The sequence below is a fragment of the Geodermatophilus sp. SYSU D01105 genome (assembly GCF_054050095.1).
The window spans coordinates 1-56,088 of the sequence record NZ_JBJGYR010000009.1 but is presented as its reverse complement, the minus strand read 5'-3'; the positions used below and the strand labels follow the sequence as shown (position 1 = coordinate 56,088).

Here is a 56,088-nt window from a genome sequence, read left to right as displayed (position 1 = left end):
CCGGGGATCACGCGGCGGGCACCCGGCGGGGCCCGCCCGGGTCCGCACCACCAGACAACGGCCCGCCGATCGCCGCCAGCGACCGGCCGGCCGGCCCGGAGGTGCGCCTCCCCGAGCGCGGCGGCCGCCGGCGCGGACCGGAGCGCCGGCGCGGACGACGCACCCCGGTCGGCGGGATCGCCGGCCGGCCGCGCCGGGATGGGATGCTGGGGCGCGCACCGCGGCACCGGAGCCGGCGGTCGCGGCCCCGGTGCGACCGGCCCGGGGGACAGGAACGGGCAGAGCACGGGAGGCGACGGTGGGAGCAGTCGCCCCCGGCACGGTGGAGCGCCCCGCCGAGGCGCCGCAGCCGGCGTCCCCGGCCCGCCGACCCCGGTGGCCGCGGCGCACCCTGCTGGCCGCCGCCGGCGGGGGACTGCTCCTGCTCGCCTTCCCCGGCTGGGGCCTGTGGCCGCTGGCCCCGCTCGGACCGGCCACCCTCGCGCTCGCCGCGCACGGGCAGCGCGCCCGTTCCGGGGCGTGGCTGGGCCTGGTGTGCGGTCTGGCGTTCTTCGTGCCGCTGCTGTCGTGGAGCGGCATCTACGTCGGTGCCTTCCCGTGGCTGGCCCTGGCGGTGTCGCAGGCGCTGTTCCTGGCGCTGCTCGGTGCAGCCACCGCAGCGACCTCCCGCCTGCCCCTGTGGCCGCTGTGGGCCGCGGCGCTGTGGGTGGCCGACGAGGCGGTGCGCGGCCGGCTGCCGCTGGGCGGCTTCCCCTGGGGCCGGCTGGGCCTGAGCCAGACCGAGGGCCCGTTCCTCTCCCTGGCCGCCTACGGCGGCGTGCCGCTGGTCGGCTTCGCCGTCGCGCTCAGCGGCACGCTGCTGGCCGCGGCCGTGCTCCGGCTCACCCGGCGGCGCCGGTCGGGCCGGCGCGCCGCGGCCGCGCTCCTCGCCGGCGCGGCCGCCGTGCCGCTGCTGGGCTGGCTGGCCTGGCTGCCGCTGCCCGGGCCCTCGCTGACCGAGGGCGGGCCGACCCGCACCGTCGCGGTCATCCAGGGCGACGTCCCCCAGCCGGGCCTGGAGTTCAACGAGCGCCGGCGCGCCGTCCTCGACAACCACGTCACCGGCACCGTCGAGCTGGCCGGGGCGGTCGCGGCGGGGGAGCGGGCGCAGCCGGACCTGGTCGTCTGGCCGGAGAACAGCTCCGACATCGACCCCTACACCAACGAGGACGCCGCCCGCGCGATCGACCGCGCCGCCGAGGCGATCGGCGCGCCGATCCTGGTCGGCGCGGTCGTGGACGGGCCGGGCCGGTTCATCAGCAACACCGGCATCGTCTGGGACCCCGAGACCGGGCCGGGCGACACCTACGTCAAGCGCCACCCGGTGCCGCTGGCCGAGTACGTGCCGGCCCGCGGCTTCTTCCGCTTCTTCAGCGACAAGGTCGACCTGGTGCGGCGCGACTTCGTGCACGGCACCGACGTCGGGGTGTTGCCGATGGGCGGTGCGCAGGTCGGCGACGTCATCTGCTTCGAGGTCGTCTACGACGAGCTGGTGGCCGACACGGTGCGCGCCGGGGCCGGGATGCTCGTCGTCCAGACCAACAACGCCACCTTCGGCTACACCGACGAGAGCGAGCAGCAGCTGGCGGCCAGCCGGCTGCGCGCCGTCGAGTTCGGCCGCACCGTCGTCGTCGCCGCCACCAGCGGCATCTCGGCGATCGTCGCGCCCGACGGTTCGCTGGCGGCCCGCTCGGAGCTGTTCGAGCCGGCGGTGTTCGTCGAGGACGTCGCCCACCGCGACTCCACCACCCTCGCCGAGCGGCTCGGCGCCGTGCCGGAGTGGACCCTCACCGCGCTCGGGGTCGGCGCGCTGCTCGCGGTCGCCGTCCCCGGCGGCGTGCGCCGCCGCCGGGCGCGGAGGAGCGCGGCGTGACCGGGTGGCGGGTGCTCGTCGTCGTCCCCACCTACGACGAGGTGGAGAACCTCGAGCCGATCCTCCACCGGCTGCACACCGCGGTCCCCGACGCGCACGCCCTGGTGGTGGACGACGGGTCGCCCGACGGCACCGGGGACCTCGCCGAGGAGCTCGCCGCCCGCGACCCCCGGGTGCACGTGCTGCGCCGCACCGCGAAGGCCGGGCTGGGCCCGGCCTACGTGGCCGGCTTCCGCTGGGGCCGGTCCCGCGGCTACGACGTCCTGGTCGAGATGGACGCCGACGGCTCGCACCACCCCGAGCAGCTGCCCGCCCTGCTGGCCGGCCTGGACGACGCCGACCTGGTGCTCGGTTCGCGGTACGTGCCCGGCGGCCGGGTGGAGGACTGGCCGGTGCACCGGCTGCTGCTGTCCCGGGCGGGCAACGTGTGGACCCGCTGGGCCCTGCGGCTGCCGCTCGCCGACGCCACGGGCGGCTTCCGCGCCGTGCGGGCCGACCTGGTCGACCGGCTGCCCTTCGACGACGTGGCCAGCCAGGGCTACTGCTTCCAGGTCGACTGGGCCTGGCGGGCCGTCCGCGCCGGCGCTCGCGTGGCGGAGGTGCCGATCACCTTCACCGAACGGACGTACGGCAGGAGCAAGATGAGCGGTTCGATCGTTGGAGAGGCATTGGTACGGGTCACCTGGTGGGGCCTGCAGGACCGGCTGGCCGACTGGCTGCCGGGCCGGGTCCGCCGCCCCGTGCCGGGACGGGTCCGCGACGGCGGGCGGTCGAGCGCGGTCCGGTAGGCGGGCCGGGGCCGCCGGGCCGGGAGCGGGCGCAGGAGAGCCGTGGGTCGCCGCGTGCGCATCGCAGCCGGGTTGCTCGCCCTGGCCGAGGTCGTCGTCTTCGTCCTGGTCGCGGGCTGGATCGGGGTCGGTTGGACCCTCCTGGCGGTGCTGGCCACCAGCGCGCTGGGCTGGGCGCTGCTGGCGCGGCAGGGCACCCGGGCGCTGACCGAACTGCGGGACCAGGCGCGGGGACGCCGCCCGTCGGGTCGCGCCCTGGGCGACGCGGGCCTGATCGCCGTCGGGGGGCTGCTCATGGTGCTGCCGGGCTTCCTCGGCGACCTGGTCGGCCTGCTGTGCCTGCTCCCGCCCACCCGGTTCCTGGTGCGCGGGCTGCTGGCGCGGGTGCTGGCGAACCGGCTGCCGGTCCAGCTGCGCGGCCCGGTGCACGTCCGCAGCCGCCGCGTCTCCGGCGTGCACCCCGCACCGGCCCCGGGCCGGCCGCTGGTCATCGAGGGTGAGGTCGTCGACGGCGGGCCCCACCGCGAGCCGGCGAGTGGTGGGGGACAGGGGCGTCCCTGATCCGCCGGCGACCGGCGCCGGGAGCCGGCGACCGGCCGGACCCACCGGCACCCGGACGCGACACGGCCCCGGTGGGGATCCCACCGGGGCCGTGTACGGCGATCTGCGCGGACGTCAGCTGGCGCGGGTCCGCCGACCGCGGAGCACCTCGAGGCGCTCGGCCAGGACCTCCTCGAGGTCCTCGACCGAGCGGCGCTCCAGGAGCATGTCCCAGTGCGTCCGCGGGGGCTTGACCTTCTTGGGAGCCGGCTCGGCACCGCCGACGAGCTTGGCGGCGGAGCCGTCGAACTTGCACTCCCAGGTGTCCGGGACCTCGGCGTCGTCCGCGAAGGGCACGGTGAACAGGTGACCCGAGGGGCACCGGTACTCCACGTACTGCCGCTCGATCGGCGCGGTGTTCCGCTCGGTCTCGTAGCTCACGCTGCCCAGTCGGCTGCCCCGCAGGGAACGCTCGCCCATGGCACACCGTCCTCTCGTGCTGGTGGTGTCGGTCGGTTCTCGACGTCGCTGGACGGGGGGTTACCCACCCGGCGAGGGAGTCGAAAGGACCAACGACAGATTTCGCGGAGAGATTCCGCAGAGTCGGTTCGAAATCATCGCATGGGGTGGTATAGGAGCCCGAGTCGCCCCCCCGACGGGGTGAGGTCAGCGCAGGGCGAGCTGCCCGGGGCCGGCCGCCGTCGGCCCCAGCTGACCCAGGACGTGGTGCCGCCGGCACAGCACCTGGTAGTGCACCTCGGGGTCCGGGCCGGTCTCGTCGGGCCCGGTCTCGTCCGGTGCGGGGGTGGGCGCGGTGTCGGCGACGACCACCGTCGCGCCCTCCCGCACCATGGCGCCGTCCACCACGCGGGCGTTGAGCAGGCCGGGGAGCCCGCACCAGCACAGCACCTCGACCTGCACCCGCTGGACGTCGTCAGCGACCTCCAGCAGCCGCTGGGTGCCCGGGAACAGCCGGGTGCGGAAGTCGGTGGTCAGGCCGAAGGCGTAGACGTCCACGTGGGACTCGTCGACGAGCTCGGCGAGCTGGTCGACCTGCGGGCCGGTGAGGAACTGGGCCTCGTCGACGATCAGGTAGTCCACCCGGTCGCCGGCCGCCCACGAGTCGCGGACCAGCAGCCGCAGGTCGGTGCCGGCGTCGACCTCGATCGCCTCCCGGCACAGCCCGACGCGGGAGCTGATCTGCGGCCGGTCGGACCGGTCGCCCTGGGTGAGCAGCAGGCCCCGCCGTCCCTGGCGGCTCTGGTTGTGGTCCACCTGCAGCGCGAGGGTCGACTTGCCGCAGTCCATCGGCCCGTGGAAGAACCGCAGGTGCGCCGGCGCCGGGTGCCGGCGGCGGTCACCGGCGGCCGGCACGGCGGACAGCGGCGCGGCGGCGCCGGGACCGGCGGGGGACGGGGACGTCACAGGCGCTCCGGAGGGGTGTTGCCCGCCGCGACGACGGCGCGGCGGATCGGCAGCGCGGCCAGCGCCACGAAGCCGGCCACGAAGAAGACGACCAGGCTCACGATCGCCAGCCGGTAGGAGCCGGTCAGCTGGTAGGTGAGCCCGAACGCCAGCGGCCCGAGCCAGCTGGTGCCGCGGTCGCTGATCTCGTAGAAGCCGTAGTACTCCGCCTCCTTGCCGGCCGGGATGAGCTGGCTGAACAGCGACCGGGACAGCGCCTGGGTGCCGCCCTGCACCAGCCCGATGACGGCGGCCAGCGCGTAGAACTGGCCGACCGCGCCGGCCTGCAGGAAGTAGGCGGCCACCAGGACGGCGATCCAGGCCACCAGGCTGCCCAGCACGACCCGCTTGGCGCCGTACCGGGCGGCCAGCCGGCCCAGGCCCAGCGCCCCGGCGATCGCCACCACCTGGACCATGAGGATGGCGCCGGTGAGCACCGACTGCGACAGGCCCAGCTCCTCGGTGGCGTAGGTGGCCGACAGCGAGATGACGGTCTGGACGCCGTCGTTGAACAGCAGGTAGGCGCCGAGGAACCACAGCGTCAGCGGGAACGCCCGCATCTCCCGCAGGGTCGCCGCCAGCTGCCGGAAGCCGCTGGCCGGGCGGCCCTCCGCCACGCGCACCGGCCGGTCCCGCAGCCGGGAGAGGGTGAACACGGTGAACGCGCCCCACCACAGGCCCGCGGTGGCCAGGCAGATCCGCACCGCCTCGCCCGTGGTCAGCCCCAGCCCCTCGGCGCCCAGGACCAGGCCCAGGTGCACCGCGAGCAGCAGCGCCCCGCCGACGTACCCGAACGCCCAGCCGCGGCTGGAGACCGCGTCCCGCTCGTCGGGGCCGGCCAGGTCCGGCAGCCAGGAGTAGTAGACGACCGTGGCCGCGCCGAAGCTGATGTTGGCCACGACGAACAGCAGCGCGCCGAGCAGGTAGCGACCGTCGGCGACGAAGAACAGCCCGGTCGTCGCCAGCGCCCCCAGCACGGCGAACCCGCCCAGCAGGTGCCGCTTGCGGCCGGTGCGGTCGGCCACCGCGCCGGTGAGCGGCAGGACCAGCACCTGCAGCACCACCGAGAGCGAGAGCACGTAGGAGAACCAGCTGCCGGGCGGGATGGACAGGCCCAGGACCCCCAGCCGCCCGTCGGGCCCGGCGGCCTCCTCGGCGACCGAGGTCAGGTAGGGCCCCAGGAAGACCGTGGTGACGCTGGTGTTGAACACCGACATCGCCCAGTCGTAGGAGTACCAGCCGAACCGCTCGCGGCGCAGGGCCCGGTCGGCGGAGGGGGCGGTCGGGGTCGCGGCCGTCGTCACGGGCGCAGGGTGTCAGCCGGGGCGGGGCCGGTCCAGCACCGCAGGGCCAGATGCGTCACGATCCGCTCACGGGATGTCGTCGGGGACGACGCCGCCGGGGAACGCCGCGGTCGCCGTCGTCGGCCGGGTCGGGTCCACGTGGGCGGGGCGGTCGGCCGGCTCCCCGGCACGCAACGGCGCCAGGCCCCGGGTGATCGCCGCGGCGATGCGGACGCGGGCCCGGTTGGCGTCGCCCACCCGGCCCGGCTGCAGGTCCTCGAAGAAGACGGCCGGCCCGATGTGCACCCTCAGCGCCGGCTGCCGCCAGAACGCCCGCAGCAGCGTCCGGAGCTTGCCCCAGTCGTTGGCGTACTGCAGCACCTCGTGGGCACCCCACTGGCTGACCGGGATGACCGGGACGCCGGCGGCCAGCGCCATCCGGGCCAGCCCCGTCCGGCCGCGCTCGGGCCACCCGTCCGGCGTCAGGCCGACGCGGCCCTCGGGGTAGGCGACGACGTGGCCGCCGTGGGACAGCGCCACCCGGGTCACCGTCAGCGCGTGGGCGGCGACGTCGGTGCCGCGCTCCACCCGGATGCCGCCGGACCGCTCCAGCAGCGGGCCCGCGACCGGCGCGCGCATGATGCCGCCGGTGGCCATGAACCGCGGGGTGACGCCGGCCCCGTGCAGCGCGACGGCCACCACGAAGGCGTCGAAGTCCCCGATGTGGTTGACCGCCACCAGCAGGGGCCCCCGCCGCCACTCCTCGGGGATCGAGCCGGTCACCTGCAGCCGGCCGAACACGCTCGGCAGCCACGACAGCCACCGCAGCGCGAACCGCCAGAACCACCAGGGCGGGGTCGCGGCGATGGCCAGCTCGCGGGCGAACCACTCCGGGTCGTCGGGGCCGACCAGGTCCGCGACGTCGGCGGGCAGCGGCGGCGTCCGGGGTCGCCACTCCCGGATGCGCTCCCCGAGACTCACCGCGGCACCCACTGGCCGCGCTTCTCCAGCAGCTCGCGCAGCATCGCCGGCCGGTCGGTCATGACGCCGTCCACGCCGAGGTCGAGCATCGCGGTGGTCTCCTCCTCGGTGTTCACGGTCCACACGTGGACCTGCAGCCCGCGGGCGTGCGCCGCGGCGAGGAACCGCTCGTCGACCAGCGCCCGGCCGCCCAGCTGCAGCGGCACCTGCGCGCAGCCGGCCTGGATGCGGACCAGGCCGGCTGCGCGGGGCGAGTAGGAGGACAGGCGCAGCGCCGCGACGCCGCGCGGGCCCAGCGAGGTGCAGACCGAGGGCCCGAACAGCCGCCGCGCGGCGGCGATGCGCGCGTCGGAGAACGAGCCCAGGCAGATGCGGTCGGCGACCCCCAGCCGGCGCACCGTCCGCACCAGCGGGGCGAGGACGCCGGCGGCCTTGATGTCGAGGTTGAACCGCACGTCGGGCCAGGCACCCAGCAGGTCCTCCAGCCGCAGGATCGGCTCCCGCCCGCCGATCCGCGCCGTGGCGATCTCCGACCACGGCAGCTGGTCGACCCGGCCGGTGCGGTCGGTCACCCGGTCCAGCGTGGGGTCGTGGAAGACGATCGGCACCCCGTCGGCGCTCACCTGGACGTCGGTCTCCAGGTACCGGTACCCCAGCGCCACGCAGGCCTCGAACGCCGGCATGGTGTTCTCGAGGTGCTCGATGGCACCCCCGCGGTGGGCCATGGCGATCGGGGTCGGCCCGTCGAGGAAGGCGTACCGGACCGGGACCACGCCGACACGCTAACGCCGGTCCCCGCGACGCCGGTCAGGGCCTCGTCCTGCCCGCCCCTGGCGTCCCTCCGGCACCGTCCGTGCCGCCCGCGGCGGCGCCGGCCAGCCGCGCGACGATCCGCTCCAGCACCGGCCGCGGCGTGGCCAGGTTGAGCCGGACGTGCCCGGCGCCCGGAGCGCCGCACTCCGGGCCGTCGACCAGGGCCACGCCCGCCCGGTCGAGGAAGAACGCCCCGGCCGAGGCGGGCAGGTCCAGCCCCCGGCAGTCCAGCCAGGCCAGGTAGGTGCCCTCCGGCGGCGTCCAGCGGACACCCGGCAGGTGCTCGGCCAGCAGCTCCCCGAGCAGCCGGCGGTTGCCGTCGAGGTAGTCCAGGACCCGGGCCAGCCACGGTCCGCCCTCGGTGTAGGCGGTGGTGTTGGCCAGCACGCCGAGGGTGGAGGCGGCGTGCGTGTACCGGTACCCGGTGCCGGCCCACGTGGCGGCGTCGGCCTCGTTGGACAGCAGCAGCTGGGCGGCCTTGAGTCCGGGCAGGTTCCACGCCTTGGACGCCGACGTCGCGGTGACGGTGTGCCGCGCGGTCGCGGGGGAGAGGGCCGCGTAGGGACGGTGCCGGCCTCCCGGGTACACCAGGGGCGCGTGGATCTCGTCGGCGAACACCCGCACCCCGGCCCGGTCCACGACGTCGGCCAGGGCCAGCTGCTCCTCCTCGGTGAACACCCGGCCCAGCGGGTTGTGCGGGTTGGTGTGCACCAGCAGCGCGCCGCCGGCGGCGAACGCCCGGGCGATGCCGTCGAGGTCGTAGGTCATCCGGCCGTCCCGCTCGACCATCGGGACCTCGATCAGCTGCCGGCCCAGCATGCCCGGCAGGGTGAGGAAGGGCATGTACGCCGGCGTCGGCAGGACGACGGGGCTGCCCGGCGGGGTGAACTGCTCGATGGCCACCTGCAGCCCGGCGAGGACGTCGGCCAGCGGCGAGACCCACTCCGCGGGCACCGCCCAGCCGTACCGGGACGCGTACCAGTCGGCGCACGCGCGGGCCATCGCCGCGGCGGCCTCGGCGGTCAGGTACCCGAACGCGGCCCGGTCGACCGCCTCGTGCAGCACCCGCTGGACCTCCGGTGCGGTGCCGAAGTCCATCTCGGCCACGAACGCGCCGATCGCCGGTCCGTACCGGGTCCACTTGAGGCTGCCGGCCGCCCGCAGCGCCTCCTCGGTGAGCGCGTCGAACTCCGCTGTCCGGTCCTCCACGTCGTCCTCCCGTCCCGCCGGCGCGCTCCGCGTGTCGGGCGTGTCCCTCGGTCCTGTCGGTGGTCACGTCTACCGTGCCCAGCGTGGCCAAGCAGGACAGGACGCAGCTGACCGACGAGGAGGCATCGACCGATCCCGCGCTGCCCGGCCCCCGCCGGGAGAGCGGCACCGAGCGGCGCTGCGGGTGGTGCCGCCGGGTGCTGCCACAGCAGGGGTCGGTGGGCCGGCCCCGTCAGTACTGCGGGCAGGCGTGCCGGCAGCGGGCCTACGAGCAGCGGTCGGCGACGGCGAAGGCCGGCCTGTCCGGCGACGTCGTCCTGGTGACCCGGTCCGAGCTCGACGGGCTGCAGGACCGGCTGTACCAGCTGCGCTGCGCACTCGAGGACGTGCAGACCCTGCTCAGCGAGCGGCACACCAAGGCCGAGCTGGAGCGGACGCTCGCCGACCTGGTGCGCTCCACCGGGCGGCTCGACAAGCTCTGGATCTCCGAACGCGCGAGCTGACCGGTCCACGGTCGCCGGCACCCGCCCGCAGTCGCCCCGATTCCGTCACCGTGACGAAATCAGGGCGACCCAGCGCCACCGCCCGGGGGAGGCCGGCTCGGGTCCCTCCGGGACGAGCGGCGGCCGGGACGGCTCAGCCGTCTTCCTCTTCCTCACCCTCGCCCTGCTCGACGCCGTCGTCCTGGTCGGAGTTGTTCGGCACGTTGTCCTGCGAGGGGTCGTTCTCCTCGTTGGTGTCGGTGTTGACGCTCTCGTCGTCGGTGGTGCCGTCCCGCTGGTCCTGCCCGGACGCCGAGCAGGCGGTCATCGTCGCGCCGCCTCCGAACAGCGCCAGGGCGGTCATCAGTGCGGCGATCGGGCGTCGGAGTTGCATGCCTCCGACCCTAGGCAGCCCGCGGGATGTCCGCCCGTCGAAGGTCCGGAGCAGCCGTGTTTTCGTCACAGTGACGGAATGCGGGGTGTGCCACGGGACCGGGGAAGGGGTGCCGGCACAGCCCGGTCGGACCGTCGAGACGACGAGCGCGGCGGGCCGGGTGGTCGATCCGGGACCGTGGCGGGCCGGGTCGGCGACGGGAGCGAGAAGTCACGACCCAGCCGGACGACGGGCGACGACCGGCCGGAGGCGCCGGGCCGGCCGAGTCGGACGACGGGCCGCACCGGCCGCACCGGCCGCCGCGGGATCCTCGGCGAGCGGCGCGAGACGACGGCAGGTCCTCGGTACGGAGCTCGGTACGGACCTCGACGGTGGATCGACCGCGCGGACGCCATCGCGGGAACGCGCCGCGTCCGACGGCGTCACGTCACGCCGGTCGGCCAGGACCGGATCGATCCAGGCGGTGCCGCCACGTCCGGCCGCCCGGATCCGCCGCGCCGATAATGCACATTATGTCAACTCGCGGAGCGGCCACCCGCTCCCCGGGCCGTCAGCTCAGGACCAGGACGTCGTAGTCGCTGAACCTCCGGTCGGCGGTGACGAGCACGAACCTGCGCCGCACCGCCTGCGCGATGAGCATGCGGTCGAACGGGTCGTCGTGGTGTCTCGGCAGCGCGCCGGCGGCCAGGCCGTCCTCCACGGTGATCGGCAGCACGTCGAACCCGTGACGCTCGATCTCGTCAGCCAGGTCGTCCGGGACGGAGAGCTTGCCGAGTGCCGCCTTGATCGACATCTCCCACGCCGACGCTGCCGACACCGCCACCGACGTCGCCGGGTCGGAGATCGCCTCCCCCATGGCCGGGGTCAGCCGGTGGTCGTCAGCCAGCCACCACAGCAGCACGTGGGTGTCGAGCAGCAGCGTCACGGGGCCACGTCGCCGTGGAAGGCGGCGATCACGCTCTGCGGCGTCTCGTCGAAGTCGTCGGCCATCACCACCCGTCCCCGCCACGCGCCGGGCTCCCGCCGCCGCCGGGCCGGCACAACGGCCACCAGTCGCGCGACGGGCTTCCCGGCCCGGGCGATGACGACGTCCTCCCCCCGCTCGACCGCCTCCAGAAGGCGGGAGAGGTGGGTCTTCGCCTCGTGGACGTTGACCGTGTGCTCCATGACGACCATGGTCGTTGGCTAAGTCGGACTAAGTCAACCGGGCCACCGATGAGTCGACCGGTGTGCGACGGTCTCTCCTCCGACAGCACCCCGCGCGCAGGAGGTCCCGTGCCGAGCACCATCCGACCGATCATCGTCACCCCGGACGTCGACCGGCTGCACGCGTTCTACACCGGCGTCCTGGGCGCCACGGAGACGATGCGGTACCCCGACGACGGCCCCGTGTCCTACGTCGGCCTCCAGGTCGGCACCTCGGAGCTGGGCCTGTCCTCCGACGGCTCCGTCGTCCCCGGCGACCCCGGCCGGATGCTGCTGAGCATCGAGGTGGACGACGTCGACGCGCTGTTGCCGCGCGTGACGGAACTGGGCGGACAGGCACCCGGCCCGGCCAACGACATGCCGTGGGGTCAGCGGGTCGCGCACGTCACGGACCCCGACGGCAACGTCGTCAACCTGACCCAGACACGCTGAGCCGCCCGTAGGGTCCCCGGGTGAGCAGCACCCGGGGCATCGTGCGCCCGTCGGCGATCCCCGACGTCTTCCGGCTGGAGCGGCTGGCGCCGTCGGAGGCCCTCGCCGACCTGGTCGCGCTGTACTGGCGGGTGTCGTGGGAGCTGCCGCCCGGGACCAGCCACGAGTCCCTCGTGCTGTCCTACCCCGCGGTCAACCTGTCCTTCGAGCCCGACGGCGCCTGGGTCACCGGACCGGTCTCGGGCACCTACCGGCGACCGCTCACCGGCGCCGCCACCGTCTCCGCGGTGCGGTTCCGGCCGGCGTCCTTCCGGTGCCTGGTCGACCGGCCGGTCAGCGAGCTGCGCGACCGCGTCGTGGCCGCCGAGGAGCTGCTCCCCCTGCCGGCGGGCCTGGAGGAGCGGGTCCGTGCCGGCGCCGACCTCGCGGCGGTCCGCGCGGTCCTCGAGCCGTGCCTGGCGACCCTGGCGCGCTCCCCCGTCGCCGACCGCGCCGCGCTGGACGCCGCCGTCGCGCTCATCGAGGCCGACCGGTCCATCACCCGCGTCGACCACCTCGCCCAGCGCACCGGCTACGGCGTCCGCCGGCTGCAGCGGGCCTTCGCCGACGCCGTCGGGCTGCCGGTCAAGCAACTCATCCGGGCCGCCCGGCTGCGCGAGGTCGCCGAGCGGGCCCTCGTCGGGGACGTGGACTGGGCCGCCGTCGCGGCCGAGCTGGGCTACAGCGACCAGGCCCACCTGGTCCGTGACTTCACCGCCGCCGTCGGCACACCCCCGGCCCGGTACGCGCGCGAGGCCGCCGGCGCGGAGGTGTCGCGTTCCTCCAAGACCGACGGCGGCCGGCCTGCCTAGCGTCCCGGACATGACCTCGACGCCCACCACGCTGCCCGCCCTGTACGACCGGCTCGAGGAGGCGGCCGGCGAGGCCCGCCAGATCGCCGCCGGTGCCACCGGTGCCCCCCTGGACTCCCCCACCCCGGACGCCGAGTGGGACCTGCGCGCCCTGCTGGACCACTGGATCCTCTACAGCGCCCACGGGCTGGAGTGCCGCGCCCGGCGGGAGCCGATCCCCGAGGAGCTGACCACCCGCGACTTCACCGCGGACGCCGACTGGTCGCAGCGCTACGCCGCCCAGCTGGACCGGGCGCTGGCCGCCTGGCGGGAACCGGCCGCCTGGCAGGGCACCGTCGACATCGGTGGCACGGCCGTCCCGGCGGAGACGGTCGCCGGGATGCTGGTCAAGGAGCTCGTCGTCCACGGCTGGGACGTCGCCCGGGCGACCGGCCAGCAGGTCCAGGTGGGCGAGGAGACCGCCCGCCTCGTCCTCGACCTGGTGGTGGAGCACGGGGAGCTGTTCCGCCAGTACGGCGGGTTCGCCGCCGAGCTGGCGGTCGACGACGCCACGCCGACGTTCGAGCGGGCGCTGCGGCTGTCCGGCCGCGACCCCGGCTGGCGCCCCTGACCCGCGCCCCGTCAGCGGCTGGAGACCGCCACCCGGACGCCGAGGGCGACCAGGACCGTGCCGCTCACCGCCTCGAGCCGCCGGCGGACCCGCGGGCGGCGGAACCACGTCCCGGCCCGCGCGACGCCGGCGGCCAGCGCCAGGTAGAGGCCCGTCTCCAGGGTGATCTGCAGCAGGCCGAGCAGCGCCGTCGTCGCGAACACCGGGCCGTCGGCGGGGACGAACTGCGGATAGAAGGCGATCATGAACACGGCCGCCTTGGGGTTGGCCAGTTGCACGAGGAGGCCCTCGCCGAACGCCGTCCACCAGCGCCGGCGGCCGACCGGGGGGACCGCGGGGCCGGGCACGTCCGGCCGGCCGCGCTCCCGCCACGCCGCCCGCCAGGCGCGGACACCGAGCACCAGCAGCACGGCGGCGCCGACCACCCGCAGCACCAGGTAGGCGATCTCGGACGCGGCGACCAGCGCGGCGAACCCGGCGCCGGCGAACAGGGCCCACAGGTACAGGCCCGCCTCGAGGCCGAGGACGGTGGGCACCGCGCCGGCGAGCCCGCGCAGGGCCGCCCGCCGGAAGATGAGTGCCATCGCCGGCCCGGGTGAGGCCGAGATGAGCAGGACCGCCAGCACGAAGGCCGGCAGCGAGGAGACCACGTCCACGGCCGGATGGTGACAGTCCCGGCCTCAGCCGGTCGACGGCTTTCCCGGCGCCGAGCGGGCCATGTGCTGCGCCACCCCGTCGAGGTGGCAGCCGAGGGCGAAGGCGAACTCGGGACCGACGTCGTGGTATCCCTCCGGGGCGGCCCCTCCCCGTCCGGCGCCGCACCCGGAGATGGCCGCCTCACTGCTGTGGTTCTGCTCGTTGCCTGTCAGTCGAGGCTGTGTTGGGGATAACGGCTCAGTGACCTGCGGGGTCGGCTCACAGGCGGCTGCGGTTGACTCGCCGCCGTGGACGTCGTCGAGCGCTTCTGGACCCGCGTCACCACCCCGGTCCCCGACCTGCCCACCGCGGTGCTGCTGGCCACCCTGGCCGCGGCCGCCGTCGTCGTCCTCTCCCCCGCCCTGTGGCGGCCGGCCCGGACCGTCGTGACGATCGCCCACGAGGGCGCGCACGGCCTGGTCGCCCTCGCGGCCGGCCGCCGCCTGTCGGGGATCCGGCTGCACTCGGACACCTCGGGCCTGACCGTCTCGGCCGGCCGGCCCACCGGGATCGGGATGGTGCTGACCTGCGCGGCGGGCTACACGGGGCCGGCGCTGTTCGGCCTGGGCGCGGCCGCGCTGCTGGCCTCCGGCCACGCGGTCGGGCTGCTGTGGGCGCTGCTGGCCCTGCTGGCGCTGCTGCTGGTGCAGATCCGCAACTGGTTCGGGCTGTGGGCGGTGCTGGTCACCGGCGCGGTGCTGGTCGCCGTGACCGCGTGGCTCCCGCCGGGCGGCCAGGCCGCGTTCGCCGCCGCCGGGACGTGGTTCCTGCTGCTCGCCGCCCCGCGGACGGTGCTCGAGCTGCAGCGCTCGCGGCGCCGCCGCGGTGCGCCCGACTCCGACGCCGACCAGCTGGCCCGGCTCACCCGCCTGCCGGCCCTGCTGTGGGTGGGGGTGTTCCTGCTGGTCGACGTCGGCGCCCTGCTCCTGGGCGGCTGGTGGCTGCTCGGCGAGCGCTGGGCCGGCTGAGCCGGCTCACTCCCGCCCGCGCCGCCGGGGCGCCGCACCCGCCGGCTGGCGCACCGGCTCGACGGGCGGTGCGGGCGGGATCGCGGCGACCACCTCGTCCTCGGCCACGGTCAGCCGCCGGCCGTGGTGGTGGACGTCGAGCGGCTCGCCCTCCGACACCCGGTAGCCCGCCTCGGTCGGGGTGACCGTCACCGTCAGGCAGCGGCCCTGGTAGTTGAGCCGGAAGCGCAGCCGGGAGATCCCCTCGGGCAGCCGCGGCGCGAAGGTCAGGTGCCCGTCGTGGTCGCGCATGCCGCCGAGGCCGGCCACCGCGACGGTCCAGCCGCCGGCCAGCGCGGCGATGTGCAGGCCGTGCCCGGAGTTGCCGTGCAGGTTCTGCAGGTCGGTGAGGGCGGCCTCGCCCCAGTAGTCGTGGGCCAGCTCGAGGTGCCCGGTCTCGGCCGCGACGACGGCCTGCGGCGCGGCCGACAGGGAGGAGTCCCGCACCGTGCGCGCCTCGTAGTACGCGAAGTCGGCGACCTTCTCCTCGTGCGTGAAGGCGTCGCCGCGCAGGTGCAGGGCCATCACCAGGTCGGCCTGCTTGACGACCTGCTTGCGGTAGATGTCGAAGTAGGGGTAGTGCAGCAGCAGCGGGTAGCAGTCCGGGGGCGTGCTCTCGAAGTCCCACTCCTCGTGGTGGGTGAAGGCGTCGGACTGCATGTGCACGCCGTGCCGGGTGTCGTAGGGCACGGCCATCAGGGAGGCCGCCCGCAGCCAGGTGTCGAGCTCGGCGTCGGTCACGTCCAGCCGCCCGGCGACGTCGGGCTGCCGCTTGACCGCCGCCGCCGCCTCCCGCAGGTTCCGCTGGGCCATCAGGTTGGTGAAGACGTTGTTGTCGACCACGGCGGTGTACTCGTCGGGCCCGGTGACGCCGTCGATGCGGAACCCGTGCTCGTCGTCGAAGTGCCCCAGGGACGCCCACAGCCGCGCGGTCTCGATGAGCAGCTCGGCGCCGTGGTCGCGGTCGAACTCCTCGTCCTCGGTGGCGTTGTGGTAGCGGACGACGGCGTCGGCGATGTCGGCGTTGATGTGGAAGGCCGCCGTCCCGGCCGGCCAGTAGCCGGAGGTCTCCTCGCCGCGGATGGTCCGCCAGGGGAACGCCGCCCCGTGCAGGCCGAGCACCCGGGCCCGCTCGCGGGCGAGGTCCAGGGTCGAGTGCCGCCAGCGCAGCGCGTCGCGGGCCGCCTCGGGCGCGATGTAGGTGAGCACCGGCAGCACGTAGGTCTCGGTGTCCCAGAAGGTGTGCCCGTCGTAGCCGGGGCCGGTCAGCCCCTTGGCCGGGATCGGCTGCCGCTCGGCGCGCAGCCCGGCCTGCAGCACGTGGAACACGCCGACCCGCACCGCCTGCTGCAGCTCGTCGTCCCCCTCGACCTCCACGTCGGCGTGCGCCCAGTGCGCGTCGAGCACCTCCCGCTGCTCGCGCACCAGCCGCTCGAACCCGGCGAGCTTCGCCGTCGCCAGCGCGCCCTCGACCTGGTCGCGCAGGGCCGCCGCCGACCGGCGGGAGGACCACCCGTAGGCCAGGTACTTGACCATCGTCACCGCCGACCCCTGCGGCAGCCGCGCGGCCAGGGTGAACCGGGCGAGGTCCTCCCCCGCCTCGATGTCCTCGGTGGAGCTGTCGGGCACCTCGACGACGTGGTCCATGCCGGCGGCCAGGCGCAGCTTGCTGCGGCGGGTGCGGTGCACCAGTACGGCGCGCTGGCCGCGGGCCACGGCCATCTCGCTGACCAGCGGGTGGGCCAGGGCCGCGGCCGCCCGCGGGTCGTCGGCCTCGCTGCCGCTGTCGATCGGCTCGTTGGCCAGCAGGTCCGACTGCAGGGCGACGTAGAGGTCGCCGCGGCCGTCGGTGCACTCGACGCGGTACTCGATGGCGGCGATGGACCGGCGGCGCAGGGAGACCAGCCGGGTGCTGGTGACACGGACCGTGCGCCCGTTCGGGGAGCGCCACTCGGTGGTGCGGCGCAGCAGCCCGCGGCGCAGGTCGAGGGTGCGGCGGTGGTCGATGATCTCGCCGTAGTCCAGGTCGAGCGGGGTGTCGCCGACCAGCAGCCGGATCAGCTTTCCGTCGGTCACGTTGACCACGGTCTGCCCCTGCTCGGGGAAGCCGTAGCCGGCCTCGGCGTAGGGCAGCGGCCGCTCCTCGAAGAAGCCGTTGAGGTAGGTGCCCGGCACCACGACCGGCTCCCCCTCCTCGAACGAGCCGCGCATGCCGATGTGCCCGTTGGCCAGGGCGAACACCGACTCGTGCACGGCCAGCGACGCGTGGTCGAGGCCGATCTCGGTGAGCGCCCACGGCTCGACGGGGAAGCTCGGCCGTCCCTCGGTCATGACCCGCCCTCCAGCAGCTGCGCCAGGTCGGTGACGACGACGTCCGCGCCGTTCGCCCGGAGCGCCTCGGCCTGGCCCACCCGGTCGACACCGACGACGTGGCCGAACTGCCCCGCACGGCCGGCCGCCACACCCGCCAGGGCGTCCTCGAACACCGCGGCGCCGGCCGGGTCGACCCCGAGCTCCCGGGCGGCGGCGAGGAAGGTGTCCGGCGCGGGCTTGCCGCGCAGCTGCTGCTCGGCGGCGACGACGCCGTCGACCCGGGTGTCGACCAGGTCGGCGAACCCGCCGGCCGACACCACGTCGCCGCCGTTGCGGGAGGCGGTCACCACGGCGGTGAGCAGCCCCGCGTCCTTGACCGCCCGCAGGTAGCGCACCGACCCGGGGTAGACGTCGACGCCGTGCTCGGCCAGCTCGGCCAGGACCAGGTCGTTCTTGCGCAGGCCGACACCGTGCACCGTCTCGGCGTCGGGCGGGTCGTCGGGCGTGCCCTCCGGCAGCGTGATGCCGCGGCTGGCCAGGAAGTCGCGGACCCCGTCGAGGCGGGGCTTGCCGTCGACGTAGCGGTTGTAGTCGTCCTGGGTGAACTCCGGCGCCGCCGGGTCCCGCCGGTGCAGGAACTCGTCGAACGTGCGCTTCCAGGCCGCCATGTGGACCGTCGCGGTCCGGGTCAGGACGCCGTCGAGGTCGAACAGGCAGGCGCGGATGGAGTCCGGGAGTCCGAGCACGGCCCGACGCTACCGGCGCCCGGCGTCGCGCGTCGGACGGGAACCCGCTGTTCACCGACGAGCGGCCCCCTCCCCGCCCCCGCCGGGTCCCCCCGGGCGCCTGCGCGTGCCGGGAGGCAGGGGCCTCCCAGCGCGAGGGGCGGGGAGGGCGGGGTCCTCCTAAGGTCGGCGGCGGACGCGGGGCACCCGTCCCGCGGAGGACCGAGGAGAGGACCCCCATGGCCGACCGCCCGACGCCGCCCGACCCCTTCGACTTCCTCCCGCAGGTGCCCGGCTTCGAGCTGACCAGCACCGACTGCAGCGACGGCCAGCCGCTGCCCATGCCGCACGTCAGCGGGGTCATGGGCGCCGGAGGTGAGGACCGCTCGCCGCAGCTGTCCTGGTCGGGCTTCCCGGAGGGCACGCGCAGCTTCGCAGTCACCGTCTACGACCCCGACGCGCCCACGCAGAGCGGCTTCTGGCACTGGGCGGTGGCCAACATCCCGGCCACGGTCACCGAGCTGCCCAGCGGCGCCGGCGACCGGGACGGCTCGGGCCTGCCCGAGGGAGCGGTGCAGCTGCGCAACGACGCCGGGTTCCCCGGCTACGTGGGCGCCGCACCCCCGGCCGGGCACGGCCCGCACCGGTACTTCATCACCGTGCACGCCGTGGACACCGAGACGCTGGACGTCACGCCCGACACCACGCCCGCCGTCCTCGGCTTCAACCTGTTCGGCCACACACTCGGACGGGCGACCCTAGTGGCCACCTACGTACAAGACTGACTCCAGCGGGTGAGGAACACGCGGCAGTTCTTTGAGAACTGAAGCTTCTCCCAGATAGCGGGCGCACGATGACGGCATGCCGGCGGTCGCGTCGCCCCGATCCGGCCCCGGGCGTGCCCGCGGCACGTCCGCGCTGCTCATCGCGTTGGTGGGCGTCCTCCTCGTGGCCGCCTGGCCCGCTCCGCCCGCGGCGGCGACCGCGGTCTCGTCGGCGGACGCGGTCGCGGCCGCCGCGGCCGCCTTCGGCGACACCGGCACGCTGGCGGTCGTCGTCGCCCCGCAGCAGACCCCGCTGACCGGCCTGACCGCGCGGGCGATCGAGGCACGCACCACCCGGCTGGCCGCCGCCAGCGCCGACAACGGGCAGGGCGACCGGGTCTTCCCCACCGCGTCGCTGGTCAAGCTGTTCCTCGCCGAGGGCGTCCTGGCACGGGCCCGCGCGGGACAGGTGACGCTCACCCCCGACGACCTGGGCACGCTGCAGCGGATGATCGCCCGGTCCTCGGACCCCGCCGCGTCCGCGGTGTGGGGGCGCTTCGACGGCCCCGGCCTCGTGCGGGACGTCGCCGCCCGCTACGGCCTGACCCGCACCGCGCCACCCCGCGTCCTCGGCGAGTGGGGCGAGGCGACCACGACCGCGCGCGACCTCGCCCGCTTCCTCGCCCTGCTGCCCGTCGTCCCCCACCCGGACGACGCCGCGACCCTCACCGGCTGGATGCAGGGGGCGACCCCGGTCGCGGCGGACGGTTTCGACCAGCGGTTCGGGACCTTCGGGGCCCTGCCCGGGACGCCGGCGGTCAAGCAGGGCTGGATGTGCTGCGTCGGCGGGCAGCGGCACCTGCACTCGGTCGCCGTCCGCGACGGGAAGGTCGTCGTGCTGCTCAGCGAGGTACCGCGCTCGGTCGGCTGGGCCGCCGGCCGGGCGGCGCTGACGGCGGCCGCCGCGGCCCTCGCCGCACTCCCGCCCGGGTCCTGAGCCGGTTCAGTCCCCGGCCGCGGCCGGCCCGGCCACCCCGACGGTGGCCAGCCGGGCGAACCCCACCCGCTCGTACACGCGGGCCACGTCGTCGTCCCCGGCGACGAGGAAGACCAGGTCGGCGGTCTCCCGGGCGTGCGCGGCCAGGGTGGAGGCTACCGCCGCCCCCAGGCCGCGGCCGCGGAAGCGGGGCAGCGTCGCCACCCCGGTGATCTCGCTGACCTCGGAGCCGCCGATGTCGACCGGGTGGTGGGCGCCGACCGCGACCGGGTCGCCGTCCTCGACGGCCACCATCATGACCGTCCGGCCGCTGGCGATCCGTTCCCGCAGCACCGCCGTCCGGGGCGACTGCGGCGCCGCCACCGCCGGCTCCTCCCCCACGTCGGCGCGCGGGCCGGGGTGGGCGAAGGCGATCGACGCGAGCCGCTGGTAGCGCGGCAGCTCGGGGTCGTCGGCACCCACGAGGTAGAGCCGGACCCCGTGCGGGAGCAGCAGCTCGACCGGGTCGGCGGCGACCAGCAGCGGGGACTCCTCCACGACGAGGCCGGCCGCCCGCACCGCCGTCGCGGCCGACGGCGTGCACTCGCAGACCCACTCGAGCGCCACCGGCAGCCCGGACCGCCGCTGCAGCGCGACCGCGGCACCGACGTCCTCGGCCGTCACCGCCTCCCCCGCCCGCGGACGGGCCGGGTGGGGCCACTCCGGGTCGCCCACCGGCACGTCGAAGGCCCCGGCGGCCTCGATCCGGGCATCCGGGAGCGGCGCGGCGGCGAAGTACCGCTCGATGCACTCGAGCAGCCCCGGTGACGTGGGCACACGCGCACCCTAGACGGGGCGGTCGGGCGGCGCCGCGACGGCGGCGCCCCGCCCCCCGCGGGCCACCCGGGCGGGTGAGCGCACGGGGCCGGACGGCACGATGGGCACCGTGACGGCAGGGACACGACACCAGGTCTCGCCCTACGCGGTGTTCGACCGCGACTCCTGGCGGGCCCTCGCGGCGGGCACCCGGCTGCCGCTGGACGAGGAGCAGCTGCGCGCGCTGGCCTCGCTGGGCGACCGCATCGACCTCGACGAGGTGGCCACGGTCTACCTGCCGCTGGCCGGGTTGCTGCGGCTGCACGTGGAGGCCAGCCGGCGGCTGTGGGCGGCGCGCAGCGAGTTCCTGGGCGACGCCACGGCCAAGGTCCCCTACGTCATCGCGGTCGCCGGGAGCGTCGCCGTCGGCAAGAGCACCACCTCCCGCCTGCTCCAGACGCTGCTGGCCGCGGGCCCCGGGGCGCCGCGGGTGGACCTGGTCACCACCGACGGGTTCCTGCTGCCCAACGCCGCGCTCGAGGCGCGCGGGCTGCTGGGCCGCAAGGGCTTCCCGGAGAGCTACGACCGGCGGGCGCTGCTGCGCTTCCTGGCCGACGTGAAGTCCGGGCGCGGCGAGGTCAGCGCCCCGCTCTACGACCACCAGTCCTACGACGTCGTCCTCGGAGCGCGGCAGGTCGTCGACCGGCCCGACATCCTCGTCCTGGAGGGGCTCAACGTCCTGCAGGCCGGACGGCGGGCCGACGGCAGCGCGCCCGAGGTCTTCCTCTCCGACTTCTTCGACTTCTCGGTCTACGTCGACGCCGCCGAGGCCGACATCCAGCGCTGGTACGTGGACCGGTTCCTGGCCCTGCGCCGGACGGCGTTCCAGGACAGCTCGGCCTACTTCCACCGGTTCGCCGACCTCACCGACGAGCAGGCCCGGGAGACCGCGCTGGGCATCTGGGCGGCGGTGAACGGACCCAACCTGCGCAGCAACATCGCCCCGACGCGCTCGCGGGCCCGGCTGGTGCTGCAGAAGTCGGCCGACCACGCGGTGCGCCGGGTCCTGCTGCGCAAGATCTGAGCCGGGTCCTGCGCCGGACCCGAGCCGGGTCTCCCCCACCGCGGGGCCCGCTCCCCGCCGGGCGAGAGTTGCCCATCCGGACGGGTGACGTCGTGAGGTGTGTCACCTGACAGGGGTCCGTGGCGCGCGCACACTCGGCGTCGTCCAGTGACCGGACACACACCCTGAGTGACCCCGGCGACGCTCGCCGGGCCGACCGGAGAGATCCCATGTGCTCCCACGTACCGACCTGCCCGGACCCCACCAGCGACCAGCGTGACCTCGCCACCGTCGTCTGCAGCCACCCCGAGCAGGGCTGGAGCCTGCTGTGCAACGGCGTGGTCCTCTTCGACGACGACGGCGAGCTGCTGCCCGACGGCCGCACGGTCGTCGCACACCGCGCCTGGCGGGCACCCGAGCTCGCCGCCTCCTGACCCGCCGGCTCCTCCCCCGTCGTCGCCGGCCCGTGCCGCGCCGCTCCCGCGGCGGACTCTGTTGGGGATAACGGACGAATCGGGGACAGCGGACCACGCCGCGGCGCCCGGTCTCAGGGACCGGGCGCCGCGTGCGGTCGATCGGCGCTCAGGCCTGGGCGCCCGCCGGCACGGCGTCGGCCGCCGTCCCCAGGTCGTCGGGGGCTCCCTCGCTGCGGTCGGGCACCCGCACGGCCGGACCCGGCGCCGGCTCGGGGTCGGCGAACGCCTCCGGCGGCGGGCAGGAGCACACGAGGTTGCGGTCGCCGTAGGCCTGGTCGATCCGGCGGACCGGGCTCAGGTACCCGCGGTCACGCAGCTGCGGGACCGGGAAGACGGCGACCTCGCGGGGGTAGGGCCGGGTCCACTCCCCCGCCACCATGCGCAGCGTGTGCGGTGCGTTGCGCAGCGGGTTGTCGGTCCGGTCGTACTCGCCCGAGGCGACCTTGTCGATCTCCCGGCGGATGGTGACCATCGCCTCGACGAACCGGTCCAGCTCGTCCTGGTCCTCGCTCTCGGTGGGCTCCACCATCAACGTCCCGGCCACGGGGAAGCTCATCGTCGGGGCGTGGAAGCCGAAGTCCACCAGCCGCTTGGCGATGTCGTCGTTGGTGATCCCGGTGGCCTTGGTGAGCGGCCGGATGTCGAGGATGCACTCGTGGGCCACCAGCCCGCCGGCCCCGGTGTAGAGCACCGGGTAGTGCTCGCGCAGCCGGGCGGCCAGGTAGTTGGCCCCCAGGATGGCGTGCTCGGTGGCCCGGGTCAGCCCGTCGGGGCCCATGAGCCGCAGGTAGGCCCAGGAGATGGGCAGGATGCCGGCCGACCCCCACGGCGCGGCCGACACCGTCGGTCCGTCCGAGCCGGTGTCCACGAGCGGGTGCCCGGGCAGGAACGGCACCAGGTGCTCGCGGACGCCGATCGGCCCCACGCCCGGCCCGCCGCCGCCGTGCGGGATGCAGAAGGTCTTGTGCAGGTTGAGGTGGCTGACGTCGGAACCGAACCGGCCCGGCCGGGCGAGGCCGACCATCGCGTTGAGGTTGGCGCCGTCGACGTAGACCTGGCCGCCGGCGTCGTGCACCGCGGCGCAGATCGACTGGATCTCGGTCTCGAACACCCCGTGCGTCGACGGGTAGGTGATCATGATCGCGGCCAGCCGGTCGGCGTGCTGGCCGATCTTGCCCCTCAGGTCGGCGACGTCGACGTTGCCCGCCTCGTCGCAGGCCACCACGACCACCCGCATGCCGGCCATGACCGCGCTCGCGGCGTTCGTGCCGTGCGCCGAGGACGGGATGAGGCACACGTCGCGGTGCTCCTCGCCGCGGGAGCGGTGGTACCCGCGGATGGCCATCAGCCCGGCGAACTCCCCCTGCGAGCCGGCGTTGGGCTGCACGCTGACCGCGGCGTAGCCGGTGATCTCGGCCAGCGCGGTGCACAGCTCGTCGATCAGCTGCCGGAAGCCGCGCGCCTGCCCGGCGGGGGCGAAGGGGTGCAGCTGGGCGAACTCCGGCCAGCTGATCGCCGCCATCTCGACCGCGGAGTTCAGCTTCATCGTGCACGAGCCCAGCGGGATCATCGTGCGGTCCAGGGCGAGGTCCTTGTCCGACAGCGACCGCAGGTACCGCATGAGCGCGGTCTCCGAGCGGTGCGCGGAGAACACCGGGTGGGTGAGGAACGGCGTGCGACGGCGCAGCTCGGCGGGCAGCGCGTCGGCGCCGGCGTCCTCCAGCGCCGCGTCATCCGCACGGACGCCGAAGGCCTCGGCCACCGCGCGCAGGACCTCCGGCGTCGTCGTCTCGTCGCAGGCCACCCCGACGGTGTCGGCGTCGACCAGCCGCAGGTTGATCCGCCGGTCGGCCGCGGCAGCGACCACCTCGGCGGCGCGGCCGGGCACGCGGGCCTGCACGGTGTCGAAGAAGCGGTCGTGGACGACGTCCACCCCGCCGGCCCGCAACCAGGTCGCCAGCGCCTGCGCGCTGCGGTGCACGCGGGCGGCGATGGCGGTGAGCCCCTCGGCCCCGTGGTAGACGGCGTAGGCACCGGCCATGACGGCCAGCAGCACCTGGGCGGTGCAGATGTTGCTCGTGGCCTTCTCCCGCCGGATGTGCTGCTCGCGGGTCTGCAGCGCCAGCCGGTAGGCGACGTCGCCGTCGGCGTCCACCGACACCCCGACCAGCCGGCCGGGCAGCTGGCGGGCCAGCCCCTCGCGCACCGACAGGTACCCGGCGTGCGGGCCGCCGTAGCCCATGGGGACGCCGAACCGCTGGCTGGTGCCGCAGGCGACGTCGGCGCCCCACTCCCCCGGCGCCTCCAGCAGGGTGAGGGCGAGCAGGTCGGCGGCCACGACCACGGCCGCGCCGGCCTCGTGCGCGGCGGCGGCCAGCGCCCGGTGGTCCCGGACGGCGCCGCTGGCCCCGGGGTAGGACAGCAGCACGCCGAACGCTCCGGCCTCGGGCAGGTCGGCCGGCCACCCGGCGGACAGGTCGGTGACGTGCAGCCGGATGCCCAGCGGCTCCGCGCGGGTCTGCAGGACGGCCAGCGTCTGCGGCAGCGTGTCGGCGTCGACGACGAAGACCGCGTCCGGCTTCGCCCGTCCCGCCCGCCGGACGAGGGTCATCGCCTCGGCGGCCGCGGTGGCCTCGTCGAGCATGGACGCCCCGGCCACCGGCAGCCCGGTGAGGTCGGCGACCATCGTCTGGAAGTTGATCAGCGCCTCGAGCCGGCCCTGGCTGATCTCGGGCTGGTAGGGCGTGTAGGCGGTGTACCAGGCGGGGTTCTCCAGGATGGTCCGCGAGATGACCGCCGGCGTGACCGTCCCGGAGTACCCCAGGCCGATCATCGAGGTGTAGACGTCGTTGGCCGCGGCGCGTTCGCGCAGCAGCCGCAGCACGGTGGCCTCGTCGGCGGCCGGCGGGAGGTCCATCGGCGTCCGGTCACGCACCCCCTCGGGCACGGCGGCGTCGACCAGCGACCGGAGCGAGGGGTGGCCGACGGCGGCGAGCATCGCCTCGGTCTGGTCGGCCCGCGGGCCGATGTGCCGGCCGGCGAAGGACCCGGCGGGGTCCAGGGAGCTCAGTGCGGGAAGGGGCTCACGGGCACGGTCCGCCATTACCACGACGCTACCAGCGCGCCGTCCGCGTCAGCCGGACCGCCCGGGGCGACGACGCTGGGACGGGAGCCGCCCCGCGAGGCCGGTCAGCCGAGCGGGGCCGGAGGCCCCCCGAGGCAGGCCGGGGAACGGCTCCACACGGCCGGGGGACGGCACCTGGCTGCGGTCGTCGTCCGGAGGACGACGGTGCGATCGCCTCAGCCGGCGGCGCGGCGACGACGGCGCAGTGAGAGCTCGTCGTCGGCGGGGTGCACCGGGCCGCCGTCGAGGCGCTCGGCGGGGAGCTCGGCGATGTCACCGGAGAGCTCGCGCAGCGCACCGGAGACGGCGATGCCGAAGACACCCTGGCCGCCGGCGAGCAGGTCGACGACCTCTTCGGCGGAGGTGCACTCGTACACCGTCGCGCCGTCGGAGAAGAGGGTGACGTTGGCGAGGTCCTTGATGCCGCGGTTGCGCAGGTGGTCGACGGCCTTGCGGATGTTCTGCAGGGACACCCCGGTGTCCAGCAGCCGCTTGACGACCTTCAGCACGAGGATGTCGCGGAAGGAGTACAGCCGCTGTGTCCCGGACCCGGTGGCACTGCGCACCGACGGCGCGACCAGTCCGGTACGGGCCCAGTAGTCCAACTGGCGGTAGGTGATGCCGGCAGCGGCACACGCCGTCGGGCCGCGGTACCCGACGAGGTCGGTGTCGACCTCGTCGTAGGACGGTGCCCCGACGGCGGCGTCGCTGAAGAGCTGACCCTGGGAGCCCTTGCTCTGGTCGCTCACGTCAGCGTCCTCCTCTGCGTCCCGCAGCACCTCACCGCGGGGACCCCGGTGGTCCACACTGTCACGTCACTGCACGTCCGAGCCGTGTCGAGTCCCATGTGTCACACCGGTGTTGTTCGCCGACCGTAAGCCGGGGCCAGGGGTCGGTCAACTGAGGCGAGCGGCGTGTCGCTGCACTCACCCATCAGAGGGGTATCGGCAGGTCTGGACCTCTCCTTGAGTCCAGACGCAGGGTGAGCAGGCAGCCTCAGGGAGTGCCGCCGGAGCCGGATCCGGCTCCGAAGTCCTCCGGGGAGATCTGGTCCAGGAACTCCCGGAACTTCTCCACCTCGTCCTCCTGCTCGTCGGGGATCTCGATCCCGACCTCGTCGAGCAGGTCCTCGGCGCCGAAGATGGGCGCGCCGGTGCGGACGGCGAGGGCGACGGCGTCCGAGGGGCGGGCGCTGACCACCCGCTCGTCGCCGAACACCAGCTCGGCGATGTAGATGCCGTCGCGCATCTCGGTGATGTTGACCGCCTCGAGCGTGGCGCCCAGCGCGCGCACGACGTCCTTGAGCAGGTCGTGGGTCATCGGCCGGGCCGGCCGCACCCCCTGCTGCTCGAACGCGATCGCGGCGGCCTCCACCGCGCCGATCCAGATGGGCAGGTACCGCTCCCCCTGCGTCTCCTTGAGCAGCAGGATCGGCTGGTTCCCGGGCAGCTCGACCCGGACCCCGACGACTCTCAGTTCCTGCACGGGAGGGCTCCCTCAGCTGCGGCCCGGACGGGCGGTGGATCGGTTCTGGCGGCTGGTGGACGGATCGGCGCACCGGCCCGGGGGCTCGGGGACCGACCCGGACCACGGTACGCCCGAGTCAGGGACGCAGGAGGTCCCGCAGGCGCGCCTCCAGCAGGGCTCCGTGCAGCTGCGCCGAGAGGGTGGCCAGCTCGCGGAGCTTCTCGGTGGCCCGGGTCCGGGCCTCCTCCGACCGGGCGCGCAGCACCGGCGCGACCAGCTGCTCGACCAGCCCGGCCTCGCGCTCGGCGCCGTTCTGGTAGACGCGCAGGTGGCGCGGCTCGATGCCGTGCCGGGCCAGGCCCGCCGCCGCACGGGCGATCGGCAGGTCCGCCGCGGCGTGGCGCCCCTCGGCGTCCGGGGCGAGCAGGCCGAACTGCACGCAGGCGGCGAGCTGTCCCGGCTCCAGGCCGGCCGCCTGCGCGAACTGCTCCGGCGGCAGGCTGCCGGCCTCGGCCCCCTCGGTCGGCGCCTCGGCCGCCGGGGCCCCGGCCCCGGGCAGCGGCTCGCCGCGGTCGAGCGCGTCGAGGTGCTCCTTGATGACCCGCAGCGGCAGGTAGTGGTCGCGCTGCGCGGCCAGGACGTACCGCAGCCGGGCCACGTCGGCCGAGGAGAACTTCCGGTAACCCGACGGCGTGCGCTGCGGGTGGACGAGGTCCTCGGACTCCAGGTACCGGATCTTGCTGATCGTCACGTCGGGGAAGTCGTCGCGGAGGACGGTCAGCACCTCCCCGATGGTGAGGCGAGGGGCGTGCTGGTCGTCGGCGTCCCCGAACGCACTCGCGCGCGAGGTCACCGCGGTCACCCTGCCGTCGCTGCCGCGGGGACCGGGTCCCCGTCCGGGAGCGAGCCCGCCGGCGCCGTCACGAGCGAGGTGCGGGCTCGCCCGTGCGCGGACCGGTGAGGTACACCAGCCGGAACTTGCCGATCTGCACCTCGTCGCCCCCGGCGAGGGTCGCGACGTCGACCGGCTCGCGGTTGACGTAGGTGCCGTTCAGGCTGCCGACGTCGTGCACGGAGAACCCACCGCCCTCGCGGTGGAACTCCACGTGCCGGCGGCTGACGGTGACGTCGTCGAGGAAGATGTCGCTGTCGGGGTGCCGGCCGGCGGTGGTCACGTCCTGGTCGAGCAGGAAGCGGCTGCCCGCGTTCGGTCCGCGCTTGACGACCAGCAGCGCCGACCCGGCCGGGAGCGACTCGATGGCGCCAGCGTGGGCGTCGGCCTCGGTGACCTCCGGCGTCTCCGCGGAGTCCTCGCCACCGACCTTGGGGATGACGCTGGTGGACTCGCCGATCCGCTCCTGGGACAGCGCCGCGCCGCACTGCGCGCAGAAGCGACTGCCCTCGGGGTTGTTGTGGCCACAACGAGTGCAGTGCACGTCTGTCTCCTCCGGTGCAGGGGGTGGCACCGCCGCGGACCTGGGGTCGTCGGGCGGCCGGCAGACGACGGGCCGGACGGCCCGTCGCGGGTCGGCCGCCGTGTGGGTCACGGCGGGCCGTGGGTCATGGAACCAGCGGCCGACCCGAGGGTCAACCGAGGGTCCAGGGTGAGGCTGGCGTCGCCCTCAGCGGGCGGCGCGGCCCCTCGCCCCCGGGAAGCATAGTGATCGCCGTCGGGGCGCAGGCGGGTCAGGGGACCGGCTCGCCGACGGGTCCTCGCCGCGGCGCCGGAGGACGGGCCGGACCCGCCGGCGGGCTCAGGAGGCGTCGACGAGCGCCTGGTAGGCGGCGGCGTCCAGCAGGGCCTCGGTGGGGTCGCCGGCTCCCTCCGGGAGGGCGATCTCCACCAGCCAGCCGGCGCCGTAGGGGTCGGCGTTGATGGTCTCCGGCGCGTCGGCCAGCGCCTCGTTGACCGCCGCGACCACCCCCGCGACCGGCGAGTAGACGTCCGACACCGACTTGGTGGACTCCACCTCGCCGATGGGGTTGCCCGGCGCCACCTCGTCACCCACCTGCGGCAGCTGCACGAACACGATGTCGCCCAGCGCGTCCTGGGCGTGGTCGGTGATCCCCACCCGGACGACGGACGCCGCGCCCTCCCCGTCCTGGAGCAGGGCCCACTCGTGCTGCTCGGTGTAGCGGCGGTCGTCGGGGGTGGTCATGCGGCGTCGTCTCCAGACGTGGGTGGGGTGGTGGCCGGCCGGGGTCAGTCGTCGTCGGCGTCCGGCGAAGCGTATTGAGGCGTGTCGAGGGGCCGCAACGCGTCCACGACGACCCGGTCGGACTGGGTGATCTCCACCGAGCCGCCCTGGCGGCCGACCCGGTCCACCACGCCGCCGGGGATGCTCATCGCGGTCTCCATGTCCTGCGGGGAGCCGATGACGACGAACTCGTACGGGCTGGTCACCGGCTGCCCGTCCACGCGCAGCGCCCCCGGCTCGCCGGTGACCGCCGTGGACACCCCGACCCGGACGCCGTCGATCTCCATGGTCTCCGCACCGGCCCCGCGCAGCTCCTGGACCGCGTCGAGCAGGTCGGCGACCCGCACCTGGCCCTCGGGGTCGCGGATGTCCATGACCAGGCCGGGCCCCTGCGCGGCGACCGTGCCGTTGAGGATGCCGAGGGCCTCGGCCCGCTGCCGGGCCTCCTCCAGGGCGGCCTCGGACTGGCTGTCGGAGTTGTTCAGGTCCCGCAGCGCGGCCCGCTGGTCGGCGATCTGGGCGCGCAGCCGGTCCTCGCTGGCGTTGAGCTCGTCGAGGATGCGCACCAGGTCCTCCTCGCGCGCGCCGGCGAGGTCCTCGTCGGTGCCGGTGTTGCGCACCTGGACGGCGAAGGCGAACCCCAGCAGCAGGGTGAGGACGCCGATGAGCAGCGCCGCCAGGGGATCCCGCCGGCGCCTGCGCGCGGCAGCCGGTGCGGCCGGCTGCGGCTCCCCCGTCGCGCCGTCCGGCTCCCGCGGCTCCGGCGGGGCGCCGGCCGCCTCGCCGTCCACCGCGGCCGGGGGCTCGCCCCCACCGGCGGCCGTCGCACCGGGCGCGGGCGCGGCGGCCGGTTCCGGCGGGACGGCGTCGGCCGACGGCGCCGCGTCGCCGGGAGAGCCGGGGTCGCCGGGAGAGCCGGGGTCGCCGGGGTCGCCGCCGGACGAGCCGTCGGCGGCGCGCTCGACGGCGGCCTCCGGCGACGGCGGCGGGGCGTCGTCCGGGACCGGGGCGTCCGGCCCGGGAACCGGGCGGTCGTCGCCGCTCATGCCCGGAACACGTGCCGCCGGATGGCGGCGGCGTTGCCGAAGATGCGGATGCCGAGGACCACGACGACCGCGGTGGACAGCTGGGCGCCCACGCCCAGCTGGTCGCCGAGGAAGACGATCAGCGCCGCCACGACCACGTTCGAGACGAAGGAGATGACGAACACCTTCGCGTCGAAGATGCCGTCGAAGCGGGCGCGCACGCCGCCGAACACCGCGTCGAGGGCGGCGACCACGGCGATCGGCAGGTAGGGCTGCAGCCACAGCGGGACGGTCGGGTCGAACACCAGCCCGAGGACGACACCGACCGCGAGGCCGAGGATGGGGATCACGGTCAGCCTCCCGGGCTGGGCTCGGGAGCCGGCGCGGCGGGCTCCTCGGACACCGGGGTGGCGGAACGGAGCTCCAGCGAGCTCCCGGCGGGCAGGGACAGCTCGTCCTCCTGGGCGAACTCGAAACGCAGACCGAACGACTCGGAGATCGAGGCGAGCGCCACGACCTCCGGGCTGGCCAGGAAGCGGGACCGCAGGGTGTCCGGGTCGCCGATGGCGCTGACCAGGTAGGGGTTGGTGACCGGACGGAAGTCGACGAGGACGGCCTCGCCGGCGAACCGGATGGCGGTGGCCGGGCCCAGCCGCCGGTCGTTGATGCTGATCGCCTCGGCGCCGGCCGCCCACAGGGCGTTGACCACCACCTGCAGGTCGCCGTCGTGCACCTGCCCGCGGGGGTCCTCCTCCCCCGCCCCGCCCACCGGGTCGGCGTCGGCGTCGGGCTCGGCGTCGGCCAGGGTGACCAGCAGACCCGGGCCGGTCACCGGCACGACGGCGGCGGCCGCCTCGGCGGCGGCCAGCTCGTCGCGCGCCCGCTGCCCGACCGTCGTGGCGGCGAGCGCGTCGTCGCGGGCGGCGGAGAGGTCGGCGCGCAGCTGCTCGAGCTGCGCGGTCAGGTCGTCGTTGGTCCGCGACTCCTGCGCGATGTCGGCGACCAGCGCCTCGCGCACCTCCTCGCGGCCCTGCGCCCCGGCGGCGGCCTGGTCGTAGGTGACCGCCGCGAGGACGCCGGCGACGGCGAGGACGAGGGCGACCGCCACCTGCCCCCGGCGCCGCCGCGACGCCGGCGGCACGCCCTCGGCCGCCGCACGGGCCGCCCGGGCCTCGGCGGCCTGGCGGTAGGCGGGGTCGAGGGTCTCGGCCAGCACCTGGTCGAGCAGGGAGGCGCCCAGCGAACGCGGTCCACCGCCGCGCTGCAGGGTGGAGGTCACGGCGCGGCTCCGGCGACGGCCCGCTCGGCGCGCACGATGCCGACCACCTGGACGACGTAGAACAGGCCGGCCAGGACGTAGAGCGTCCCGCCCCAGATGGTGAACGCGTACGCGATCGGCTGGGCCACCGCGACCACCGGCCCGTCGCCGTCGGCGAGCAGCAGCAGGGGGAAGGCGTAGAGCAGGTTGAACGTCGCCGCCTTGCCCAGGTAGTGCACCTGCAGCGGCGGGTAGCCGTACCGGCGCAGCACCAGCAGCATCAGCCCGAGCACCACCTCGCGGCCGATGAGGACGGCGACCACCCAGAACGGGACGACGTCGCGCAGCACGAACGCGACCAGCGTGGCGACGATGTAGAGCCGGTCGGCGGCCGGGTCGAGCAGGGCACCGAGCCGGCTGGACTGGCCCAGCGCCCGGGCGATCTTCCCGTCGGCCCAGTCGCTGAGGCCCGCGAGCGCGAGCACGAGCACCGCCCAGCCGTCGGCGTGCGGGCCCAGCAGCAGCCAGAGGAACAGCGGCACGCCGAGCAGGCGCAGCACCGACAGGGCGTTGGGGACGGTCCAGACCCGGTCGGGCAGCTCGTTGCGGTCGGCGACGACCGGCGGGTCGGGCACGGGCCCGCCGGCGAGGGGAGCCGGGGCAGCCGCCCACGGCCCGTTGGACGACGTCACGTGACCTCCACCCCGCTGAACACCGCCTGCGAGGCTAGTGCGTTCCGCCGACGGTCCTCCGGGCGGCGCACCGGGACGACCGTGCTCCCCGGCTCCCTCCGCGTCGGGCCCCTGGGTGGGATCCGCTCCTAGGCCGGCACCGCCGCGAGCGAGGGCGGCGCCGGCTCGTACCCCAGCGGCCGGCGGGTGAAGCCGCCGGTGCCGTGGGAGACCGAGCGCAGCGCACCGGCGTAGGTCAGCAGCTCGACCTCGGGCACCTCGGCGCGCACCGTCGTCCGGTCGCGGTCGGGATCGGCGTCGCTGCCGGTGACCCGCGCCCGCCGGGAGGACAGGTCGCTCATCACCGCGCCCACGTACTCCCCGGGCACCACCACCTCGACCTCGCACCAGGGCTCGAGCACCCGGGTGCCGGCGGCGGCGACCGCCTCGCGCAGCGCCAGCGCGCCGGCCGCCTGGAACGCCGCGTCGGAGGAGTCCACCGAGTGGGCCTTGCCGTCGACGAGGGTGAGGTGGACGTCGACGATCGGTCGGTCCCCCGAGACACCGCGCTCGGCCTGGGCGCGGATGCCCTTCTCCACGCTGCCGTGGAACTGGCTGGGCACGGTGCCGCCGACGATCCGCTGCTCGAACACCACGCCCGACCCCGGCGGCCCCGGCTCGGCCTCGACGACGACGATCGCGTACTGCCCGTGCCCGCCAGACTGCTTGACGTGCCGCCCGGTGACCCGGGCCGACCCGGCGAGGGTCTCCACCATCGGGACCCGCACCGGCACGGTCTGCACCGTGACGCCGTGGCGCACCCGCAGCCGTTCCAGGAGCACCTCGGCGTGCGCCTCCCCGACGCACCACAGCAGCAGCTGCCCGGTGTCGGGCCGGCGCTCCAGGCGCACCGTCGGGTCCTCGGCGACCAGCCGGGTGAGCGCGGTGGCAAGCCGGTCCTCGTCGGCCCGGGACGCGGCCTCCAGTGCGACCGGCAGCTGCGGGGTGGGCAGCTCCCACGGCGGGATGAGCCGCGGGTCCTCCGGCGAGGAGAGCGTGTCCCCGGTCTCGGCCGACGTGAGGCGGGCGACGGCGCAGACGTCACCGGCGGGGCAGGACGCGACCGGGCGCAGCGTCGACCCCAGCGGGGAGGAGACCGCGCCGATCCGCTCGTCGACGTCGTGGTCGGGATGGCCGCGGTCGGCCATGCCGTGCCCGGAGACGTGGATCGGGGTGTCCGGCCGCAGGGTGCCGGAGAAGACCCGCACCAGCGAGACCCGGCCCAGGTAGGGGTCGGTCGTGGTCTTGACGACCTCGGCCACCAGCGGGCCGTCGGGGTCGCAGGACAGCGGGGGTGCCTTCGAGCCGTCGGGCCGGGTGACCGGCGGGCAGCCGTGCTCCATCGGGCAGGGAAAGCCGTTGACCAGCAGGTAGAGCAGCGAGTCGATGCCGATGCCCTGCAGCGGGGCGGCGCAGAGCACGGGGTGGAAGTGGCCGCGCGCGACCGCGGTCTCCAGGTCGCTCATGAGGTCGCCCTGGACCAGCTCGTCGCCGGCGAGGTAGCGCTCCATCAGCGCCTCGTCCTCGCTCTCGCCGATGATGCCCTCGATCAGCTCGCTGCGGAGCCGGTCGGCGTCCGGGGCCTGCGCGCCGGGCTGCAGCAGGTTGACCAGCCCGGAGACGGCACCGTCGGGCCCCCGCTCGACGAGGTGGACGGGGTAGACGCCCTCGCCGAGCATCGTCTGGCACAGCCGGACGGTCTCCTCGACGTCGGCGCGGGCGCGGTCGAGCTGGGTGACGACCACCGCGCGCGGCATGCCGATCGCCGCGCACTCCTCCCACAGCTGCACGGTGCCGGCGTCGACGCCGTTGACCGCGGAGACGACGAACAGGGCGGCGTCGGCGGCGCGCAGCCCGGCCCGCAGCTCGCCGACGAAGTCCGGGGACCCGGGCGTGTCGAGCAGGGTGATCCGGTGGTCGGCGTGCTCGACGGTGGCCACGCCGAGCGACACCGACCGCTGCTGCCGGACCTCCACCTCCTCGTTGTCCAGGCACGTGGTGCCCTCCTCCACCCGACCGGCCCGCGGGATCGCCCCGGTGGCGACCAGCAGGGCCTCGGCGAGGGTGGTCTTGCCCGCGCCCGCGTGGCCGACGAGGGCCACGTTGCGCACCCTCTCGGCGGGCCGCGGGGCGGGGGCGGGCCCGGTGTCCTTGGCCACGGGCTCAGCCGTTCGCCGGCTCGGGGACGACGGCGCACGAGCCCGCGGCCGGGTGGAAGACCCCGGTGTGCCCGTCGGGGTCCCACTGGACGACGTAGGGCGGACTCCCGCCCTGACCGCGCACCTCGAGCACCCTGCCGGTGCGCTCCGGCTCTCCCTGGTGGGTGGAGTGGACGACGATCCTGTCCCCGACGCGTGCTTCCACGGCGACCTCCCGGCGACTGACCCGGTGTGTGTTGTGCCTCACAGCCTGCCCGGGGGCCGGGGGCCGATCAAGGGGCCCGGGTCTGTTCGGCAGCGTCGACCGCGGCGGTGTGGCCGGCGATGGCCTCGGCCAGCGGACCGACCACGGCGGCCGGCAGGGCGTGGCCCATCCCGGGGACGGTGACCAGCCGGGCGGAGCCGATGACCTGCGCGAGGTGTGCCGCGTGCGGCGGCGGGTTGACCGGGTCCAGCGGCGCCTCGACGACCAGCGTCGGCACCCGGACGGCGGCCAGCTCGGCTCCGCGGTCGAGGCCGGACTGGTCGGCGAGCGCGTGGGCCACCGGGCCGCGGGAGGTGCCGCTGTGGGCGACCACCCGCTCCTCGAGCGCCCGGAACTCCGCCGGGTCGAACGGCACGCCGTCCCCCGCCAGCAGCCGCCAGTGCTCGACCCGCCAGGCCAGCTCGGCGTCGGTGTCCCGCTCCTCCCCCATCGACGCCCAGTACGCCAGCAGCCGGGGGTCGGGCCCGGGCAGGTCGCTCTCGCCCGCGACGTCGGCCAGCCCGGTGCCGAGCGCGGAGGTGCAGAGGAGGGTGGCGCTGCGCAGCCGGTCGGGGGCGTCGAGCAGCAGCAGCTGGACCAGCGTGCCGCCCATCGACATGCCGACCACGTGCGCCCGCTCGATGCCGAGCGCGTCGAGGACCCGGACGGCGTCGGTGGCGAGGTCCCGGACGGCGTAGGGCCGCTGCTCGAAGGCGCGCGTCGAGCGGCCGGTGTCGCGGTGGTCGTACCGGACCACCCGGTGCCGGCGGGCGAGCCGGTCGACCAGCGCGTCGGGCCACGTGATGCCGCTGGCGTTGGCCCCCATGACCAGCAGCAGCGGCGTCGCCGTGCCCTCTCCCCCACCCGCCCCGCCGCGCTCCTCGGCCCACAGCTCGACGTCCGGCGCCACGGGGATCCGGTGTTCCACGACGTCCACCCTGACCGCCGGGCGACCGGTCCGTCGACCCGGTTTCGGCGGGGCCCATGCTGGAGGACATGACGAGCAGCGCGCACGCGGCCGGCCGGGACCAGGAGTCGCAGCGGGCGCACGCCGTCCCCCGGGAGGCCGCGGACGGGCCACCGCCGTGGGTGGCGGTCTGTGGCACCCCGGTCGCCGTCGTCCAGGGGAGCTGGAGCGGGCGGCGCGGCCTGGGCTCGGCCGACCCGTGCCCGGAGTGCGCGCGGCTGGCCGGGTCCTGACCGGCCGGCTCAGCGGGCCGGGCCGAGGACGAACGCCAGCGCGAGCAGCCCGACGACGACCCCGCTGAGGGCCAGGGCCGCGATCGACAGCCCGCCGGCGCGCACGGCCGGGAGGTCCGCGCCCGCTCCGGGGGACCCGACGGCGGCCCGGTACCTCCGCTGCGCGGCGACGGCCACGGCCACGGCCTGCACCAGGCCCACCCCCGCCACCGCGACGGCCACGGCGCCGACCACCGGCGCGGCCAGGCGGCCGGCACCCACCGCGCCCACGGCCAGGGCCAGGGCCGTGCGCCGCCAGGCCAGCGCGGTGCGCTCGGCCTGCAGGCCGGCGTTCCCGCCGCGGCCGGAGAGCGCACTCACCGCACCACCAGGCCGAGCAGCAGGAGGACGCCCGCGGCGAGCGTGCCGGCGGCGATGAGCGGGGACAGCCGGGGCGCCGGCAGCGGCCGCCCCAGGCGCATCGCCCGCTCGGTGGCGACCCAGCCCCACCACGCCTGGAGTGGCGCCAGGACCGCCAGGCCGACCAGCACGAGGGCGCAGGCCAGGCGCAGCCCGGCCGAGGGCGGGATCTCCAGCGCCTCCAGCGCCACGCCGGCCGCGGCCAGCGCCAGGGACGTGCGGATCCACGCGAGGAAGGTCCGCTCGTTGGCCAGGCTGAACCGGGGGTCGGGCTCCTCCCCCTGCCCGTAGACCGCCCGCGGGAAGCGGCCGCGCGGCCGCGCTCCGCTCACCGGTCGAGGTGCCGAGATGGGTGGTCCACGCGGCCGATCCTGCACCCCCCGCGCCGGCCCGCCGCCCGGACATCCGCAGGGGGGACCCCGTCGCAGGACCGGGCGGCTCGCGGCCGACCCGTGACGCAGCGTCACGAGCAGAGCCCAGGATGCCGGGGTGACCAGGACTGCGCCGCGGCGGACGGCCCACAGCTCGGTGGCGGCGAGGGTCGTCCGGTCGGTGGGCGTCTCGCGGCGCTGACCGGGTTCGCCACCGTCGGGTCCTCCGAGGACGGCCGGGACCCCTCCCCGCGGTCGGGGCACGGCTCCGCCGGACCCTGGGGACCGGCGGCGCGCACGCCGGGGACCGGGGGCCGCCACCGGGCGGGGGTCGGTGCCAGGCTGCACCCGTGACCAGCCTCGACGACGTCGCGGCCCTCGCCGCGAGCGAGTCCCACCTCGCCGTCGTGTCCACGGTCCGGGCGGACGGGACCATCCAGGCCTCGGTGGTGAACGCGGGGGTGCTCCCCCACCCCGCGACCGGGCAGCCGGTCCTGGGCTTCGTGACCTACGGCCCGGTCAAGCTGACCAACCTGCGCGCCCGCCCCCAGGTCGCCGTGACCGTCCGGCACGGCTGGCAGTGGGCGACGGCCGAGGGCCGCGCGGAGCTGGCCGGGCCCGACGACCCCCGGCCCTGGCTGACCGACCCCGAACGGCTGCGGCTGCTGCTGCGCGAGGTGTTCACCGCGGCCGGCGGCCGGCACGACGACTGGGCCGAGTACGACCGGGTCATGGCCGAGCAGCGGCGCACCGCCGTCCTCGTCGAGCCGGTGCGGGTCTACGGCGTCGGGTGAGCTCCGCCGCCGTGGGTCACTCGTCGAACACGAGGGCCGCGGTGTCACGACGCAGCGTCTCCCCGCGGAAGAACTCCGGGTGCCGCGACCGCCACAGCAGCATGAGCACTCCCCCGGCCAGCAGCAGGCCGATCCCGATGACGAACACGCTGCCCACCCCGAACACCGACGAGCCGCTGCCGTAGGCCGGGTCGAGGGTGTCGACCGCCGTCTGGACGAAGACGGCGGCCAGCGCCAGGCCGCCCAGCAGCGGCACCACGCCCTTGACCAGCAGGTCGCGGCCGCTGCGGCGCAGCTCGCGGCGGAAGTACCAGACGCAGGCGAAGGCGGTCAGCCCGTAGTAGAAGCAGATCATCAGCCCGAGCGCGTAGATGGTGTCGATGAGGACGTTCTCGCTGATCAGCGTCATGCCCACGTAGAACGCCGCCGTCCCGGCGCCGGCGACCAGCGTGGCGGTCGACGGGGTGAGGAAGCGCGGGTGCACCTGCGCCAGCCGCCGGGGCAGCGCGCCGTAGGTGGCCATGGCCAGCATCGTGCGGGTCGGCGGCAGGAACGTCGTCTGCAGCGAGGACGCCGAGCTGGCGACGACGGCGAGGAACAGCAGGAAGGCCAGCCCCGGGCCCATGACCGGCCCGGCCAGCGCGGCGAAGACGTTGTCGCTGGTGTCCGGGTTGCCCAGGCCCGTGCCCTCGGTGCCGACGCCGGCGTACGCCTGCACCACGATCGCCACGCCCAGGTAGGTGACGATGATGACCAGCATCGTGAGCAGCGCCGCGCGGCCCGGCGTCCGGGCGCTGCCGGTGGTCTCCTCGTTGACCGTCAGGCAGGTGTCCCAGCCCCAGTAGATGAACAGTGACAGGGACAGCCCGGCGGTGAAGGCCGACCACGAGGGGATGGCGGTCGGGTCCAGCCAGGAGGCGTCGAAGGGGGTGCTGCCCGGCGCGTCGCCGGCCTTGGCGATCGCCAGGACGGCGAACAGCGCGAGGACGGCCATCTGGAAGCCGACCAGCACGTACTGCAGCCGCTTGGTGACCTCGACGCCGCGGTAGGTCACCCAGGTGGCCAGCGCGACGAAGGCCACGCAGGTCAGCACGTTGACCAGCGTGTCGTCGCCGAGCGCCGCGACCGACTCCGAGCCGGTGACCTCGCCGAGCAGCAGGTAGAAGAAGGAGACCGCGACCCCGGCCAGGTTCGACAGCACGATGATCGTGGCCAGCAGCGCGCCCCAGCCGCACAGCCAGCCGACGTAGGGGGTGAACGCCTTGGTCGTCCAGGTGAAGGAGGTGCCGCAGTCGGGCGCCTCCCGGTTGAGCTCCCGGTAGGCGTAGGCGACCAGCAGCATCGGCAGGAACCCGGCGAGGAAGACCGCCGGCATCTGCAGCCCCACCTCGGCCACCGTCGGCCCCAGGGTCGCGGTGAGCGCGTAGACCGGCGCGATGCTCGAGATGCCGAGGACCACGCTGGCGAGCAAGCCCACCGAGTTCCTGGACAGGCCCTTGGCCCGGAGGTCGGCGTGGCCGGTCGCCGGCCGCTGGTCCACCGTCATGCGGTCCTCCTCGTCGGCGCCGCCGGGCGGCGCGTCGCGCCCCGGCGGTGTGCCGGGGGTCACACGGGCAGCCAGCCAGGCGGCGGCCCCGCCGGGAAGGGTCCGTGGTGTACACCCGGCGCCGCCGAGGACGACGGTCCGGCACGATCCAGCGCACGGATCCCGGCGTGCCGACTGTTACCGACGACTGTTTCGGGCGCGTGACCGCGACATGGCTTCTGTTTCCGTTGACCGGCCGCGCGCCGGGTGGTGAGCTTCCCGCGGGGCCCCGCGCTCCCCTGCACCGCCCCCGACCCCCCAGGACGACGCACATGCCCCGCTACGGCGCCCAGTACGGGCCCGACATCACCTTCCTCGGCGTCGACCGCTGCGACCTCGGCGACCCGGCGTCCTTCGCCGGGGCCGACGTCGTCGTCCTCGGCGCCCCGTTCGACGGCGGGACCTCGCACCGGCCGGGCACCCGGTTCGGTCCGCAGGCCATCCGGATGACCGACTACCTCCCCCACGACGGCTCGCGGCCCAGCCTGGCGCTGCGCACCGACGGGCTGCGCGACCTGCGGGTGCTCGACGCCGGCGACGTCGAGATGTACTCCGGCGACATCGAGACCGCCCTGCCCGCGCTGGAGGCGGCCGTCGAGACGGTGGCCCGCGCCGGGGCGATCCCGGTCGTCCTGGGCGGGGACCACTCCATCGCCTTCGCCGACGCCAAGGGCGTGGCCAACGTCCTCGGCCACGGCCGGGTGTCGATGATCCACTTCGACGCGCACGCCGACACCGGCGACATCGAGTTCGGCTCGCTGTGGGGGCACGGCCAGCCGATGCGCCGGCTGATCGAGTCCGGCGCGCTGCGCGGCGACCGGTTCCTGCAGATCGGCCTGCGCGGCTACTGGCCCCCGCCGGAGACGCTGGACTGGATGGCCGCCCAGCGGATGCGCTCCTACGAGATGACCGAGATCGGGCACCGCGGCCTGGAGGAGTGCCTGACCGAGGCGTTCGGCACCGCCACCGACGAGTGCGAGGGCGTGTTCCTCTCCGTCGACATCGACGTCTGCGACCCCGGGCACGCGCCGGGCACCGGCACCCCCGAGCCCGGCGGTCTCACCGCCCGGCAGCTGCTGGACTCGGTGCGCCGGATCTGCCTGGAGCTGCCGGTCGTCGGCGTCGACGTGGTCGAGGTCAGCCCGCCCTACGACCACGCCGACATCACCGCGGCCCTGGCCAACCGGGTGGTCCTGGAGGCGCTGTCGGCGATCGCCCGCCGCCGCCGCGACGGCGGCCGCTGGGACCCGTCCCTGCCCCTGCTCGCCGACCGACCCGCTCCGGAGGACACGCCGTGACCGCCCACCCGCTCGACCCGCTGACCGCTGACGAGTTCCGGACCGCGGCGGCGATCCTGCGCCGCGACCGCGGCGTCGACGAGCGTTGGCGGTTCGCCTCCATCGAGCTGCGCGAGCCGGCCAAGGACGTCGTCCGGGCCTTCGCCCCCGGCGACCCGATCCGCCGCGAGGCCCGGGTGACCTGCTGGAGCCGCGACGAGGGGACGCCGTACAAGGCGGTGGTGTCGCTGACCGACGACGCCGTCGTCTCGTGGGAGGCGGTGCCCGGCCAGCAGGCCAACATGACCCTCGACGAGTGGCACGAGGCGCACGAGGCGCTGGTCGAGCACCCGGACGTCGTGGCCGCGCTGAGCCGGCGCGGCATCACCGACCTCGACCTGGTGCTCATCGACACCTGGGCCTACGGCCACTCGCTGATCCCGCAGGGCCTGCAGGACCGCCGCGTCGGGTGGACCGACGTCTGGCGCCGCGCGGTGCCGGGCGGCAACCCCTACGCCAACCCGGTGATGGGCCTGCACTTCGTCGTCGACCTCAACACGATGGAGCTGCTGCACGTCGAGGACTCCCCACCACCGGCGCAGCCGGACGTCATGGGCGAGTACGTGCCCTCCCTGGTGCCGGGCCTGACGCAGCGGACCGACGTGAAGGCGCTGGAGATCACCCAGCCCGAGGGCGTCTCCTTCACCCTCGACGGCCACGAGCTGCGCTGGCAGGGCTGGTCGATGCGGCTGGGGTTCAACCACCGCGAGGGCCTGGTGATCCACCGGGTGGCCTACGACGGGCGCCCCATCGCGCACCGGATGAGCTTCGCCGAGATGGTCGTCCCCTACCGCGACCCCAGCCCCGACCACCACCGGCGGACCGCCTTCGACATCGGCGAGTGGGGGCTGGGCTTCATGACCACCTCGCTGGAGCTCGGCTGCGACTGCCTCGGCGAGATCACCTACGTCGACGCCGTCCTGCACGACAGCCGCGGCGAGCCCTACACGATCACCAATGCCATCTGCCTGCACGAGGAGGACGACGGCGTGCTGTGGAAGCACGTCGACGAGCAGGCCGGCGCGCAGGTGCGGCGCTCGCGGCGGATGGTGGTCTCGTTCCACGCCACGGTGGCGAACTACGAGTACCTGACCTACTGGCGCTTCTACCAGGACGGCACGATCCAGTGCGAGGTCCGGGCCACCGGGATCATGGTCACCAGCTCGTTCGACGAGGAGGCCCCGCCCTACGGCACGGTGGTCGACGAGCGCACCTACGCGCCGATCCACCAGCACTTCGTGGTCGCCCGGCTCGACATGGAGGTCGACGGGCCCGAGAACACCGTCGTCGTCACCGAGAGCGAGGCGCTGCCGGTGTCGGCGGACAACCCGCACGGTCTGGCCGTCGTCACGCGCAGCCGCGCGGTGGAGAGCGAGTCCCAGGGGCGCCTGGACGTCGACTTCGCCACCCAGCGCGCGGTCAAGGTCGTCAACCGGACCAAGACCAACCGGCTGGGGACGGCGCCCGGGTACAAGCTCTACGCCAACTCACCGCTCCCGTCGCTGGCCCACCCGGAGGCGCCGTTCCGGCAGCGGGCGCAGGTCATCGACCACCCGGTGTGGGTCTCCCGCTACGCCGAGGAGGAGCGCTGGCCCGCCGGCGAGTTCTGCAACCAGAGCCGCCGCGACGCGGGGCTGCCGGTCTGGCAGGAGGCCGACCGCCCCCTGGTGGACACCGACCTGGTGCTGTGGCACGTGTTCGGCATCCACCACGTGCCGCGGCCGGAGGACTGGCCGGTCATGCCGGTCGACGTGGTGAGCTTCGAGCTCAAGCCGGTCGGCTTCTTCGACCGCAACCCGGCGCTGGACGTGCCGCCCGCCCCGTCGCGCTGCCACTAGGAGGACCCCCTCGCCCCCCGCCACTCGCGAGCGCGTGGCGGGACGCTGCACGGGGCCACCGGACGGGGCGGTGGTCGTGGGGGTGTCGCCGGTCGGCACGGCGGGTCGCGCCGTGCCGACCGGCACCGGCCCCGTGCTCAACCCGGGGGTCGGGTGCCCACTCCGGGGTCCGGTTCGCTGACGAGCACCGGGGACCGCCGGGTGCCCCAGGCGTAGGTCTGCTTGCGCAGCCCGAGGTAGAGGTGCGTCTCGGTGGACTCCACGCCGTCCACGGCGCGGATCCGGGCGACCAGCTCGAGCAGCTGGTCGTCGTCCTCGCAGACCACCTCGACGAGCAGGTCGACCGAGCCGGCCGTGATGACGACGTAGTCGACCTCGGTGAACTCGGCGAGCCGGTCGGCGACCGCCCGGGCGTCACCGCTGGTCCGCACGCCGACCATCGCCTGCCGCGAGAAGCCGACCTGCAGCGGGTCGGTGACCGCCACGATCTGCATGACGCCGGCGTCGAGCAGCCGCTGCACCCGCTGCCGCACCGCGGCCTCGGAGAGCCCCACGGCGCCGGCGATGCGGGCATAGGGACGGCGGCCGTCCTCCTGGAGCTGCTCGATGATGGCGCGCGACACGTCGTCCAGCACGAACTGTCCCCGGATGGTCATCCCCACCCCTCCCCGCCCGTGTCCCTCGCCCCGGCGGCTCCGGGCTGTGCGGATCGTATCCGGGCACCGTCGCTGTCGGCATGGTTTGTGCGGGCGGCTCCTCGCTACGATTCCGCCACCTCCCTCCTCTCCTGACGACGGGATCCGCAGTCATGACCACCACCGAGCAGGACGTCACCGCACCGGGTCAGCCGGTCGGCGCGGAGGCCACCGCGAACCTGTGGCTGCACTTCTCGCGGATGGGCGCCTACCGCGAGACCCCGCCGCCGGTCATCGTGCGCGGCCGGGGGGCGGAGCTCTTCGACGACCGCGGCCGGCGCTACCTCGACGGGCTGTCGGGCCTGTTCGTCGTCCAGGCCGGGCACGGGCGCCGGGCCCTGGCCGAGGCCGCCGCCCGGCAGTCCGAGGAGCTGGCGTTCTTCCCGCTGTGGTCCTACGCCCACCCGGCGGCGATCGAGCTGTCCCAGCGGCTGGCCGCCGCGGCACCCGGTGACCTGAACCGGGTCTTCTTCACCACCGGCGGCAGCGAGGCGGTGGAGACGGCGTGGAAGGCGGCCAAGCAGTACTTCAAGCTGACCGGCAGGCCGGGCAAGACCAAGGTCGTCAGCCGGGCGGTGGCCTACCACGGGACGACGCACGGCGCGCTGTCGATCACCGGCGTCCCGGCGCTCAAGGAGGTCTTCGAGCCGCTGGTGCCCGGCTCGGTCCGGGTGCCCAACACCAACCTCTACCGGGCCCCGCTGTTCGGCGACGACCCCGAGGCGTTCGGCCGGTGGGCCGCCGACCAGATCGAGCAGGCCATCCTCTTCGAGGGGCCCGAGACGGTCGCCGCGGTCTTCCTCGAGCCGGTGCAGAACGCCGGCGGCTGCTTCCCCCCGCCGCCGGGCTACTTCGCCCGGGTGCGGGAGATCTGCGACCGGTACGACGTGCTGCTGGTGAGCGACGAGGTCATCTGCGCCTTCGGCCGGCTGGGCACGACCTTCGCCTGCGACAAGTTCGGCTACACGCCGGACATGATCACCTGCGCCAAGGGGATGACCTCGGGCTACTCCCCCATCGGCGCGATGATCGCCTCCGACCGGGTCGTGGAGCCCTTCCTGCGCGGGACGGCGTCCTTCCCGCACGGCTACACCTTCGGCGGGCACCCGGTCAGCTGCGCGGTCGCCCTGGCCAACCTCGACCTGTTCGAGGAGGAGGGCCTCGACCGGCGCGTGCTCGACAACGAGGGCGCCTTCCGCGTCACGCTGGAGCGGCTGCTGGACCTGCCGATCGTCGGCGACGTCCGCGGCGACGGGTACTTCTACGGGATCGAACTGGTCAAGGACAAGGCGACCAAGGAGACCTTCGACGCCGAGGAGTCCGAGCGGCTGCTGCGCGGGTTCCTCTCCGGCGCGCTGTTCGAGGCCGGCCTGTACTGCCGCGCCGACGACCGCGGGGACCCGGTCGTCCAGCTCGCCCCGCCGCTGATCTGCGGGCAGGCGGAGTTCGACGAGATGGAGCAGGTGCTCCGGTCGGTCCTGACCGAGGCCTGGGCCAGGCTCTGACAGGCTGGGCCAGGCTCTGACAGGCAGGACAGCCGGGCGAGGGGGGTCGACCGGTCGCCTGCAGACGACCGGTCGACCCCACTCGCGTGGGCTGGTCCCCGCTGGGTCGTCCCCGGTGTGCCTCGTCGGGCACCGCCCACCGACGCGCCGCCCCTCGAGGGGCGCACGGGGTCCCGTCGCCGTCCCGGACCGCCCTTGTCGGAGAGCGCCCGGCGGGAGAGCCTTCGCCCATGGAGCCGTCGGACGAGCGCGCGTCGAGGAATGCGGAGGCCGGCACCGCGGAGGACGCCGACCAGCGGAGGTCCGCCGCCCGCCACGCCCGGGGACAGGCCGCGTCGGGGCGGGACGAGGCGGCGGTGTCGCGGGACCGAGCGGCTCGCCAGCGGGACGAGGCCGCGGTGGAGCGCGACGAGCGGGCCGTGGACCGCGCGGTTGCCGCGGGCCGCCGGGACGCCACGGCCGCAGCGCCCGGTGCGGCGCAGGGGCGATGGGCGCGGCACCCGGTCGGCGAGGGCAGGGCGGGAGCGCGTGAGGAGCAGGCCCTCATCGACGAGGAGACGGAGGCGACCCGTCGGAGCCTGGCCGCGGACGACCGGAGCGCCGACGACTCCGACCGCGAGGCGGCGCGGCAGGACAGGCTCGCAGCGAGCCGGGACCGCGAGGCCGCCCGAGCCGACCGGGAAGCGGCTGCGCGTGACCGGACCGCGGCCGAGGCGGACCGTGAGCAGGACGAGGTCGACCGGGCGTCCGCGCAGCACCGGCCGCGGGACGACGGTGACTGAACGCCGCGAGACCGTCTGACGGTTGCCGGGACCCGCACCCGGCAGGCGTCTCCGGAGGACGCTCAGGAACGCCGGCCCGGCCGGACCGCCAGGGACCACCATCGCCGGCTGCAGCCCTCGAGCGAGCGACGAGGTCCGCCGAGCGATCGGTGCTCCTCGCGGCTCCCTCACCCGCCGCGCTGGCGGCTCACCATCTCGGTGATCCAGATGGGCGCGTAGGGAGACGTGCAGCCCGGGGCGTCCTCCATCTCCGCCTCGATGCGGTCGAGGAGTGCCGGGAGGTCGAGGCCCTCGGGCTTCTCCGCCACGCGTCCGGTGGTGAGTTCCCAGCCGGCACTGGCCACCACCGGGTCCGGGTCGGCGGACCAGGCCGGCCGCAGGTCCTCGGCGTGCGGGCTCTCCTCGACCACGTGGTCCACGAGCCAGTCGCGCACCTTCGGGGTCCGCGCCTGACGCAGCATGGCGTCCAGCTCGGTGCGCTCGAACTGCTTTGCCGGCAGATCAGCAGTGCCAGCAGCCTCGCCGCGGAGTCCCCCGTCTGCCACGGTCCGCGCGCCAGGTCCTGCTGGGTCCCCAGCCGCTTGGCGAACCGTGGCACACACGGTCACCCGTGCCTTCCGCGTCGGGCGCCGGCGAGGTGCGCCCCGACCCCGTTCCCGCGGCCACGCCCCGGCGCGGAGCCGACCGCCTGGGCGACGTCGCCATGCCCCGGGAGGGCCTCAGTGCCCGGTGAGGGCGGTCATCGCCCGGTCGAGCAGCCGGGCCGGGCGTCCGGTGCGCCGCTCGCGGTCGTCGATCAGCCCGGCCAGGCGGATCCCGGCGTTGACGCCGAGCCAGCGCAGGGGCTCGGGTTCGAACCGGGGTGAACGGTGCCCCACCCAGGGCAGCCGGACCAGCTCGCTGTCCCGGCCGGTGACCAGGTCGGCGAGGGTGCGCCCGGCGAGGGCGGCCAGCGCGACGCCGTCCCCGCTGTAGCCGCCCGCGTGCGCGAGCCCCGTGCCCGGGTCGAGGCCGACCGACGGCCACCCGTCCCGCGGCACGCCGAGCACGCCGCCCCACCGGTGGGTCACGCGGACGCCGGCCAGCGCCGGGAACAGCTCGGCGAGGCTGCGGCGCAGCGCGTCGTGCACCCCGCGGGCGTGCTCGGCTCCTCCGGAGGTCCGGGACCCGAAGCGGTACGGCGCGCCGCGGCCGCCGAACACGATCCGGCCGTCGCGCGTGCGCTGGGCGTAGAGGAGCAGCCGGCGGGCGTCGTTCAGGGTCTCCCGGCCGCGCCAGCCGACCTCCGCCCAGGAGCCCTCGGGCAGCGGCTCGGTCGCCAGCACGAGCGAGTGGACCGGCAGCAGCGTGCGGCGGTGGCCGGGCAGGGCCGGCGTGTAGCCCTCGAGCGCCCGGACCACCACGCCGGCCCGCACCTCGCCGGCGGCGGTGCGGACCCGGTGCGGGGCGATCTCGGTGACCGGCGTCCCCTCGTGGACGACGACACCGCGGCGCTCCACCGCCTCGGCCAGCCCGCGCACCAGCCGGGCCGGGTCGAGCGCCGCGCAGTGCGGGGTGAACGTGGCGCCGAAGACCCCGTCGGCGGCGACGCGCTCGCGCGCCTCCGCGCGGGAGAGCCAGCGCAGGTCCTCCTCGGCGACGCCCCGCCGGCGGGCCCCGGCGACCTCGGCGAGCAGCCGGCGGGCCTGCGGCTCCGAGCGGGCCAGGCACAGGTGGCCGCCCCTGTCCGCCCGCGCGTCGATGCCCTCGGCGTCGGCCACCCGGAGCACGTCGTCCACGGTGTGCCACGCCGCGCGCTGCCAGGCGGCGGCCGCGGCCGGGGACGAGGCGGCGGCCACGGCGTCGTGCTCGACCGGCAGCAGGCCGGACAGCCAGCCGCCGTTGCGGCCGGAGGCGCCGAACCCGGCGAACTCCCGCTCGAGGACGACGACCCGCAGACCCGGGTCCCGGCAGGCGAGGGAGTGGGCGGTCCACAGCCCGGTGAACCCGGCCCCGACCACGGCGACGTCGGCCTCGACCCGGCCGGTCAGCGCCGGGCGCCGCCGCTCGAGCTCATCCGCGGGCAGCGTGTCGTGCCAGAGGGACAGCGAGCGCGGCGGCGTCATCCCTCCTCGGTCGCCGGGACGCACAGCACGGGGCGGTCGGACAGGTGCAGCAGCTTGTGCGACACCGAGCCCAGGAACGCACCGCGCAACGGGCTCTCCCCCCGCGTCCCGACGACGATCACCCGGCCGTCGTGCCGGTGCGCGGCGTCGATCAGCGCCTGGGCCGGCTTCTCCGACAGCACCTCCACGACCGTCGCGACGCCGGCCTCCTGAGCCTCCTCGACCGCGTGCGACACCGCCGTCCGGCCCAGCTCGGCGATCGCCCGCTGGTGGGCCTGGAACTCCTCCCCGACCCCGCCCGGCGGCTCGACGCCGTAGACGAGCACCAGCGGCTCGTCGAAGCGCGCGGCCAGCGAGATCGCCATCTCCAGCGCCGGCCGGGATCCGGGCGACTCGTCGTAGCCCAGGACGATGCTCACCGCAGGTCCTCGTCGACCTCGATGCGGTCACCGGCGATGCCGGGGCGCTCCTGCCAGTACCGGCCGTCCCTCGCCCGCCAGACCAGCATCAGGACGATGCCGACGAGGAAGATGCCGACGCCGATGACCAGCGGGGGCCCGACCCCCAGCCATGCCTGCCCGGTGTAGGAGTTCTCCGGGTCGGAGATGTCGCGGATCGCGAGCACCAGCAGCCAGATCAGCAGCCCCGCGCCGACCAGCGGCCCCAGGCCGATGAGCAGGAACGACGACACGCTGCGGGTCAGCTGCCGCCGGTGGTAGACGGCGCAGGCGATGCCGGTCAGCGCGTAGTAGAAGGCGATCAGCAGCGACAGCGCGGTGATCGAGTCGAACAGCGCGTTCTCGCTGAGCAGGCTCACCGCGACGAACCAGACGCTGGCGATGCCGCCCACCCACCAGGTCGACACGTCCGGCGTGCGGTGGCGCGGCGAGATGTGGCCGAAACGGCGCGGGAACGCGTGCCGCCGCGCCATCGACAGCCCGGTGCGCGAGGCCGGGAGGATCGTCGTCTGCGTCGAGGCGATGGCCGCGGTGGCCACCGACAGCAGCACCACCCAGTCCCAGCCGCCCATCACCTCGGTGGACAGCAGCGCGAAGATCGCCTCCTCCTCGTCGGCGTTGTCGGCCAGGTAGTCGGTGCCGGCGAAGGCGAGGACCGCGACGGCGACACCCACGTAGGTCACCAGCAGGACGATGGTCGAGACGATCGCGGCCCGGCCGGGGGTGGACGTCGAGTCGCGGGTCTCCTCGGTGAGGTTGACCGCCGACTCCCAGCCCCAGTACGCGAAGACCCCGAGCAGCAGCCCCCCGGACAGCGCCGCCCCGCCGGCGCCGAACGGGTTGAGCCAGCTCCAGCTCGGGTCCAGGCCCCCCAGTGGGCTGTCCCCGGTGACCCCGCGGACGATCGCCACCGCGGCGAAGACCAGCAGGGCGAGGGTCTGGGCGAGGATCAGCCCGTTCTGCAGCCGGGCCGAGAGCTCGGTGCCCAGCACGCAGATCCAGGTCATCAGCAGGATGAGCGCGACGGTCAGCACGAGGACGACCACCGTGTTCTCGGCCAGCGAGTCCAGGTTCAGCGTCCGCAGCGCGAAGACCACGCCCACGTTGGCCAGGGACCCGATGATCAGGACGCCGGTCATGGTGATCGCCCAGCCGCCGATCCAGCCGGCCCACGGCCCCATCGCCCGCGTCACCCAGGAGAACGTCGTCCCGCAGTCGGGGTCGACCCGGTTCAGGGCGGCGAAGGCCGCGGCGATCAGCAGCATCGGCACGAACGAGGCCAGCAGCACGCCGGGGGTGTTCACCCCGGTGAGTGCCACCAGGGCGCCGATGATGGCCGCCAGCGAGTACGCCGGCGAGGTGGACGCCAGCCCGATCACGAGGGCGTCGACGAAGCCGATGGCGCCCGGGCGGAGCGTCGGCTCCGTGCCCGGGCGGACGGCGGGTTCCGCGGGGTCCGCGCTCATGCGACGGTTATCGCAGCACAAGCGCGTGTCGGCAAGGGTTTGCCGGTTCCAGGCCTGTTCCGACCACGGAACGAGTGGCTAGGGTGACCGCCACCTGTGGAGGTGGAGATGCGCATCCTGCTCGTGGGCGCCGGCGGGGTCGGCAGCGCGGTCACCGCGATCGCGGCCCGCCGGGGGTTCGCGGAGCGGCTGGTGGTCAGCGACTACGACCTCGCCCGCGCCGAGAAGGCGGTCACCGCGATCGGCGACCCGCGGTTCGTCGCCGCCCGGGTCGACGCGAGCGACGAGGACGGCGTCCGGGCGCTGCTGGCCGAGCACGGCTGCCAGGTGCTGCTGAACGCGACCGACCCGCGCTTCGTCATGCCGCTGTTCCGCGCCGCGCTGGCCGCCAGCGTCGACTACCTGGACATGGCCATGTCGCTGTCGCGCCCGCACCCGGCGCGGCCGCACGAGGAGACCGGGGTCAAGCTCGGCGACGAGCAGTTCGCGCTGGCCGGCGAGTGGGAGGCGGCCGGCCGGCTGGCCCTGGTCGGCATGGGCGTGGAGCCCGGGCTCTCCGACGTCTTCGCCCGGTACGCCGCCGACCACCTGTTCACCGAGATCGACGAGCTCGGCGTCCGGGACGGCGCGGACCTGACGGTGCGCGGCCACTCCTTCGCCCCGTCGTTCAACATCTGGACCACGATCGAGGAGTGCCTCAACCCGCCCGTGGTGTGGGAGCGCGAGCGCGGCTGGTTCACCACCGAGCCCTTCAGCGAGCCGGAGGTCTTCGACTTCCCCGAGGGCATCGGCCCGGTCGAGTGCGTCAACGTGGAGCACGAGGAGGTGCTCCTCATGCCGCGGTGGGTCGACGCCCGGCGGGTCACCTTCAAGTACGGGCTCGGCTCGGAGTTCATCGAGGTCCTGAAGACCCTGCACCGGCTCGGCCTGGACTCCACCACGCCGATCCGGGTCGGCGACGTCGAGGTCTCCCCGCGCGACCTGGTCGCCGCCGCGCTGCCGGACCCGGCCGGGCTCGGCGAGCTGATGACCGGCCGGACCTGCGCCGGGTTGTGGGTGAGCGGCACCGGCACCGACGGCCGCCCGCGCCAGGTGTACCTGTACCACGTCGTCGACAACGCCTGGTCGATGGCCGAGTACGGGTCGCAGGCCGTGGTGTGGCAGACCGCGGTCAACCCCGTCGTGGCCCTCGAGCTGCTGGCGACCGGACGGTGGCAGGGCCGCGGCGTGCTCGGCCCGGAGGCCTTCGACGCGGTGCCCTTCCTGGAGCTGCTCACCGCCTACGGCTCCCCCTGGGGGATGCGCGAGGGCGGGTAGGGGTCAGGCCGCCGGCCCCGCGTACAGCTCCGGACGGCGGTCGCTGAGGTAGGTGTTCACCGCCCGGGACGCGTGCAGCGCCGCCGGGTCGACGTCGGCGACCAGCAGCTCCTCCCCCCGCCCGGCGCGCGCCAGCGCGGTGCCGTCGGGGGCGATCAGGCAGCTGGCGCCGAGGTAGGTGTAGTCGCCCTCCTGGCCGATCCGGTTGACGTAGGCGACGAACAGCTGGCTCTCCAGGGCGCGGGCCGGGACCAGCACCGTGCTGATCTGGTCGTAGGGGTCCATGAGCCCGGTGGGGACCAGCAGCAGCTCGGTGCCCGCGAGCGCGTGCGCGCGGGCCGCCTCGGGGAACTCGATGTCGTAGCAGATCAGCAGCCCCAGGACGACGTCGTCGATGCGGAACTGGACGACGCCGACGTCCCCGGGGACGAAGGAGCTGCGGTCCAGCTCGCCGTAGAGGTGCGCCTTGCGGTAGCCGGCCAGCCGGCGGCCGTCGCGGTCGACGACCTGCACGCTGTTGGCGACGCCGGCGTCGGTGCGCTCGGGGTGTCCGTAGACGATGGCCAGCCCCGTCTCCGCGGCGATGTCCGCGACCCGGGCGGTGAGCGGGCCGGGCACCGGCTCGGCCAGCGCCGCGACGCGTTCCGGACCCAGCGCGTACCCGGTCACCGACATCTCGGGCGTGACCAGCACGCGGGCGCCGGCCGCGGCGGCGCGCCGGGCAGCGGCGGCGAGCGCGGCGAGGCCGGCCTCGGGGTCGGGCGTCTCCGCCGGGCCCTGGAACAGCGCGATGCGCACGGGACTCCTCTCCGGTCCGGGACCTGCGGGCACCAGCATGGCAGCCCGCGCTACCCGCCCCGGACCGGTGGAGCCTGCAGCGCCAGCCAGAGGTCGACCCGGTCGGGCGTGCTGTCCAGCCGACGCGCGGTGAGCTGCTCGACCCGGGCCAGGCGGTGGCGCAGCGTGTTGACGTGCACGTGCAAGCGGTCGGCGGTCTCCTGCCACCGGCCACCGGTCTCCAGGAAGGCCCGCAGCGTGGGCAGCAGGTGCGCCTCGTGCCGCCGGTCGTGCTCCTCCAGCCCGCCGAGCACCGTCTGCCGGAAGTCCTCCACGTCGCCGCGGTCCTGCAGGGCCAGCAGGTAGGCGTGCCGGCCGCGCAGCTCGTCGGAGAGCACCGCGCCGCTCCCGTGCGCGAGCTCGGCGGACTGCTGCGCCTGGATCGCCGCGCGCCGCAGGGTGGCGACGCCGTCGGCCGAGGAGCTCACCCCCGCGCCTGCCGCGCGCACCCGGCGGGCCAGCGCCGTGCCGACGGCGAGCGGCCCGCCGCCGTCCTGGACCGCGGCGCCGGACAGGACGGCGAACAGCTCGGTCCCGCGGAGGGCGAGGACGGCGTCGATCCCGGCGTCCTCCCGCCATCGCTCCGCCAGCGCCAGCGCGGCCTCGCCGTCGCGGACCCGGCACACCACCACGACCAGCGGGTGCTCGGGGTCCAACCGGTAGGTCGCCAGCCGGGCCGCGGCCAGCTCGTCCTGGTGGCCGAGGACCAGCGACACCACCTCTCCCGACAGCCGGCGCTCGGCCTCCCGGACCGCCCGCTCGCGGGCCAGCACCAGGCCGACGATGGGGACGGCGGCGTCGGTGCGGGCGCGCACCAGCAGGTCGTCGCCGGTGACCGGGACGGCGAGCAGCGCCACGCGACGGCGCCCGGCCACCACCGCCCGCACCCGCCAGGTGCCCCGCCCGGGGACGTCGACGTCGCGGGGCTCGTCCGCCGCGGTGGCGCGGCCGGCCTCCGCGGCGAGGAGCGCGCGCGCCGCGTCCTCCGGTGGCGTGCGGCTCCAGGCCAGCGGCACCCCCTCCCCGTCGGTGATCCACACCTCCCGCCCGATCGCCCGGCCGAGCACCGCGGCGACCGCGCCGAGGGCAGGCCCGGTCGGCTCGGTCTCCGCGGCGGCGAGCAGGTCGGTGGTGAGCCGCAGCGTCCCGCGCAGCACGGCCTCGCTCTCCCGGGTCAGCCGGTCGACGAACCACTGCGAGATGGCGAGGAAGGGGGTCTGCACGCCCACCACCAGCAGCGGCACGCCGTGCTCGCGGCAGGCGCGCACCAGGGCCTGCGGCACCCGCTCGCCGGGGTCGAGCAGCCCGTAGCCCACACCGGCCACCCGGCGCCCGGCCAGGGCGCGGACGAACTCCCCGGACGAGGCGCCCCGACGTCGCCACACCCCGGCGGTGAGCAGCAGCTCCTCCCCTGCCAGGTAGGGCGAGGGGTCGGCCAGCTCGGTCACGTGCACCCACCGGATGGGACGGTCCAGGTCGCCGTCGACCACCAGCTCCAGGTCGAGGCCGGGGGCGTCGAGCAGGTCGCGCAGCGTGCTGGCCATCGGAGGAAGCTACAACGAAGTCATCCGAGTCCGGGAGGTTCCTCCAGCGCACGGGGGGCATGTGATCTGCGACGCTCGCGGGCGGTGATCTCCGGCGCGCCGCCGGAGCCGGCAGTGGAGGACCCGATGAGCGACGCGACGCGCAACCCGGAGCGCAGCCGGATCGAGGTGCGGTCGATCGACTACGTGCCCCGCGCCGAACGCCACGGCAAGGTCTGGCACCAGGGGCCGTTCTGGTTCGCCGGCAACTTCGTGCTGGTCACCATGGTCACCGGGTTCATCGGCGTGACGCTGGGGCTCTCCCTGGGCTGGACGCTGCTGGCCATCGTCCTCGGCGTCGGGTTCGGCACCTTCTTCATGGCCTTCCACGCCAACCAGGGCCCGCGGATGGGCCTGCCGCAGATGATCCAGTCGCGCGCGCAGTTCGGCTCCCGCGGCGCGGTGCTGCCCTTCGCCGCGACGGTCTTCGTCTACGTCGGCTTCATCGTGTTCGACCTGATCCTCGCCACCCAGGCGCTGCAGCTGGTGCTGCCCGGCGGACCGGGGTTCTGGTACCCGGTGCTGGCCCTGGTGAGCATCGCGATCGCCGTCGTCGGCCACGACCTGCTGCACTTCGTGCAGCGCTGGCTGACCTACGTCCTGCTGGTGGCCTTCGGCGTCTTCACCGTCTGGGCGATCGTCCACCTCGGCGACGCCCCGCGGCCGGTGGAGACCGGCTGGACCCTCACCGGGTTCCTCACGATGTTCTCCCTCGCCGCGGGCTACCAGATCAGCTACTCGGTCTACGTCTCCGACTACTCCCGCTACCTGCCGACCGACACCCCGGCCGGGAAGGTCATCGGCTGGACCTACCTCGGCGCGGCCGGGTCGGCGATCTGGCTCATGAGCCTCGGGGCGCTGCTGGCCGACCGGCTCGAGGCCCCCGACGCGATCGGCAGCCTGGTGGCGGTCGGCAACGAGCTGTTCCCCCACTTCGGGACGGCGCTGGTGCTGGTCTCCGTCCCGGCCCTGATCGGGATCATGTCGGTCAACGCCTACGGCGCCATGCTGACCAGCGCCAGCGCGGTCGACGGCTTCCGCCGGATCACCCCCGGGGTGCGCACCCGCGTCACGGGCATCGTCGTGGTGATGCTCCTGGCCGTGGTCATCGCGCTGGTGCTGCCCGAGGACTACCTCGGCAGCTTCAACACCTTCGTGCTGCTGATGCTCTACTTCCTGATCCCGTGGACGGCGGTCAACCTGGTGGACTTCTACTTCGTCCGCCGGGGCCACTACGCCATCACCGAGATCTTCGAGCCACGGGGCATCTACGGGACCTGGCCCGCCCGCGGGCTGACCGCCTACGTGGCCGGGGTCGTCGCGATGGTGCCGTTCGTCGTCACGACCGCCTACACCGGCCCGGTGGCCGAGGCGCTCGGTGGCGTGGACGTCTCCTTCGTCGTGGGGCTCGTCGTCGCCGGCGGCCTGTACCTGCTGCTGAGCCGCAACCTCGACACCGCCGCCGAGGAGCGGGCCCGGGCCCGCAGCGACGAGGAGCTCGAGGCGCTGGTCCGCCAGGGCCTCGCCCAGCCCGACCAGTTCGACGCGCCGGCATGAGCCCGCGCCCGGCGCCCGCCCGGGTGGCCGTCGTCCAGGAGCCGCCCGCCGTGCTCGACCTGGCTGCGAGCGTGGCCCGCGCGGTCGCGGCCGTCGGGGCCGCCGCCGCCGAGGGAGCGCAGCTGGTCGTCTTCCCGGAGACCTGGCTGACCGGCTACCCGGCGTGGGTGTTCGGCCTGGCCGGGTGGGACGACGCGGAGGCGCGGCGCTGGTACGGCCGGCTGCTCGCGCAGTGCCCCGCCGTGGACGGACCCGAGCTCGACCCGCTCCGGGCGGCGGCCCGCCGGCACGGGGTGCTCGTCGCGATGGGCCTCAACGAGCGGACCGGTGCGGCCGGCGGGTCCCTGTACAACTCGCTGCTGTACCTGGACGGCGACGGCGGCACGCTCGGCGTCCACCGCAAGCTGGTCCCGACCCACACCGAGCGGATCGTGTGGGCGCCGTCCCCGGACGCGTCGGGCCTGCAGGTGCACCCCACGGCGGTGGGCCGCGTCGGCGGGCTGGTGTGCTGGGAGCACTGGCAGCCGCTGATCCGCCAGGCGCTGCACGCCCAGGACGAGCAGGTGCACCTGGCGCTGTGGCCGGACATGACCGAGGTGCACGCGCTCGCGGTGCGCACCTACGCCTTCGAGGGCCGCTGCTTCGTCGTCTCCGCCGCCCAGTACCTGCGCGCCGAGGACGTCCCCGAGGACCTGCGCGAGCCCTACCGGCTGGGCGTGGGCCCCGACACCCCCGCGACGGGCACCTGGTTCCCCGGCGGCAGCGGCGTGGCCGGCCCGGACGGCTCGTGGGTGGCCGAGCCCCTCGACGGGGCCGGTACCGTCCACGCCGAGCTGGACCTGGAGCTCGCGACCGCCTTCAAGCACGACCTCGACGTCGCGGGCCACTCCAGCCGGGCCGACGTCTTCCGGCTCACCGTGGACCGGCGCCCGCGCACGGCGGTCAGCTGGGTGCCCGACGACGTCCCGGCCGCCGATCCCGCCGGCTGACCGTCTCCCCGATCCCCTGGAGTCGACCCCGTGGAACAGCAGAACCCCATCGGCCCCGTGGACGCCACCCGGGTCCCCCGCTACGCCGGCCCGGCCACGTTCGCGCGGCTGCCCCGCCTCGACGAGGTCTCCCGCGCCGACGTCGCCGTCCTCGGGGTCCCGTTCGACTCCGGCGTCAGCTACCGGCCCGGGGCCCGCTTCGGCCCCGGCCACGTGCGGGCGAGCTCCAAGCTGCTGCGCCCCTACAACCCGGCGCTGGACGCCACCCCGTTCGGCAGCCAGCAGGTGGCCGACGCCGGTGACATCGGCGTCAACCCGTTCGACCTCGACGACGCGATCGCGACCATCGACCGGTCGGTGACCGACCTGCGCGCGGACGGCGCGCAGCTGCTCACCATCGGCGGGGACCACACCATCGCGCTGCCGATCCTGCGCTCGATCGCCCGGGACTCCGGACCGGTGGCCGTCCTGCACTTCGACGCGCACCTGGACACCTGGGACACCTACTTCGGCGCCCCCTACACCCACGGCACGCCGTTCCGCCGCGCCAGCGAGGAGGGCCTGATCGACCTCGAGCGCTCGCTGCACATGGGCATCCGCGGCCCGCTCTACGGCAAGCAGGACCTCGAGGACGACGCCGTGCTCGGCTTCCAGGTGATCCGCTCCGACGACTACGAGGTCGACGGTGTCGCCAGCATCGTCGAGCGGATGCGCAGCCGGCTCGCCGGCGGCCCGGTGTACGTGTCGGTCGACATCGACGTCCTGGACCCGGCGCACGCCCCCGGCACGGGGACGCCGGAGGCCGGCGGGCTGACCAGCCGGGAGCTGCTGCAGACCCTGCGCGGGCTGGTCGGGGTCGACGTCGTCGGCGCCGACATCGTCGAGGTCTCCCCGCCCTACGACCACGCCGAGCTGACCGGCATCGCCGCCGCGCACGTCGGCTACGAGCTGCTGTCGGTGCTGGCGCTCAACCGGCAGGACGGCTCCCCCGCCTGACCGGGCCCGGCCGTGGGGGGGGGGGGGGGGGGGGGGGGGGGGGGGGGGGGGGGGGGGGGGGGGGGGGGGGGGGGGGGGGGGGGGGGGGGGGGGGGGGGGGGGGGGGGGGGGGGGGGGGGGGGGGGGGCGCGGCCCCGCCCCCCCCCACGCCGCGCCGCGACGGCGACGTCGCACCCCGGCAGCAGGGCCGCCAGCTCGTCGCCGCCCAACCGGGAGAGCACCGCGTCCTCGCTCCGGAGGTGCTCGCGCAGGATGCGCGCGAGGTGG

General features: G+C 75.3%; 58 protein-coding genes. 22 read left to right on the top strand and 36 right to left on the bottom strand.

What is annotated here, in order from left to right:
* Positions 1-298: 298 nt before the first annotated feature.
* The 3 genes from lnt to ACI79I_RS10400 are packed head-to-tail and all read left to right on the top strand — an operon-like array spanning position 299 to position 3,261.
* A complete protein-coding gene (gene lnt, locus ACI79I_RS10410; protein WP_456992261.1) occupies positions 299-1,912 on the top strand; it encodes an apolipoprotein N-acyltransferase in 1,614 nt (537 codons plus the stop codon).
* A complete protein-coding gene (locus ACI79I_RS10405) occupies positions 1,909-2,700 on the top strand; it encodes a polyprenol monophosphomannose synthase (RefSeq protein ID WP_456992260.1) in 792 nt (263 codons plus the stop codon). Before lnt ends, ACI79I_RS10405 begins: the two co-directional genes overlap by 4 nt.
* A gap of 54 nt (positions 2,701-2,754) precedes the next feature.
* Entirely contained in the window at positions 2,755-3,261 is a 507-nt protein-coding gene (locus tag ACI79I_RS10400; RefSeq protein ID WP_456992259.1) for an FxsA family protein, read from the top strand.
* Between the two features lie 114 nt (positions 3,262-3,375).
* Here ACI79I_RS10400 and ACI79I_RS10395 read toward each other — a convergent pair whose 3' ends face one another.
* The 6 genes from ACI79I_RS10395 to ACI79I_RS10370 form a co-directional block, all read right to left on the bottom strand.
* Complete coding sequence (locus ACI79I_RS10395) at positions 3,376-3,720, bottom strand: RNA polymerase-binding protein RbpA (protein WP_456946226.1); 345 nt, start codon at positions 3,718-3,720, stop codon at positions 3,376-3,378.
* 186 nt (positions 3,721-3,906) lie between these two features.
* A complete protein-coding gene (locus tag ACI79I_RS10390; protein ID WP_456992258.1) occupies positions 3,907-4,665 on the bottom strand; it encodes a thymidine kinase in 759 nt (252 codons plus the stop codon).
* Positions 4,662-6,008 carry an MFS transporter gene (locus ACI79I_RS10385; protein ID WP_456992257.1) on the bottom strand — a complete coding sequence of 449 codons (1,347 nt, stop codon included), beginning with the start codon at positions 6,006-6,008 and terminating at the stop codon, positions 4,662-4,664. Before ACI79I_RS10385 ends, ACI79I_RS10390 begins: the two co-directional genes overlap by 4 nt.
* A gap of 66 nt (positions 6,009-6,074) precedes the next feature.
* A complete protein-coding gene (locus ACI79I_RS10380; protein ID WP_456992256.1) occupies positions 6,075-6,968 on the bottom strand; it encodes a lysophospholipid acyltransferase family protein in 894 nt (297 codons plus the stop codon).
* The gene (locus ACI79I_RS10375; RefSeq protein ID WP_456992255.1) at positions 6,965-7,741 is read right to left on the bottom strand and encodes a glycerophosphodiester phosphodiesterase; all 777 of its coding nucleotides are present in this window, start codon (positions 7,739-7,741) and stop codon (positions 6,965-6,967) included. The genes ACI79I_RS10380 and ACI79I_RS10375 overlap by 4 nt, the downstream gene beginning before the upstream one ends.
* Before the next feature lie 34 nt (positions 7,742-7,775).
* Complete coding sequence (locus tag ACI79I_RS10370; protein WP_456992254.1) at positions 7,776-8,990, bottom strand: MalY/PatB family protein; 1,215 nt, start codon at positions 8,988-8,990, stop codon at positions 7,776-7,778.
* 83 nt (positions 8,991-9,073) lie between these two features.
* Here ACI79I_RS10370 and ACI79I_RS10365 point away from each other — a divergent pair, with 83 nt between their 5' ends.
* Positions 9,074-9,493, top strand: a complete 420-nt coding sequence (locus ACI79I_RS10365; protein WP_456992253.1) for a hypothetical protein — start codon at positions 9,074-9,076, stop codon at positions 9,491-9,493.
* Positions 9,494-9,626: 133 nt separating this feature from the next.
* Here ACI79I_RS10365 and ACI79I_RS10360 read toward each other — a convergent pair whose 3' ends face one another.
* From ACI79I_RS10360 to ACI79I_RS10350, 3 genes are all read right to left on the bottom strand, one after another.
* Positions 9,627-9,866: a hypothetical protein gene (locus tag ACI79I_RS10360; protein WP_456992252.1), complete on the bottom strand. Its 240-nt coding sequence runs from the start codon at positions 9,864-9,866 to the stop codon at positions 9,627-9,629.
* A gap of 550 nt (positions 9,867-10,416) precedes the next feature.
* A complete protein-coding gene (locus ACI79I_RS10355) occupies positions 10,417-10,791 on the bottom strand; it encodes a type II toxin-antitoxin system VapC family toxin (RefSeq protein WP_456992251.1) in 375 nt (124 codons plus the stop codon).
* Positions 10,788-11,042, bottom strand: coding sequence for a type II toxin-antitoxin system Phd/YefM family antitoxin (locus ACI79I_RS10350; RefSeq protein ID WP_456992250.1), 255 nt, complete (start codon positions 11,040-11,042; stop codon positions 10,788-10,790). The genes ACI79I_RS10355 and ACI79I_RS10350 overlap by 4 nt, the downstream gene beginning before the upstream one ends.
* Positions 11,043-11,141: 99 nt before the next feature.
* Between ACI79I_RS10350 and ACI79I_RS10345 the strand changes: the two genes are divergently transcribed.
* Genes ACI79I_RS10345 through ACI79I_RS10335 form a run of 3 tightly spaced genes read left to right on the top strand, consistent with a single transcriptional unit; the run spans position 11,142 to position 12,965 of the window.
* A complete protein-coding gene (locus tag ACI79I_RS10345) occupies positions 11,142-11,504 on the top strand; it encodes a VOC family protein (protein ID WP_456992249.1) in 363 nt (120 codons plus the stop codon).
* 20 nt (positions 11,505-11,524) lie between these two features.
* On the top strand, positions 11,525-12,355 hold the full coding sequence (locus ACI79I_RS10340) for a helix-turn-helix domain-containing protein (RefSeq protein WP_456992248.1): 831 nt from the start codon (positions 11,525-11,527) through the stop codon (positions 12,353-12,355).
* A 10-nt stretch (positions 12,356-12,365) separates the two neighbouring features.
* Entirely contained in the window at positions 12,366-12,965 is a 600-nt protein-coding gene (locus ACI79I_RS10335) for a TIGR03086 family metal-binding protein (RefSeq protein ID WP_456992247.1), read from the top strand.
* An 11-nt stretch (positions 12,966-12,976) separates the two neighbouring features.
* Here the strand turns inward: ACI79I_RS10335 and ACI79I_RS10330 are convergent, their stop codons facing one another.
* A complete protein-coding gene (locus ACI79I_RS10330) occupies positions 12,977-13,621 on the bottom strand; it encodes a LysE family translocator (protein WP_456992246.1) in 645 nt (214 codons plus the stop codon).
* A 288-nt stretch (positions 13,622-13,909) separates the two neighbouring features.
* Here ACI79I_RS10330 and ACI79I_RS10325 point away from each other — a divergent pair, with 288 nt between their 5' ends.
* Positions 13,910-14,629 (top strand): M50 family metallopeptidase, encoded by a 720-nt coding sequence (locus tag ACI79I_RS10325; protein WP_456992245.1) that lies wholly within the window; start codon positions 13,910-13,912, stop codon positions 14,627-14,629.
* A 6-nt stretch (positions 14,630-14,635) separates the two neighbouring features.
* Here the strand turns inward: ACI79I_RS10325 and ACI79I_RS10320 are convergent, their stop codons facing one another.
* Positions 14,636-16,999, bottom strand: a complete 2,364-nt coding sequence (locus ACI79I_RS10320) for a glycoside hydrolase family 65 protein (protein ID WP_456992244.1) — start codon at positions 16,997-16,999, stop codon at positions 14,636-14,638.
* Positions 16,996-17,727: an HAD family hydrolase gene (locus tag ACI79I_RS10315; protein WP_456992243.1), complete on the bottom strand. Its 732-nt coding sequence runs from the start codon at positions 17,725-17,727 to the stop codon at positions 16,996-16,998. The genes ACI79I_RS10320 and ACI79I_RS10315 overlap by 4 nt, the downstream gene beginning before the upstream one ends.
* 218 nt (positions 17,728-17,945) lie before the next feature.
* Between ACI79I_RS10315 and ACI79I_RS10310 the strand changes: the two genes are divergently transcribed.
* A complete protein-coding gene (locus ACI79I_RS10310) occupies positions 17,946-18,491 on the top strand; it encodes a YbhB/YbcL family Raf kinase inhibitor-like protein (protein ID WP_456992242.1) in 546 nt (181 codons plus the stop codon).
* 76 nt (positions 18,492-18,567) lie between these two features.
* Entirely contained in the window at positions 18,568-19,467 is a 900-nt protein-coding gene (locus tag ACI79I_RS10305) for an LppW family protein (RefSeq protein WP_456992241.1), read from the top strand.
* Between the two features lie 6 nt (positions 19,468-19,473).
* Here the strand turns inward: ACI79I_RS10305 and ACI79I_RS10300 are convergent, their stop codons facing one another.
* A complete protein-coding gene (locus ACI79I_RS10300) occupies positions 19,474-20,283 on the bottom strand; it encodes a GNAT family N-acetyltransferase (RefSeq protein ID WP_456992240.1) in 810 nt (269 codons plus the stop codon).
* A gap of 100 nt (positions 20,284-20,383) precedes the next feature.
* Here ACI79I_RS10300 and coaA point away from each other — a divergent pair, with 100 nt between their 5' ends.
* Together coaA and ACI79I_RS10290 are read left to right on the top strand one after the other, a co-directional pair.
* Positions 20,384-21,346 (top strand): type I pantothenate kinase, encoded by a 963-nt coding sequence (coaA, locus tag ACI79I_RS10295; protein WP_456992239.1) that lies wholly within the window; start codon positions 20,384-20,386, stop codon positions 21,344-21,346.
* Between the two features lie 209 nt (positions 21,347-21,555).
* The gene (locus tag ACI79I_RS10290) at positions 21,556-21,759 is read left to right on the top strand and encodes a DUF5999 family protein (RefSeq protein ID WP_456992238.1); all 204 of its coding nucleotides are present in this window, start codon (positions 21,556-21,558) and stop codon (positions 21,757-21,759) included.
* Positions 21,760-21,907: 148 nt separating this feature from the next.
* Here ACI79I_RS10290 and gcvP read toward each other — a convergent pair whose 3' ends face one another.
* The 13 genes from gcvP to ACI79I_RS10225 form a co-directional block, all read right to left on the bottom strand.
* Positions 21,908-24,904 (bottom strand): aminomethyl-transferring glycine dehydrogenase, encoded by a 2,997-nt coding sequence (gene gcvP / locus ACI79I_RS10285; RefSeq protein WP_456992237.1) that lies wholly within the window; start codon positions 24,902-24,904, stop codon positions 21,908-21,910.
* A gap of 197 nt (positions 24,905-25,101) precedes the next feature.
* Complete coding sequence (locus ACI79I_RS10280) at positions 25,102-25,674, bottom strand: MerR family transcriptional regulator (RefSeq protein WP_456946203.1); 573 nt, start codon at positions 25,672-25,674, stop codon at positions 25,102-25,104.
* A 247-nt stretch (positions 25,675-25,921) separates the two neighbouring features.
* Positions 25,922-26,410, bottom strand: coding sequence for a bifunctional nuclease family protein (locus ACI79I_RS10275; protein WP_456946202.1), 489 nt, complete (start codon positions 26,408-26,410; stop codon positions 25,922-25,924).
* A gap of 118 nt (positions 26,411-26,528) precedes the next feature.
* The gene (gene ftsR / locus ACI79I_RS10270) at positions 26,529-27,245 is read right to left on the bottom strand and encodes a transcriptional regulator FtsR (protein WP_456992236.1); all 717 of its coding nucleotides are present in this window, start codon (positions 27,243-27,245) and stop codon (positions 26,529-26,531) included.
* Between the two features lie 67 nt (positions 27,246-27,312).
* Positions 27,313-27,828 (bottom strand): oxoglutarate dehydrogenase inhibitor Odhl, encoded by a 516-nt coding sequence (gene odhI, locus ACI79I_RS10265; RefSeq protein WP_456946200.1) that lies wholly within the window; start codon positions 27,826-27,828, stop codon positions 27,313-27,315.
* A 318-nt stretch (positions 27,829-28,146) separates the two neighbouring features.
* Complete coding sequence (gcvH, locus tag ACI79I_RS10260) at positions 28,147-28,551, bottom strand: glycine cleavage system protein GcvH (protein ID WP_456992235.1); 405 nt, start codon at positions 28,549-28,551, stop codon at positions 28,147-28,149.
* 44 nt (positions 28,552-28,595) lie between these two features.
* The gene (locus ACI79I_RS10255) at positions 28,596-29,636 is read right to left on the bottom strand and encodes a DUF881 domain-containing protein (RefSeq protein ID WP_456992234.1); all 1,041 of its coding nucleotides are present in this window, start codon (positions 29,634-29,636) and stop codon (positions 28,596-28,598) included.
* Positions 29,633-29,965 (bottom strand): small basic family protein, encoded by a 333-nt coding sequence (locus tag ACI79I_RS10250; protein ID WP_456946197.1) that lies wholly within the window; start codon positions 29,963-29,965, stop codon positions 29,633-29,635. Before ACI79I_RS10250 ends, ACI79I_RS10255 begins: the two co-directional genes overlap by 4 nt.
* Positions 29,966-29,967: 2 nt before the next feature.
* Positions 29,968-30,894, bottom strand: coding sequence for a DUF881 domain-containing protein (locus ACI79I_RS10245; RefSeq protein ID WP_456992233.1), 927 nt, complete (start codon positions 30,892-30,894; stop codon positions 29,968-29,970).
* On the bottom strand, positions 30,891-31,565 hold the full coding sequence (locus tag ACI79I_RS10240; protein WP_456992232.1) for a CDP-alcohol phosphatidyltransferase family protein: 675 nt from the start codon (positions 31,563-31,565) through the stop codon (positions 30,891-30,893). Before ACI79I_RS10240 ends, ACI79I_RS10245 begins: the two co-directional genes overlap by 4 nt.
* Before the next feature lie 128 nt (positions 31,566-31,693).
* Entirely contained in the window at positions 31,694-33,763 is a 2,070-nt protein-coding gene (locus tag ACI79I_RS10235) for an elongation factor G-like protein EF-G2 (RefSeq protein WP_456992231.1), read from the bottom strand.
* A 4-nt stretch (positions 33,764-33,767) separates the two neighbouring features.
* Complete coding sequence (locus ACI79I_RS10230; protein WP_456992230.1) at positions 33,768-33,968, bottom strand: DUF1918 domain-containing protein; 201 nt, start codon at positions 33,966-33,968, stop codon at positions 33,768-33,770.
* Between the two features lie 67 nt (positions 33,969-34,035).
* Entirely contained in the window at positions 34,036-34,935 is a 900-nt protein-coding gene (locus tag ACI79I_RS10225; RefSeq protein ID WP_456992229.1) for an alpha/beta fold hydrolase, read from the bottom strand.
* Positions 34,936-35,003: 68 nt separating this feature from the next.
* Here ACI79I_RS10225 and ACI79I_RS10220 point away from each other — a divergent pair, with 68 nt between their 5' ends.
* Positions 35,004-35,207 (top strand): hypothetical protein, encoded by a 204-nt coding sequence (locus tag ACI79I_RS10220; protein ID WP_456992228.1) that lies wholly within the window; start codon positions 35,004-35,006, stop codon positions 35,205-35,207.
* A gap of 9 nt (positions 35,208-35,216) precedes the next feature.
* On the opposite strand, the gene ACI79I_RS10215 is transcribed toward ACI79I_RS10220, so the two are convergent.
* Both ACI79I_RS10215 and ACI79I_RS10210 read right to left on the bottom strand, forming a co-directional pair.
* On the bottom strand, positions 35,217-35,567 hold the full coding sequence (locus ACI79I_RS10215) for a DUF202 domain-containing protein (RefSeq protein WP_456992227.1): 351 nt from the start codon (positions 35,565-35,567) through the stop codon (positions 35,217-35,219).
* Positions 35,564-35,938: a YidH family protein gene (locus tag ACI79I_RS10210; protein WP_456992226.1), complete on the bottom strand. Its 375-nt coding sequence runs from the start codon at positions 35,936-35,938 to the stop codon at positions 35,564-35,566. The genes ACI79I_RS10215 and ACI79I_RS10210 overlap by 4 nt, the downstream gene beginning before the upstream one ends.
* 389 nt (positions 35,939-36,327) lie before the next feature.
* On the opposite strand from ACI79I_RS10210, the gene ACI79I_RS10205 reads away from it, so the two are divergent.
* Positions 36,328-36,771 (top strand): TIGR03618 family F420-dependent PPOX class oxidoreductase, encoded by a 444-nt coding sequence (locus ACI79I_RS10205; RefSeq protein ID WP_456992225.1) that lies wholly within the window; start codon positions 36,328-36,330, stop codon positions 36,769-36,771.
* A 16-nt stretch (positions 36,772-36,787) separates the two neighbouring features.
* On the opposite strand, the gene ACI79I_RS10200 is transcribed toward ACI79I_RS10205, so the two are convergent.
* On the bottom strand, positions 36,788-38,317 hold the full coding sequence (locus ACI79I_RS10200; RefSeq protein ID WP_456992224.1) for an APC family permease: 1,530 nt from the start codon (positions 38,315-38,317) through the stop codon (positions 36,788-36,790).
* 311 nt (positions 38,318-38,628) lie between these two features.
* Here ACI79I_RS10200 and speB (ACI79I_RS10195) point away from each other — a divergent pair, with 311 nt between their 5' ends.
* Entirely contained in the window at positions 38,629-39,654 is a 1,026-nt protein-coding gene (gene speB / locus ACI79I_RS10195; RefSeq protein ID WP_456992223.1) for an agmatinase, read from the top strand.
* Entirely contained in the window at positions 39,651-41,531 is a 1,881-nt protein-coding gene (locus tag ACI79I_RS10190; protein ID WP_456992222.1) for a primary-amine oxidase, read from the top strand. The genes speB (ACI79I_RS10195) and ACI79I_RS10190 overlap by 4 nt, the downstream gene beginning before the upstream one ends.
* Positions 41,532-41,668: 137 nt before the next feature.
* Here the strand turns inward: ACI79I_RS10190 and ACI79I_RS10185 are convergent, their stop codons facing one another.
* A complete protein-coding gene (locus ACI79I_RS10185) occupies positions 41,669-42,187 on the bottom strand; it encodes an Lrp/AsnC family transcriptional regulator (RefSeq protein ID WP_456992221.1) in 519 nt (172 codons plus the stop codon).
* Between the two features lie 152 nt (positions 42,188-42,339).
* On the opposite strand from ACI79I_RS10185, the gene ACI79I_RS10180 reads away from it, so the two are divergent.
* Positions 42,340-43,731 (top strand): aspartate aminotransferase family protein, encoded by a 1,392-nt coding sequence (locus ACI79I_RS10180; RefSeq protein WP_456992220.1) that lies wholly within the window; start codon positions 42,340-42,342, stop codon positions 43,729-43,731.
* A gap of 230 nt (positions 43,732-43,961) precedes the next feature.
* Positions 43,962-44,513 (top strand): hypothetical protein, encoded by a 552-nt coding sequence (locus tag ACI79I_RS10175; RefSeq protein WP_456992219.1) that lies wholly within the window; start codon positions 43,962-43,964, stop codon positions 44,511-44,513.
* Positions 44,514-44,680: 167 nt separating this feature from the next.
* Here the strand turns inward: ACI79I_RS10175 and ACI79I_RS10170 are convergent, their stop codons facing one another.
* The 4 genes from ACI79I_RS10170 to ACI79I_RS10155 all read right to left on the bottom strand — a co-directional run bounded on the left by ACI79I_RS10170 (position 44,681) and on the right by ACI79I_RS10155 (position 48,542).
* Positions 44,681-45,058: a hypothetical protein gene (locus tag ACI79I_RS10170; RefSeq protein ID WP_456992218.1), complete on the bottom strand. Its 378-nt coding sequence runs from the start codon at positions 45,056-45,058 to the stop codon at positions 44,681-44,683.
* Positions 45,059-45,232: 174 nt separating this feature from the next.
* The gene (locus tag ACI79I_RS10165) at positions 45,233-46,618 is read right to left on the bottom strand and encodes an NAD(P)/FAD-dependent oxidoreductase (protein ID WP_456992217.1); all 1,386 of its coding nucleotides are present in this window, start codon (positions 46,616-46,618) and stop codon (positions 45,233-45,235) included.
* On the bottom strand, positions 46,615-47,037 hold the full coding sequence (locus ACI79I_RS10160) for a universal stress protein (protein ID WP_456992216.1): 423 nt from the start codon (positions 47,035-47,037) through the stop codon (positions 46,615-46,617). The genes ACI79I_RS10165 and ACI79I_RS10160 overlap by 4 nt, the downstream gene beginning before the upstream one ends.
* Positions 47,034-48,542, bottom strand: coding sequence for an APC family permease (locus ACI79I_RS10155; RefSeq protein ID WP_456992214.1), 1,509 nt, complete (start codon positions 48,540-48,542; stop codon positions 47,034-47,036). Before ACI79I_RS10155 ends, ACI79I_RS10160 begins: the two co-directional genes overlap by 4 nt.
* 108 nt (positions 48,543-48,650) lie before the next feature.
* On the opposite strand from ACI79I_RS10155, the gene ACI79I_RS10150 reads away from it, so the two are divergent.
* Positions 48,651-49,859 (top strand): saccharopine dehydrogenase family protein, encoded by a 1,209-nt coding sequence (locus ACI79I_RS10150; RefSeq protein WP_456992212.1) that lies wholly within the window; start codon positions 48,651-48,653, stop codon positions 49,857-49,859.
* Positions 49,860-49,862: 3 nt separating this feature from the next.
* Here the strand turns inward: ACI79I_RS10150 and ACI79I_RS10145 are convergent, their stop codons facing one another.
* A complete protein-coding gene (locus ACI79I_RS10145; RefSeq protein ID WP_456992211.1) occupies positions 49,863-50,657 on the bottom strand; it encodes a carbon-nitrogen hydrolase family protein in 795 nt (264 codons plus the stop codon).
* 50 nt (positions 50,658-50,707) lie between these two features.
* Positions 50,708-52,240, bottom strand: a complete 1,533-nt coding sequence (locus ACI79I_RS10140; protein ID WP_456992210.1) for a PucR family transcriptional regulator — start codon at positions 52,238-52,240, stop codon at positions 50,708-50,710.
* Positions 52,241-52,366: 126 nt separating this feature from the next.
* Here ACI79I_RS10140 and ACI79I_RS10135 point away from each other — a divergent pair, with 126 nt between their 5' ends.
* The 3 genes from ACI79I_RS10135 to speB (ACI79I_RS10125) are packed head-to-tail and all read left to right on the top strand — an operon-like array spanning position 52,367 to position 55,821.
* Complete coding sequence (locus ACI79I_RS10135) at positions 52,367-53,836, top strand: purine-cytosine permease family protein (RefSeq protein WP_456992209.1); 1,470 nt, start codon at positions 52,367-52,369, stop codon at positions 53,834-53,836.
* Positions 53,833-54,825, top strand: a complete 993-nt coding sequence (locus ACI79I_RS10130) for a carbon-nitrogen hydrolase family protein (protein ID WP_456992208.1) — start codon at positions 53,833-53,835, stop codon at positions 54,823-54,825. Before ACI79I_RS10135 ends, ACI79I_RS10130 begins: the two co-directional genes overlap by 4 nt.
* Before the next feature lie 30 nt (positions 54,826-54,855).
* Positions 54,856-55,821, top strand: coding sequence for an agmatinase (gene speB, locus ACI79I_RS10125; protein WP_456992207.1), 966 nt, complete (start codon positions 54,856-54,858; stop codon positions 55,819-55,821).
* Positions 55,822-56,088 lie beyond the last annotated feature (267 nt).

Coding starts and splice junctions, on each gene's coding strand:
- ACI79I_RS10255 (WP_456992234.1), bottom strand. CDS start 29,636: ATGAGCGGCGACGACCGCCCGGTTCCCGGGCCGGACGCCCCGGTCCCG.
- ACI79I_RS10140 (WP_456992210.1), bottom strand. CDS start 52,240: ATGGCCAGCACGCTGCGCGACCTGCTCGACGCCCCCGGCCTCGACCTG.
- ACI79I_RS10350 (WP_456992250.1), bottom strand. CDS start 11,042: ATGGTCGTCATGGAGCACACGGTCAACGTCCACGAGGCGAAGACCCAC.
- ACI79I_RS10185 (WP_456992221.1), bottom strand. CDS start 42,187: ATGACCATCCGGGGACAGTTCGTGCTGGACGACGTGTCGCGCGCCATC.
- ACI79I_RS10395 (WP_456946226.1), bottom strand. CDS start 3,720: ATGGGCGAGCGTTCCCTGCGGGGCAGCCGACTGGGCAGCGTGAGCTAC.
- ACI79I_RS10290 (WP_456992238.1), top strand. CDS start 21,556: ATGTGCTCCCACGTACCGACCTGCCCGGACCCCACCAGCGACCAGCGT.
- ACI79I_RS10335 (WP_456992247.1), top strand. CDS start 12,366: ATGACCTCGACGCCCACCACGCTGCCCGCCCTGTACGACCGGCTCGAG.
- ACI79I_RS10130 (WP_456992208.1), top strand. CDS start 53,833: ATGAGCCCGCGCCCGGCGCCCGCCCGGGTGGCCGTCGTCCAGGAGCCG.
- ACI79I_RS10180 (WP_456992220.1), top strand. CDS start 42,340: ATGACCACCACCGAGCAGGACGTCACCGCACCGGGTCAGCCGGTCGGC.
- ACI79I_RS10175 (WP_456992219.1), top strand. CDS start 43,962: ATGGAGCCGTCGGACGAGCGCGCGTCGAGGAATGCGGAGGCCGGCACC.
- ACI79I_RS10305 (WP_456992241.1), top strand. CDS start 18,568: ATGCCGGCGGTCGCGTCGCCCCGATCCGGCCCCGGGCGTGCCCGCGGC.
- ACI79I_RS10220 (WP_456992228.1), top strand. CDS start 35,004: ATGACGAGCAGCGCGCACGCGGCCGGCCGGGACCAGGAGTCGCAGCGG.
- ACI79I_RS10360 (WP_456992252.1), bottom strand. CDS start 9,866: ATGCAACTCCGACGCCCGATCGCCGCACTGATGACCGCCCTGGCGCTG.
- ACI79I_RS10310 (WP_456992242.1), top strand. CDS start 17,946: ATGGCCGACCGCCCGACGCCGCCCGACCCCTTCGACTTCCTCCCGCAG.
- ACI79I_RS10155 (WP_456992214.1), bottom strand. CDS start 48,542: ATGAGCGCGGACCCCGCGGAACCCGCCGTCCGCCCGGGCACGGAGCCG.
- ACI79I_RS10135 (WP_456992209.1), top strand. CDS start 52,367: ATGAGCGACGCGACGCGCAACCCGGAGCGCAGCCGGATCGAGGTGCGG.
- ACI79I_RS10320 (WP_456992244.1), bottom strand. CDS start 16,999: ATGACCGAGGGACGGCCGAGCTTCCCCGTCGAGCCGTGGGCGCTCACC.
- coaA (WP_456992239.1), top strand. CDS start 20,384: ATGGGCACCGTGACGGCAGGGACACGACACCAGGTCTCGCCCTACGCG.
- gcvH (WP_456992235.1), bottom strand. CDS start 28,551: ATGACCACCCCCGACGACCGCCGCTACACCGAGCAGCACGAGTGGGCC.
- ACI79I_RS10150 (WP_456992212.1), top strand. CDS start 48,651: ATGCGCATCCTGCTCGTGGGCGCCGGCGGGGTCGGCAGCGCGGTCACC.
- ACI79I_RS10200 (WP_456992224.1), bottom strand. CDS start 38,317: ATGACGGTGGACCAGCGGCCGGCGACCGGCCACGCCGACCTCCGGGCC.
- speB (WP_456992223.1), top strand. CDS start 38,629: ATGCCCCGCTACGGCGCCCAGTACGGGCCCGACATCACCTTCCTCGGC.
- ACI79I_RS10165 (WP_456992217.1), bottom strand. CDS start 46,618: ATGACGCCGCCGCGCTCGCTGTCCCTCTGGCACGACACGCTGCCCGCG.
- gcvP (WP_456992237.1), bottom strand. CDS start 24,904: ATGGCGGACCGTGCCCGTGAGCCCCTTCCCGCACTGAGCTCCCTGGAC.